This window comes from Camelimonas sp. ID_303_24, from assembly GCF_053543495.1.
The window spans coordinates 114445-171298 of sequence record NZ_JBLLJM010000003.1 but is presented as its reverse complement, the minus strand read 5'-3'; the positions used below and the strand labels follow the sequence as shown (position 1 = coordinate 171298).

Below are 56854 nucleotides of genomic sequence, written 5' to 3'. Positions count from 1 at the left end.
AAGCGCCGGTTCCTTCCGAACCTGTGCAATGTGACCCTCCAGTCGGAGGCTCTCGAGCGCGCCGTTCGCTTTCGCGTCAGCGCCGCTGCCCTCCGCACGGTCGAGCACCGTGGCGGCCTGGACGGCTTCCTCGCCAAGGCTTCGGCTTCCGAGCTGTCGCAGGGCGCGCTTGCGCTGAAGCGCGAGATCGAGAAGAAGGCCGCCGCCAACTGAGGCGCGCCGTTCGCGCTGGCTGACGCAAGGCGTCAGGTCGCGCACATATAAGGGCCTGGCTCCGGTTGACGGAGCCGGTGAGCCCGATGGAAAGGCGGCTTTGGCCGCCTTTTTTGTTGTCTGGCGGCGTGTGCCCCGGCTGTAGCCGGACACGGGCCAGCCGCGCGCCCCCCTGCCTGTCAGCGTCCCTGCCTGTCAGAGGCCCCGCGCCCAAAACAAATGGCGCGGTCACCCGCGCCATCCATTCCATCGGTCATTTGTCACCGGGAAACCTTACCGTCCGCGCCCCGTCCGGCCAGTGCGCGGCGCCGGGGTTTCGTCGAACAGTTCAGCCAGCTTGTCGGTCATGGCGCCGCCCAGTTCCTCGGCGTCGACGATGGTGACGGCGCGCCGGTAGTAGCGGGTGACGTCATGGCCGATGCCGATGGCGATCAGCTCCACCGGCGAGCGCTGCTCAATCTCGGCGATGATCTGGCGCAGGTGGCGCTCCAGATAGTTGCCAGGGTTCACAGACAGGGTGGAATCATCCACCGGCGCGCCGTCGGAAATCACCATCAGGATCTTGCGCTGCTCGGGCCGGCCCAGCAGCCGCTTGTGGGCCCAGTCCAGCGCCTCGCCGTCGATGTTCTCCTTCAGCAGGCCCTCGCGCATCATCAGGCCCAGATTTTTGCGCGCCCGCCGCCATGGCGCGTCGGCGGCCTTGTAGATGATGTGGCGCAGATCGTTGAGACGGCCCGGATTGGCCGGCTTGCCGGATTGCAGCCACAGCTCGCGCGACTGGCCGCCCTTCCAGGCGCGGGTGGTAAAGCCCAGGATTTCGGCCTTGACGCCGCACCGCTCCAGGGTGCGCGCCAGAACGTCGGCGCAGGTCGCCGCCACGGTGATCGGCCGTCCGCGCATCGAGCCGGAATTGTCGATCAGCAACGTCACAACCGTATCGCGGAAATTGGTGTCCTTCTCCTGCCTGAATGACAGGGCCTGGAAGGGATCAATGATGATGCGGGGCAGGCGCGCCGGATCGAGCATGCCTTCTTCAAGGTCAAACTCCCAGGCTCGGTTCTGCTGCGCCTGCAGCTTGCGTTGCAGGCGGTTGGCGAGGCGGGCCACCACGCCCTGCAGATTGGCCAGTTGCTTGTCCAGATAGCCGCGCAGGCGCGCCAGCTCTTCCGCATCGCACAGCTCTTCGGCGGTCACCACCTCGTCGAAGCGCGGGGCATAGGCCTTGTAGTCGGTGGCGCGGTTGTCGCCGGGCTTGGTCTGCGGCGGTCGCGGCGTCTCGCCGGAGCTTTCGGAATCACCGAGATCCGATTCATCGGGCAGTTCGCCAGGCGGGGCGTCGTCCGCCTCCATGGCGCCTTCCTGCATGTCCTCGGAGACGTCGTCGGACAGCTCCGCGTCGCCGCGCTCGCCGGCGTCCTGCTGGTCGCCGTCGCCCTGCTCCTGGTCGGCGCCCGATTCGGGGGCGTCGTCCTGGCTGTCGTCGTCGTCCTCGCTTTCGTCGGCGTCGAGTTCGTCGGCGATGTCGAGGCTGGAGAGCAGTTCGCGCACGGTGCGGGCGAACTTTTTCTGGTCGGTGAGCGAATCGAGCAGGGCGTCGAGGCTGGCGGCGGCCTTGTGCTCAACGCCTTCACGCCACAGGTCCACAACCCGGCGGATCGCCGGCGGCGGCGGCAAGCCGGTCATGCGTTCGCGCGCCAGCATCGCCAGCGCGTCGGCCAGCGGCGCGTCTTCCCGGTCGGCCACGTGCTGCAGGTTGGCGCGGGAATAGCGGTCTTCCAGCATGGCGGCGATGTTGCTGGCCGAGCCGGTCAGGCGGCGGCTGCCAATGGCGTCGACGCGGGCCTGCTCCACGGCGTCATAGACGGCGCGCGCCTGGGGGCTTTCCGGCGCGAACTTGCGATGCACCGCATCGTCGTGACAGGCGAGGCGCAGGGCCAGCGAATCGGCGTGGCCGCGCATCACCGCCACATCCGCCGCCGACATCTTGCGCGGCGGCTCGGGAATGCGGGCGCGGTCGACGACCAGGCTCGGTTTGTCCGTGCCGAAGGTCACCTCAAGCGCGCTGCTCCCGGCCATGGCGCGCATGCAGTCGCCAACAGCCCGCTTCAGCGGTTCGGTGGGGGCGGGTTTCGCGCCCGCTGGTCGGGTGTTCGGGATCGTCACGATCGCCTGTTCCTGCCAGGGCGTTTCCCGGCGAAGTGAACGCCACCTCGCGTCAGGAAAACGCGTCAGATCAAAAAGATGGGGCAGACTTCCAGCCTGGGCCGGCGGCGTTCTGCTCCGGGGCCTTCCAAGCGGGGTCTTCCGGGCGGGATTTTCCACGCGGGGCCGACGGCCCCCTTGAAAAGCGTCAATGTCGTCAAAACGCTCCCGGCCAGAAAACGCTCCCGACAGGGAATGCTTCCGGCGGGGAGGGCTCCGCCCCGAAAGGACCATGACGCGCCGGTTCGCCAGGGCGGGGGCGGCGCGTCATGCGGCGACGGGGCGAAGCCAGCAGGCGCCGGTCATTCCCGGCGTCAGGCCAGCGCCAGATTGGCGGCGCTTTCCGGCAGCTCCTTGCCGAAGCAGCGCTGGTAGAACTCCGCCACCAGGGTGCGCTCCAGCTCGTCGCACTTGTTGAGGAAGGTCAGGCGGAAGGCCATGCCCACGTCGCCAAAGATGCGGGCGTTCTCGGCCCAGGTGATGACCGTGCGCGGGCTCATCACCGTGGAGAGGTCGCCGTTCATGAAGGCGTTGCGGGTCAGGGCGGCCAGCCGGACCATGCGGTCGACCGTGTCGCGGCCCGTGGCGCTGTCGCGATAGTGCGGCGCCTTGGAGAGTACGATGTCCACCTCTCGCTCATGCGGCAGATAGTTCAGCGTCACCACGATCGACCAGCGGTCCATCTGGCCCTGGTTGATCTGCTGGGTGCCGTGATACAGGCCGGAGGTGTCGCCAAGGCCGACGGTGTTGGCCGTGGCGAACAGGCGGAACGACGGGTGCGGGTGGATGACGCGGTTCTGGTCGAGCAGCGTCAGCTTGCCGGAAACCTCCAGCACGCGCTGGATCACGAACATCACGTCGGCGCGGCCGGCGTCATATTCGTCGAACACCAGGGCGACGTTGTTCTGCAGCGCCCATGGCAGGATGCCGTCGCGGAACTCGGTGATCTGCTTGCCGTCCTGCAGGACGATCGCGTCCTTGCCAACCAGATCGACTCGCGAAACGTGGCTGTCGAGGTTGACGCGCACGCACGGCCAGTTGAGGCGCGCCGCGACCTGTTCGATGTGGGTGGATTTGCCGGTGCCGTGATAGCCGGTGATCATCACGCGGCGATTGAAGGCGAAGCCAGCGAGAATGGCGAGCGTGGTCTCGCGGTCGAACAGATAATCGGCGTCGATTTCCGGCACATGCTCGTCACGCGCGGAGAAGGCGGGGACCTCCATGTCGGAATCGATGCCGAACAGCTTGCGAACGGAGACTTTCACATCCGGAACGCCGGATGACGCGCTTGGGGCTTGCATGTAATTCCTCGATCAGCAGCCGGCCTGGTGGTCCTTGGATTCAGGCGTTTGTCCAGGCCCGGGAAGGCCGGATGCAGACGCCGGAATCAAAAGACCACCCACATGATGTTCCGGCGGCCTGCGAACTGGCTTTGAAGCTGCATCCCGGGCAGGCCGGGTTCCAAAGTCAAACGCACGCCGCCAGGCCAGGGAGCATGGTCCGGCCACGCGGCGACACGGGCGTCTCCGCATGGTGCGGCGAGCCGTTCCGGGCATGGCCGGAGGCAGGCCCGCCGTCCGGTCGTGCACGCCGGAGCGCGCCCGCGCACGGGCCCGATCTGGCGCTGCTCCCCAACGGGCGCGCCGCCTGAAAGACAGGCGACACGACAGTTCTAGAACCCGTTTGCCCAGGGGGCAATGTTCCGGGCTCATGACAGGGGCGCCGCAGCCGTGTTTTTTGCGGGGATCTGCCTTGAGGCGGCGGCGGAGTGGCGGCGTGGGAGCCGTTCGCCGGCCCGCGCCGCGCCCTTTCAGCACATGCCCTGGGTGCGCAGCACGCCGTGCGCCTTGACGATTTCCTGAAACCGCGCCTCGAAGCTGCGGTCGCCGCCATTGGCGTCCGGATGGAAGCGTTTCACCAGCTGCTTGTAGCGCGCCTTGATGGCCGCCGCGTCGGCGCTCTCGTCGAGGCCGAGTGTTTCCAGCGCCTTGCGGGCGGCGAGGCCGACGCGCGGCGCCGCCGCCGGATTGCGCTGCGCCGCCGCGCTGCGGAACAGGTTGAAGGGATCGGCGACCCGGCCGCTTGTGTCGATCTTCGAGCGCATGCCGGCGGAGCCCTTGACGCCCATTTTCCAGGTCGGGCGATGCCCCACCTGGTCCGCCTTCTGGTGGCTGGCGACGGAGGCGTCATCCATGCCATTGAAATAATTGTAGGACTGGTTGTAGGCGCGCACATGCGCGAGGCAGAAACACCAGTATTGCCCTTCCCGCTGGCGTCCCTTCGGCGCGCGGTGCTGGCCTGGTTCATCGCAGCCGGGATGGTCACACGCCGGGGTCCTCGGCTGCGGCTCTTCTTCCTTCTTGCGACCGGCGCGAATGCGGTCAAACAGGGGTGAATTGAGATCCATCTGTCCGTGCGTCTTGCAATTCGAGGGCCTGGCCAGGGCGGAAGGCTGCCCGTCCCCGGCGCGTGCGTCCAAACAAAAAGGCAGGGCGACGTCCGGCCTGGCCGGATGGCGTTTCGCCCTGGATCATGGCTCCACCCGACGCTCCGGAACCCGGAGCGCCAGCGTCAGAAGGGCCTTGCCGGCGCATGTCGCGGCGCTGCGCCTCACGCCAGGCGACCGGCGCTCTCCACGCCGCCGACAGCGCATGGAAACACCGCGGCGCATGGCAAGACCGCGGCGCAAGGCAAGATCGTGGCGACGGGGCGGACAGGCCGTCTCCGTCACGGCTTGGGCCGGCGTCAGGGACGCCGGCGCGGCGTCGGGCCGCCAATACTGCCTGGCAAATCCCGCCCGCCGTCCCGGTGAAACGGGAGGTCTGGCGGACAGGCACCATACCAGACGCTGGCAGCCAGCGCACGCCAGGAAAATTCCCATGCAAATGGCCGCCCGGATCCCCATCTGAAAACAGCAGGCAAAACCGCCAGCCGCTCAATGTTCTCAAAACGCTGGGCACGGTCTGGCTGCGGTGGAAAAACGGTGGCCAAAATGACGCTCTCGCCATACCAGAGCGCTTCCACCACCGCCGTGGAGCGCTTTCATGCCAGAGGCCGTCTCCTGGTCGGCCGACATGCGCTCAGGCAAGAAAAAACATGGGCAATATCAGATCAATATCGATCGGGTATTGTTCCAGCAGGCTCGCCAAAAAGGAGCAGATCATGAAGCGCGCAGACCTGATCCGCGACCGTCTTCAGGCGGCGTTCGCGCCGGTGACGCTGGACGTCATCGACGATTCCCACCGTCATGCTGGCCACGCCGGGGCGCGGCCGGAGGGGGAAACCCATTACTCCGTATACATTGTGTCAGCGGCCTTCGCTGGCAAGTCCCGGCTGGAGCGGCACCGCATGGTCAACGCGGAACTGGCTGACCAGCTGACGCCAGATCGTATCCACGCCCTGGCGATCACCGCCCGAACGCCGGATGAACCAGGCCGGGCGGGGGGCGTCCAGGCGCCTGCCAGCGCATAGAAAGGCGCCTGCCAGCGCATAGAAAAACGCCTGCCAGCGCATGGAAAGGCGCCTGCCAGCGCCTGGAAAAGCGCTCGCCAGAACATGGGCAGACGCCGGCCGACGCGTGGGCAATTGCTGGCCCGTCAGGGGCCAGCCGTCACCAGCGTCCAGTAAACGCGATATTTCGAGCCAGGCCGGGCGCTGGCGGCGGCGATGCCCATGCGGGTGGCGCGCGGGTTCAACATGGCGGCGTTGTGGGCCGGCGAGTCGCGCCAGCCGGAAAACGCTTCCGCCATGGTGCGATAGCCGGCGGACATGTTGACCATCGGCGCGCTGACGCCGCGGCTTGCCAGTGAACGGCGCAGGGCGTCGGCGGAGGCCGGCGCGTCGCGGCCGGCCATGGCGCTGGCTTCGCTGCTGGCCAGCGCCGTCAGGTCCGCATCGACGCTGAGCGGCGCAAGGCCGTGGCGCTGGCGGTAGAGATTGATGGTCTGGGCCGCGTCCGCCACATCCAGGCGCGCGCCGGTTTCTCCGAGGTTGGCGTAGAACGCCGGCTGGCGCGCGGCCGGGGCTTGTGGCTGGCTGGCGCAACCTGCCAGCAAGGCGGCGGCCAGCGCCGGAACCGCGATGATTCCGACGCGCGAAATGGCGGGGGACAGAAAGGCAGGAGGCAAGGGCGGGCTCCAGGCTCGGGGCATCTTCGGGAAAAGCGGCCACTTTTCAGCGGGAAAATGCATCACATCAATGATCGCGCGCCGGGCGGATGCATCCGTGACCAGCGCGCGGCGCACCCTGCCTGTGCAATCGTCAAGAGTCCGTTGCCGGAGGCTCCGGCGTTGCCGGGCGGGTAGCCTGCCCCGCCGGCGCGGCGCGCGCGCCGATGGCCTGCTGCAAATCTTCCGGCAACAGCAGCCGCACTTCGCTGAGCGCCGGCCCAGGCGTCGCATAGATGCCCGCCTCGGTCAGCGCGGCGAAAATCCGGTAGTTCAGGTCGCTGCGGATGCGTGACATCGCTTCGACGTCGCTGAAGCAGCGCAGGTCGAATTCCTGGCTTGTGGTGGTGAAATTGCTGAACAGCACGGTGGGTTTTGGCTCGCGCAGCACGTCCGGATGGGCATTGGCGCACCTCAGAAGCAGGTCCGCCACAGCCTGGGGATCCTTCTGGAAGCCCGTGCCGACGGTGATGGCGATGCGCCCGGTGCGATTGTTGCGCAGCCAGTTCTTCACCGTGCCCGAGACCAGGGTGGAGTTGGGCACGATGATCGAGGCGCGCTCGAATGTCTGGATTTCCGTGGCCCGCACGCTGATGCGCTTCACATAGCCCTGTTCGGCCCCCACGACGATCCAGTCGCCAACGCTGATCGAGCGGTCCCACAGCAGGATCAGGCCCGAGACGAAATTGTTGACGATCGACTGCAGGCCAAAGCCGATGCCGACCGAGAGGGCGCCGGCGACGATGGCGATGCGGTCAAGGCTCAGGCCGAAATTGGCCAGGGTCGCCGCCACCGCGATGAACACGCCCAGATAGCCGGCGGCGGTGGTGATCGAATTGCGCAGGCCCGAATCGAGACTGGTCGCCGGCAGGAACTTCTGTTGCAGCCAGCCCTGGAAGGCGCGGGTGATGAGAATGCCGACCACCAGCAGCGCCAGGCCCGACAGGATGCTGACCGGCGAGATGTTGAAGCCAGCCACGTGCAGCCCGAAGAACACGTTGCGGACCGAACCGATGAAGTCGGTTGACTGGATGCCGAACGGCGCCAGGGCCAGCAGCACGACCAGGGCGATCAGGGAGATGCGCAACACGCCGGCGAGCACCACGCCCAGTTGCTGCAGCGAGCGCTTGCGCACGCCGACAGTCGTCTGCATCGCCAGCGACATGCGGCTGTTGTCGCCCAGCGCCTGGCCAAGCCCCTCATCAATGATCACCAGCAGCAGCTTGAGCACCGCGAGCAGGGCCAGCGTCCACAGGGTCTGGTTGACGAGAAAACTGGCCAGCGGAATGAAGCCCGTCGCTGTCGCGGCGAGGGTCAGGGAACCGATGGTCCAGGCGCCGAGGCGCCACAGGCCGGAGGCGGCGCCGTCGGTCGGTACGTAGGGGCCAAGGCTTTGCGCGTCACAGTCGGCGTCGTCGCGCATCCGGCGCAGCATGCGCATGAACAGCAGGGCGACGCTGGCGTTGACCACCGCGTCGAGCGCAATGGCGGTGGCGCGGTCGCCGCCGATGGCTTCCAGGATCTCCCCCAGCGCCCAGCCGGTTACCGCGAGGCCCGTGATGGTGGTGAGCGTCCTGGCGATCGGGCCGGCCGTCTGGTCGGGAATGTCGAGAATGCGCCACTGCGGCGCGTCCGGCGCCAGCAGGGCGACGATCAGCGCGCGCATGAACGTGACGACGACAATGGCCTGCAGCACCGGCCGGATCAGCGGCTCAACGCTGGCCGGGGCCAGATTGCTGCCGTCCAGGCCGAGATAGACGAACCAGCAGCCAAGCGCCACGGCGGCGGTGTCGCTGAGGGTAACGATCAGGCCTGAAACGGCGCGGCGCAACTGGCCGGGCGCATTGTAGCTGACAATGCGCGCATGCAGCAGGCGCAGCAGGAAGCGCCGGGCCAGCCAGACCAGCCCCAGCGCCACCAGCGACAGGCCGAAGGGCAGCATGCGCCTGTCGGCGATGCGGTCGTTCAGGGCGGCCAGCCAGTCCGAGCCGACGGCGGCGAGGGCCTTCAGATTGGACGGGAAAGCCCCCGCCACATAGGTCCAGAGCTGCGGGCTGAGGACGCTCCACGAGCGGTCAAACAGCGCGTGGGTGAACCGGCTGCGCCGCTCGCTCGCCACCGTCTCGGACAGCTGGCTGGCCTGCAGCAGCAAGGCATTGCCGATGCGCGTCATGTCGGCGATTTCGGTGTGATTGCGCTGGCGGCGCTCCCGCTCGGCGGCGGCCTCCGCCGTTTCCGGTCCGTCCTTCTTCTCGTCCGGCTTGGGGCCGAGCTGATCGACCAGGGCCTTGGCGGCGGCGGCCCGCTGGGCCAGCGGCCCCAGCGCATCCTGCAGGGCGGCGGTGCTTTCGGCCAGCTGGTCGCGCAGTTCATCAAGCTGGGCGCTGGTGTGGTTGCGCCGCGACAGGGAGCTTTCGATCTCCGCCAGCCGGACCTTTTGCCGGTCGAACGCCCCGCGCGCCGCCGCCAGCAGTTTGGCGCGCGCTTCCGCCGCGATGCGGGTGGCTTCATCGACGGTGGCGGGCGAGGGCGGCGCGGGCGCCGGCGCCCCGGCGGCGGGTTTCGCCGGCGCGGGTTGCTGTGGGCCTGGCTGCTGCTGTGTGGATTGCGGCTGGGCCGGGCCTGCCTGCCCCAGGGCCAGTTGCCCGGAAAGAGCGGCGGCAAGCAGCGCCAGCAATGTCACCGCGATCAGCCGGAGCCTGCGCCGCCCCGTTCGCCCCACGCCCTGATACTGGTCCGCCGCCGCGCCTGCCATGCCTGCTCCCGTCTGGCGAATGGGCGCTGCGTCCAGGTCAGCTGCGCCTGAATCGCCGTGGCGACAATCGCCGCGTCAATTCTGGCGCAACCGGCAAAAGCGGGCCGTCATGCCAGATCGCGAAGATGCTGTCGCATCCGCGATCTGGCAGGCTCAGGCACCGCCCGGGCTTCACCACAACCCAATGAGTGAGGCTCACCGGGTTGTGGCGTCAGGCCCAAACACAAAGCCATCCAAATCACCTCTCTGGCGCGCAACAATGGCGGAATTTGCGCGATCGCGCTATTCCGCCGGCGTGTGCGCCACCGGCGGCTTCTTGCGCCGCAACCGGGCGAAGCTGGCGTTCGTCGCCTGGGAGAGGCGCTCCATGTAAATGTAGAGCACCGGCGTGATGTACAGGGTCAGCAACTGCGACAGCAGCAGGCCGCCGACCACGGCGACGCCCAGCGGCTGGCGCAGCTCGGCGCTTGGCCCGTGGCCGATGGCGATCGGCAGCGTGCCGATCAGCGCCGCCAGCGTCGTCATCATGATCGGCCGGAAGCGCATCAGGCAGGCCCGGTAGATGGCCTTTTCGGGCGTTTCGCCGCCGCGCTGCAATTGCAACGCCACGTCGATCATCATGATGGCGTTCTTCTTGACGATGCCGATCAGCATCAGGATGCCGATGATGGCGATGACGCTGAGATCCATGCCGAAGATCTGGAGCGAGATCAGCGCTCCCACCGCCGCCGAGGGCAGGCCGGTGAGAATCGTGAACGGGTGGATGAAGCTCTCGTAGAGCATGCCCAGCACGATGTAGATGGTCAGCACCGCGGCCAGCAGCAGCAGGCCCTGATTGCCCAGCGCCGCCTGGAAGATGCTCGCGTCGCCCGACCAGGTGGTGGAGATGGTCGTCGGCAGGTTCATGGCCTGCTTGATGGCGTCGATGCGTTTGGTGGCGTCGCCCAGCGAGACGCCCGCCGGCAGGTTGAACGACAGGGTAACGGCGGGAAGCTGGCCAAGCTGGTTCACCGACAGGGTTCCGACGGTGCGGTCGATCCGCGCGAAGGCGCCGACGGGCACCAGTTTGCCGCTGGCCGAACGCACCCGCACGGTGTCGAGCAGCTCGTCGCTCCACTGCATGCCGGGATCGAACTGCAGGATCACCTGATAGCTGTCGCCGGTGCTGTAGATGGTCGAGATCTGCCGGGCGCCGAAGCCGCCGTACAGGGTGGAGCGCAGCCGGTCGGCGTCGACGCCGAGCGCCAGCGCCTTGTCGCGGTCCACGGTCAGGGATGATTGCAGGGCGTTGATCTGCAGGTCGGAGGCGACGTCGAGGAACAGTGGATCGCGCCGCAGCGCGTCGCCCATTTTCGTCGCCCAGCCGTACAGCTCGTCCTGGTTCAGGCCCTGCATGACGAACTGGTACTGGCTGCGGGTGCGCGTCGCGCCGAAACGCAGGTTCTGGGTTGGCGTGATGAAGGTGGTGATGCCCGGGATTTTCACCAGTTCGCGGCGCAGGTCCGACAGCACCCTGTCGAGATGGCCGCGCTCGGTCTTGGGTTTCAGCTCAATGAAGCCGCGCCCCTGGTTGAGGGTGCCGCCGGAGGCACCGATCACCGAGGCCACGTGGGCGACGTGCGGCGAATTGCGGAACACGTTCTCCACCTGGCGCTGCAAGGTCGCCATCTCCTGCAAAGAGATGTCCTGGCGCGCCTCGGTGTTGAAGTTGAGCTGGCTGATGTCCTCGGTCGGGAAGAAGCCCTTGGGAATGGTGATGAACATCCAGACGGTGGCCACAAGCGTGAGCACAAACACCATGAAGGTGAGCGGCTTGGCCCGCAGCGCGGCCTGAAGCGTGCGGTCATAGGCCGACAGCACGGCGTCGAAGCCGCGCTCCAGCAGGCCGGCGACGCCGGCGCGCGCCTCGTCATGGCTCAGGGGCGGCGGCAGGATGCGGGCGCACAGCATCGGCGTCAGCGTCAGCGACACGAAAGCGGACACCAGCAGGGCGCACGACACCACGATGGCGAATTCGTTGAACACCCGCCCGACCACACCGCCCATCAGTAGCACCGGAATGAACACGGCGATGAGCGACAGGGTCATCGAGACGATGGTGAAGCCGATCTCCCGCGAGCCGTCGAGCGCCGCCTCCCAGGCGGATTTGCCGTATTCCTCCATGTGCCGGTAGATGTTCTCCACCATCACGATGGCGTCGTCGACGACGAGGCCCACCGCAAGGGTCAGCGCCAGCAACGAGATGTTGTTGATGGAGAAGCCGAACAGATACATCGCCCCATAGGTGCCAATCAGTGAGATCGGCACGGCGAGGCTGGGAATGAAGGTGGCGTAAATCCGGCGCAGGAACAGCAGGATCACCAGCACCACCAGCACGATGATCAGGTAGAGCGTGAACTGCACGTCGGCCACCGCCTCGCGGATCGAGGTGGAGCGGTCGATCAGCGTGTACAGCTGCGCCGCCGGCGGCAATTGCGCCTGGAAGGCCGGCAGCATGGCCTTCACCCGGTCCACCACCTCCACCGTATTGGCGTCGGGCTGGCGGTAGACGGCGAGCACGATGGAGCGCACGCCGTCATAGGTGCTGGCGGTCTTGTTGTTTTCCACCGAGTCGATGACGTTGGCCACGTCGCGCAGCCGCACCGGCCGGCCATTGGCGTAGGACACGATGATGTCGCGGAACTGGGCTGCCCGCATCATCTGCGTGTTGGTCTGGATGGTGATGCTCTGCCGGTCGTTGTCGATGGTGCCGACCGGCGTCGAGGAGTTGGCGGCGGCGATGGCCTGCTGCAACTGGTCAAGGCCAATGCCGCGCGCGGCGAGGGCATTGGCGTCCACCTGCACCCGCACGGCGAATTTCTGCGAGCCGAACACCAGCAATTGCGCGACGCCGTTCACCGTCGACACGGCTGGCGAAATCACCTGCTGGGCGAAGCCGTCCAGCTCCGGCAGCGGCAGCGTCGAACTGGTGAGCGCCAGCAGCAGCACCGGCGCGTCGGCCGGATTGACCTTGCGGAAGCTGGGCAGGGTGGTCATTTCCACCGGCAGTCGCCGCTGGGCGGCGGTGAGCGCCGCCTGGACGTCGGCCGCCGCCGCGTCAATGTTCCGGTTCAGGTCGAACTGGATATTGATCGTGGTGGAGCCGAGCGAATTGGTGGTGGTGATCTGGTCGATGCCGGCGATGGTGGCGAACTGCTTGATCAGCGGCGTCGCCACGGAATTCGCCATGGTGTCCGGCGCCGCGCCCGGCAATGTGGCGGAGACGGAAATCACCGGAAAATCGGTGCGCGGCAGCGCCGCCACCGGCAGCTGCCGGTAGGCGAACAGGCCGCCGACAAGCAGGGCCGCGCACATCAGGATGGTGGCGACAGGCCGGCGAATGCAGAATTCTGAAATATTCACGTCGCCTTGCTCCTGGCGCTACCCGCCGCCCCGCGTGCATGGGGGGCGCGTTGCCGTCGGACGGGGCGGGTCGCGCCGCCCGGAAACCATCATCAAACCCGCGTCGTCAAACCCGCGTCGGGGCAAGGGGCAAAGGGCCATCGCCGCGCCGTCTCCGCCCCGCGTCCGGTCAGGTGGGGTTGGCCTTCTCTGGCCGGGCGCGCGGCGCGCCGGTCCGGGCCATGTCTTCCTTTTCCGCGCTCTTGTCGGGCGTCCGCAGCGTTTCGGTCACCCGCACGCCAGGGCCGACCCGCTGCTGGCCTTCGACGATCACGTGTTCGCCGGGGTTGACGCCGCTGGTGATGGCGGTGCGCCCCTCCAGCGCGGCGAACACCTTCACGGGGCGCGAGTCGACCTTGCCGTCCTTGCCCACGACGTAGACGAAGGGCGAGTCCTGGCCCTGTTGCACGGCGACGGTTGGCACGACGGTCGTATCCGGCCGCTGGTCCAGGTCCATGGCCACGTCGACGAACATGCCCGGCCACAGCCGCAGGTCGCCGTTGGGGAAGGTGGCGCGGGCGATGATGGTGCCGGAGCCGGTGTCGACGGCATTGTCGACAAAATCGATGACGCTGCTGGCCAGCTCTTCTCCCGAGTTGGGCAACATCACCCGCACCGTCGGCGGCTGCTTCAGCATGGCGGCGCGCAAGGCGCCGAGATCACGCTCCGGCAGGGTGAACGTGACGCGCACCGGCTGGATCTGGGTAATGGTCACCAGCCCCTGGCCCGAGAGGTCGCCGGCGCCCACCAGATTGCCAGGCGGCACGCGCACGGCGCCAATGCGGCCGGCCATGGGGGCGAAGATTTTGGTGTAGCTCAGCTGCAGCCTGCTGGCGGCGAGGGCAGCCTGCGAGCCGGCGAGGGCGGCGGCGGCGCTGCGGGCGTTGGCGACGGCGAGATCGACCTGGGACTGGGCGGCGGTGTTGCGCGCCGCCAGTTGCTTGACGCGCTCCTGGTCGGCGTTGGCCCTGGCCAGCAGGGCCGTGTCGCGGGCAATGGCCGCCTCGTCGCGGGCGACAGCGGCGCGGGCCTCCTTGTCGTCCAGGGTGAACAGCGGATCGCCCGCCTTCACCATCTGGCCGTCCTGGATATGCTGCTCGAGGATCTGGCTGGCGATGCGCGAGCGCACCACAACCGATGCGGGCGTTTCGATGACGCCAATGGCGCGGCGACGCACGGGAAAGGTTTCGGCGGTGGCGGCGGCGGTGATGACGGCGACGCCAGGCCGGCCGCTCTGCGCATGGCTCGCGGAGGTTTTTACGCCGCCGCCCTGGTGCCGGACATAATACCAGCCTCCGCCGGCGACGGCGGCGATAGCCAGGGCGATGACGACAGGGCGCAAGCGCATCAGATTCCGGTCCCTTCCGGGGCTGCGGGGCCCAGGGCCCCGTCCTTGTGACTTCGACAGCTCGCGTCTGGCGCGGTCCGGTCGCACGACGCCATGCCGGCGATCACGGACAGCGTCTGGCGACGCCCCGGCTGTCCGGTTCAGGTTATTTTGCCACCCATGATGACCCTGATATCGGGCTCCTTCATGTCAAAGCCCGGTTTTCCGTGTCAAATGAGCATTTTGTAATGTTGGCGTCGACATCTGTCAGCCGCGGGCCAGCGGATGCAGGTCGCGCACCACCGATTTCAGCCGTTCGTCCAGCACATGGGTGTAGATCTGGGTTGTGGCGATGTCGGCGTGGCCGAGCAGTTCCTGCACGATGCGCAGGTCCGCCCCATTGTGCAGCAGGTGGCTGGCGAAGGCGTGGCGCAGGACGTGCGGGCTGATCCGCGCCGGCGCGATGCCGGCGGCGGCGGCGATGTCTTTCAGGTCGCGGGCGAAGGCCTGGCGGGTCAGATGGCCGCTGGCGCTGTCGGAAGGAAACAGCCAGGGGCTGGCGGGAGCAGGCGGCGGCGGCTTTTTCGGGCGCCCCCGTCTGGGCGCCGGTTTCGCTGTTGCATCGTCCCGCGCGTCAGGCGTTGCCTGGGGGGCGGACACTGCCTCCTGCGCGATCTCCCGCCAGCGTTGCATCGCGGCGCGGGCCGCATCGGTGAGGGGGGTCAGGCGCTCCTTGCGGCCCTTGCCCATCACCACCAGAAACCGCTCGCGCGTATTCGCGGCCGAAGCGGGCAGCGACACCAGTTCGGACACGCGCATGCCGGTGGCGTAGAGCAGTTCAAGCAGGCAGCTCATGCGCGCGGCGCGCAGCCGCGCCAGCCGCGGGCGCCCGGCGTCGTCGACGCCCTCCCGCGCTGTCGCCAGCAACTGGTCGACCTCGGCGATGGAAATAACTTTCGGCAGCGCCCGCCCCAGCTTCGGCCCGTCGATGGCGATGGTGGGATCGTCGGAGCGCTCGCCCTCGCTGTAGAGGAATTTATGCAGCTGACGTGCGGCGGAGAGCCGGCGCGCCGCCGAGGAGGCCTTCAGGCCCCGTTCATGCAGGTAGGCGATCCAGCGGCGCACGGCGCCGGCGTCGGCGTTGAGCGGCGACAGCCCCTCGCCGGCGAGAAATTCCGTGTAGTCATCAAGATCGCGGCGATAGGCGTCGAGCGTGTTGGCGGCGGCGCCGCGCTCCGAGGCGAGCATGTCCAGAAACAGATCAACAGCGGCGTCAGCGCGCATGGCCGGCTCCCGTCGGGGCTTTGCCGTCCGCCGGCAGCCGGATGGTCGTGGTGATTTCCCGCGGTGTTGGCGTGACCAGCGTGGCGAGCGCCGTCATGGCGGCTGCGGCCACCGCGCCGGCGACGGCGAGAATGGCCAGTAGGCGAATTAGCGTCGGCATCCGGCCCCCGGCGACGGTCCCGGACCTGCCTGCGGTTCACAACGAACCGCAGACCGCTCCAGGCATTCCTGTCTTGAGCGAGTTCTGATCGGCCAGGCGTTTCCCTGTGGCCGGAAAGCGCCCGAAGCTGAATGGGCGCGTGAGAACGCCCGGATCATATTGCAGCATGTCTGGCAGGGAACCGTTAACGCCGCCGATTTTTGCCGGATTTTTCCCGGTTCAGCGGGCGCGCCCGGGCCAGTCGCCGCAAGACAGTTTCGTGAAGGCATGGTATCGACAGGCCATGACGTTGCAACAGACTTCCGTGGAAAGACCGGACGCCTCCGCCGATTACGAGCGGCTGCGCCGTGGCCTGCGCGGACGCTCCCTGGTTCTGGTCGGCCTGATGGGCTGCGGCAAGAGCACGGTCGGCCGCCGGCTGGCCGCCCGGCTCGATCTGCCGTTCGTGGATGCGGACGCCGAGATCGAGCGCGCCGCCGGCAAGACCATTCCGGAGATTTTCGCGGCCCACGGCGAGCCATATTTTCGCGATGGCGAGCGCCGGGTCATTGCCCGGCTGCTGGCGGAGGGCGGCCACGTGCTGGCCACCGGCGGCGGCGCCTTCATGGACACCACCACCCGCGCCCTGGTGCGCTCCCGGGGCATCTCCGTCTGGCTGAAGGCGGATCTGGACGTGTTGATGAAGCGGGTGCGCAAGCGCGGCAACCGGCCGCTGCTGCAGACGCCGGACCCGGAAGGCGCCATGCGCCGGCTGATGGACGAGCGCTATCCGGTTTACGCCGAGGCTGACCTCACCGTGCATTCCCATGAAAGCCCCCACGAGGTCGTCGTCGACGACGTGATCGCGGCGGTGCTGGACTATCTGCCGGGCATCCGGCCCATCGAGAAGGACAACCGGGCATGACGACGGCGGCCTCCGCAGCGGCGGCGCAGGCAGAAACGGCGGGCCACGGCGCAGGCGAACGCGTGATCCGCGTGGCGCTGGCCGAGCGCTCCTACGACATCCGCATCGGGCGCGGCGTCATCGACAGCATTGGCGCGGCGGCGGCGGAACTGGCGCCGGGCGGCAACGTCGCCATCGTTACCGACAGCAATGTCGACGCCGTTGTTGGCGGGCGCGTGCGGCGCAGCCTGACGGACGCCGGCCTGCGGGTGGAGAGCATTGTGCTGACGCCCGGCGAGGCGACCAAGAGCTGGGGCGACCTGCAACAGGTTGTCGAGGGGCTGCTGGCGGCGAAGATCGAGCGCGGCGATCTGGTGGTGGCGCTCGGCGGCGGCGTCATTGGCGATCTCACCGGCTTCGCGGCGGCGATCCTGCGGCGCGGCGTGCGGTTTATCCAGGTTCCGACCTCGCTTCTGGCCCAGGTCGATTCATCGGTGGGCGGCAAGACCGGCATCAACTCGCCTCACGGCAAGAACCTTATTGGCGCTTTCTGCCAGCCGGCGCTGGTGCTGGCTGACACGGCGGTGCTCGACACCCTGCCAGTGCGCGAACTCCGCGCCGGTTACGCCGAGGTTGCCAAATATGGCCTGATCGACCAGCCGGAGTTTTTCGCCTGGTGCGAACAGAACTGGCGGGGCGTCTATGACGGAACCGACGCTCGCGACCACGCCGTCGCCACCAGTTGCGCCGCCAAGGCCGCCGTGGTCGCCCGTGACGAAACCGAAACCGGCGACCGGGCCCTGCTTAACCTCGGCCACACCTTCGGCCACGCCCTGGAGCGGTTGACGCATTACGATTCCGCCCGGCTGGTCCACGGCGAGGGCGTCGCCATTGGCATGGCCCAGGCCTTCCGCTTCTCCGCCCGGCTCGGCCTGTGCGCCCCGGCGGACGCCGATCGCGTCGCCCGTCACCTGACGGCGGCCGGCCTGCCGGTGCATCCCGCGCAAATCCCTGGCGGCGTCGGAACGGTGGATGAAGTCCTTGAGGCCATGGCCCAGGACAAGAAGGTGTCGCGCGGCGCCCTGACCTTCATCCTGGCGCGCGGCATCGGCCAGAGCTTCATCGCCAAAAACGTGCCGCGCGACGATGTGCGCGCCTTCCTTGAAGCGGATATGGCGGGCGGACCGGCAGCCTGAGCGGGACCTGTTCGCGCCGGCCGCGCCGGTTCGTCCGGCGATGCTTCTTGCAGGATCCAAAATAAAAACGCCCCCGGAAGGGGGCGTTTTTGCGTTTGGCGCTGGTTGCCGTCTTACAGCCAGGGGCGGTTGCCGGCGATGCGCTGCTCGTAGGCGTCGATGGCCGGGCCGCGCGCGTGCACGGTCTCGCCGATGTCGTCGAGGCCGTTCAGCAGCTTGTGCTTGCGCTGCGGGTCGATCTCGAACTTGACCACGCCGCCGTCGGGACCACGGATTTCCTGGGCTTCCAGATCGACGGTCAGGGTGGCGTTGGCGCCGCGATTGGCGTCATCGAACAGCTTGTCCAGGTCCTCGCGCGAGACGATCGCCGGCAGCAGGCCGTTGTTGAAGCAGTTATTGTAGAAAATGTCGGCGAACGACGTCGAGATGACGCAGCGGATGCCGTAGTCGACCAGCGCCCACGGGGCGTGCTCGCGCGAGGAGCCGCAGCCGAAATTGTCGCCGGCGACGAGGATGGTGGCCGCCTTGTAGCCCGGCTTGTTGAGCACGAAGTCCGGGTTGTCCGAGCCGTCCTCGTTGTAACGCATTTCCGAGAACAGGCCCGTGCCGAGGCCGGTGCGCTTGATGGTCTTCAGATACTGCTTGGGAATGATCATGTCGGTGTCGACATTGATGATTTCCAGCGGGGCGGCGACGCCCTCAAGCGTGGTGAATTTCTGCATGTCTGTTCTCCAGCCGCCCGCCAGCGCTCACGGCGCGTCGGCGGCGGCCTCGATGGCTTCCATGTCATCGTCCGAGAGGCCGAAATGGTGGCCGATCTCATGGACGAGGACGTGTGTGACGATGTCCCCGAGGGTTTCCTCATGCTCGGCCCAATAGTCGAGGATGGGCCGGCGGTAGAGGAACACCTGGTTGGGAAACTGCCCGGTGTTCTGGAACGCCCCGCCCTGGGCCAGCCCCAGACCGTGAAACAGTCCGAGCAGGTCGAACGGCGTTTCACAATCCATGGCGCGCATGGTGTCCTCGTCAGGAAAATCCATGACGCGGACCAGCACGCCGGCGCACATGTCGCGGAACTCCTGCGGCAGGGCGGCGAACGCATCGTCAGCCATCCGTTCGAAGTCGGCGATGGTGGGCGCGGTGAGGCTGGCGATCCGGGCGGGATCGCCGGCGCTTCCGTCGGCGGTGTCAGCGGCGGAAGCGCTCAAGGCTTTCAACCCCAGTCGCGGATGTCGACGAAGTGGCCCTCGATCGCGGCGGCGGCGGCCATGGCCGGCGACACCAGGTGAGTGCGGCCCTTGAAGCCCTGACGGCCCTCGAAATTACGGTTCGAGGTCGAGGCGCAGCGCTCATGCGGCGCCAGGCGGTCGGGGTTCATGGCCAGGCACATGGAGCAGCCCGGCTCGCGCCAGTCGAAGCCGGCGGCGATCAGGATCCTGTCGATGCCTTCCTGCTCGGCCTGCTGCTTCACCAGGCCGGAGCCCGGCACCACCATGGCGTTGACATTGGCGTGCACCTTCTTGCCCTCGACCATGCGGGCCACGGCGCGCAGGTCTTCGATGCGACCGTTGGTGCAGGAGCCGATGAACACGCGGTCGATGCCGATGTCGGTGATCTTCGTGCCAGCCTTCAGGCCCATGTATTCCAGGGCGCGATGCTTGGAGATGCGCTTGGCCTCGTCGGTGATCTGGTCCGGATCCGGCACCACGCCGGCCACCGAGATCACGTCCTCGGGGCTGGTGCCCCAGGAAACGATCGGCGGCAGGTTGGCGGCGTCGAGGCGGATCACCGAGTCAAAGTGCGCGCCCTCGTCGGTGCGCAGCGTTTCCCAGAAGCGCACGGCCTCGTCGAAGGCCGCGCCCTGCGGCGCCTTCGGCCGGCCGCGCAGATATTCCCAGGTCTTCTCGTCCGGCGCGATCAGGCCGGCGCGCGCGCCGCCCTCGATGCTCATGTTGCAGACCGTCATGCGGCCTTCCATGGACAGCTCGCGGATGGCCTGGCCAGCGTATTCCATGACATGGCCGGTGCCGCCGGCGGTGCCGATCTCGCCGATGATCGCCAGGATGATGTCCTTGGCGGTGACGCCAGCCGGCAGGCTGCCGTCCACCTGGACCAGCATGTTTTTGGCTTTTTTCTGGATCAGCGTCTGGGTGGCCAGCACGTGCTCGACCTCGGAGGTGCCGATGCCGTGCGCCAGGGCGCCGAAAGCGCCATGGGTGGAGGTGTGGCTGTCGCCGCAGACGATGGTCGTGCCGGGCAGGGTGAAGCCCTGCTCGGGGCCGATAATGTGCACCACGCCCTGGCGGACGTCGTGCTCGGAGTAATACTCAACGCCGAAGTCGCGGGCGTTCTGGGCCAGCGTCTCGATCTGGGTGGCGCTCTCTGGATCGGGGTTGGGCTTGGAGCGGTCGGACGTCGGCACGTTGTGGTCGACGACGGCCAGGGTCTTCTGCGGCGCGCGCACCTTGCGGCCCGAAACGCGCAGGCCCTCGAAGGCCTGGGGCGAGGTCACTTCGTGGACCAGGTGGCGGTCGATATACAGCAGGCTGGCGCCGTCTTCGCGGGTGTCGACCACGTGGTCGTCCCAGATCTTGTCGTACAGGGTGCGGGGAGCCATGGCAGGCCTCGTTGGTTCGGAAAAGCTGGCGCAATGGCGTGCGCCGGAATGCGGCCCCATCGTCATGGTGGGGGCCGCGCGTCATTCGCGGGGCTTGCGCAGTGGGTCCGGATGCGTGGCCGGGAGGTGGGCGCCAGTGACTGGCGGCACATGCGCCATGGCGTTGCATGGCGTCCGGCCCGCGCGGGTTGGCCCGCTGCGCGAGGCTGGCGGCGGGTGCGCCGCAAGCCTCAGCCGGTAAGCTCCGCCTGCACCGATGCGGTCATGCGGCCGAAAAAGCGGCCAGGCAGGCGCGTGTGATCATGCAGCAGGATGCTGCCCGGCTCATCGAGCCGCGCAACCGCCATTGCCCGCACATGGATGCGGCGCGGCGCAGTCGCTGTCATGATCGTCAGGGCGTCCATGGCCTGTTTGTAGCAAATCCAGTCTGCGGAAACAACGGCTGCCAGCGCAGGCGCTTCGCGCGCGCCATGCACGGGCGCAGCGGCGCAAAGCGCGCAGCGGCGCGGCGGGAGGAGTGGCGCATATACGGAGAAGCGGCGTGCGGGCGTCGCCTGGCAAGGGCTGCCCGCCCCGTGAAGCCGTCTGCCCCGTGAAGCCGTTGGGGGTGATGAGCTGGCAGTCGGGTGGCGGCGATTGACGGGCGCCCGCCGGCGCAGCAACACTGCGCCAGGCGTCGATGCGCCTGGTGTTCTGGCGCCTGGCGCTCTGGCCCTGGCCGCATGGCGCGGGCGTTGCGCCATGCTGGCGCGCGAAAAGTTGTCTGGGAGCGTTCCGAATGTTTGTGCTGCGCGCATTTCCGTTGCTGGCCCTGGTCGTGTTGGCCTGGAACAGCCTCGTCGTGTTCGGTTCGGCCACCGCCACCACCGTGGTCGGCCAGACAACGCTGCCGTCCGGGCGGCTGTGGCCGATCACCACCGGCGATGCCTTTGTGGTCGTCGCTTTCGCCCTGCTGTTCGTGGAAATCATCAGCGCCCGGGCGCGCACCTCGTCGCTGGTCAACCATGCGTTGTCGCTGATCGTTTTTCTCGTCTGCGCGGTCGAATTCCTGTTCGTGCCCAAATGCGGCGAAGCGGTGTTTCTGATCATCACGCTGATCGCCGCCATCGACGTGCTGTCCGGCTATTGCATCTCCATTCGCGCCGCCCGCTTCCGCCCGCTGGCCGACGAAGCCAGCGCGTAAGGCGAAGTCTGCCGGCGAGCGAAGTCTGCCGGCGGGCGCGGGATGCGGGCCGGACGGTGAGCCCGTCGCCGCGCGCCGTCGCGGCAGGCGTCTGGCCTGGCCTTGCCTTGCCTTGCCTAGCTTGGCCTTGTCTGGCCTGGCCTGGCGGGTAAAGCGCACCTCAGGTCATGCGGCCCTGGGCCAGGCGAACCCTGGGCCAGGCGAACCTTGGGCCAGGCGAACCTTGGGCCAACCGGGCCCCGGGCCAGCGGGACGCACCGGGCAATCCGGCAAAAATAAACCCGCCGTGCGGGCGCGCGGCGGGTGAAAGCGGGGCGCCGGAGGCCGGCGCCTGCCTTTAAGGCTTGCTTGTAAAGGCTTACTTGGCAGCCTTCGGGGCGCGCTCAACGCGCTCGGCGATACGGGCCGACTTGCCGCGACGGTCGCGCAGGTAATACAGCTTGGCGCGACGCACCTTGCCGCGACGGATCACCTTGATCGAGTCGATGATTGGCGAATACAGCGGGAACACGCGCTCGACGCCTTCGCCGTAGGAGATCTTGCGAACGGTGAAGCTCTGGTTGATGCCGCCGCCAGCGCGGGCGATGCAAACGCCTTCATAGGCCTGCACGCGGGAGCGCTCGCCTTCGCGAACCTTCACATTGATCTGCACGGTGTCGCCGGGCTCGAACTCCGGGAACTGGCGGTCGGCGGTGAGGCGGGCGATCTGTTCCTGATCGATCTGCTCGATAATGTTCATCATGTGCTCCTGCCGTGGCGACCATCGGGACGTCTGTTTTTGGGGCGCGGGTCCGGAAACCCGGCCGCATCAGGCGGCGTCCAACGAAGACCGCAAGCGTTTCGGCCACGCTGTTTTCAGTTGAAGCCGCGCCTTTACACCACGCGCGGCTGCCTGTCGAGTGCTTCTGGCGGGGCGGGGCGCATCCATTGACAGCGTCAATGCCGCTTCCTATACGCGCGGTTCTTTCCCCAGTTGGTCGCGCCGTCCGGCGGCGCGCGCCTCCCATCGAATGTGATTGAGAGCCATGGCCCGCCTGGTAATGAAGTTCGGCGGTACCTCCGTCGCGAATATCGAGCGCATCCGTAACGTCGCTCTCCATGTCAAACGGGAAGTGGAGGCTGGCAACGACGTCGCGGTTGTTGTCTCCGCCATGTCCGGCAAGACCAATGAGCTGGTCGCCTGGTGCCGCGAGGCCGCCCCGCTGTACGATCCGCGTGAATATGACGCGGTCGTCGCCTCGGGCGAGCTGATCACCGCCGGCCTGCTGGCCATCACCCTGCAGGGCATGGGCCAGCCGGCCCGCTCCTGGCAGGGCTGGCAGATTCCGATCCTGACCGACGGCGCCCATTCCTCGGCCCGCATATCCGGCATTGACGGATCGCGGCTGATCGAAGGCTTTGGCCGCGGCGAGGTTGCGGTGATCGCCGGCTTCCAGGGGCTGCATGAGGAGACCGGCCGCGTCACCACCCTGGGCCGCGGCGGCTCCGACACCAGCGCCGTCGCCGTCGCCGCCGCCATCGGCGCCGACCGGTGCGATATCTATACCGACGTGGATGGCGTCTACACGACCGATCCGCGCATTGTCAGCAAGGCGCGCCGGCTTGACCGCGTCTCCTTTGAGGAGATGCTGGAGATGGCGTCGCTTGGCGCGAAAGTTTTGCAGGTGCGTTCGGTCGAAGTGGCCATGGTGCACGGCGTGCGCACCTATGTGCGTTCGTCCTTCGACGATCCGGCCAATCCAGGCAGCGGCACGCTCATCTGCGACGAGGAGGAGATCTTGGAACAGCAGGTCGTCACCGGCATCGCCTATTCCCGGGACGAGGCGCAGATCACCCTGCGTCGCGTCGCCGACAAGCCGGGCGTCGCCGCCGATATTTTCGTGCCTCTGGCCGAAGCCAATATCAATGTCGACATGATCATTCAGGTCGTGTCGGGCGATAACGCCTACACCGACATCACCTTCACGGTGCCCGGCGCGGACTACGAACGCGCCCGCAAGATTCTTGATGGGCGCCGCGAGACCCTCGGCCTCACCGAGATCGAGGGCGCCACCGATGTGGTGAAGGTGTCGGCCATTGGCGTTGGCATGCGTAGCCATGCCGGCGTCGCGGCGCGCGCCTTCCGGGCGCTCGCCGACAAGGGCATCAACATCCGCGCCATCACCACGTCGGAGATCAAGTTCTCGGTGCTGATCGACACGGCCTACACCGAACTGGCGGTGCGCACGCTGCACACCCTGTATGGCCTCGACAAGGCTGAGGGCTGAAGGCTTCCAGAGCCGGACCTGGCCCGCTTCGGCAAGCCGGGCGGCGCTTTGCGCACTCTTGTGAAAAGACCCTGATTACGCCCCGGCGACCTGCCGGGGCGTTTTCTTTTGCGGTCTGGCCGGCGGGTCCACGCCGAGCAGCAGGCGCGCCATGTCGGCGCGTTTCGACAGCAGATCGGCGAGGGTGTAGCCGTCGAGCACCGCCAGGAACGCAGCCAGCGCCTCGCGCAGGGCGCTGGTGAGGCCGCAGGCCGGGGCGATGACGCAACTGCCGCAATCCACCAGGTCGAAGCTGTCCTCGGTGTGGCGGACCACTTCGCCGACATTGATGCCGGACGGATCGCGGGCCAGCCGCACGCCGCCGGCGCGCCCGCGCACGCTGGCCACATAGCCGGCGCGTCCCAGGTCGTTGACCACCTTCATCAGATGGTTCTGGGAGATGCGGTAGGCTCCGGCGATTTCGGCGATCGAGCACAGCCGCTCAGGCCGCGCGCCCAGATAGAGCAGCACGCGCATGGCGTAATCCGTGTAGCGCGTCAGTCGCATCGCCTTCGCCGTTCTTTATCCCTGCGCCAGACATGAACCGGGGCCAGATCTGGCGCCGCGCCGGCCGTCATGGCCTGTCCGTCATGGCCTGTCCCTGCGACAATTTGAAAGATGCATTTTCGTTGCATGATTTTCAATGGCGTGAATAGATGCATTTGCGATACATGATTATGCGTCGCGCGGCAGGCCGCCGGTTCGCGCGGCCTGGCGCGGCCAAACTGTTTCTGGAGCCCCAACATGCCACGGTCACTGAGTGAACGGACCATCGCCACGGTGAAGGCCACCGCGCCGGCGCTGGCTGTCCATGGTCTCGCCATTACCCGTGAAATGTACGCCAACATGTTCCGCAACCCGGCGATCCGCGACCTGTTCAACCAGTCGCACCACGGCGACAACGGTTCGCAGCCGCAGGCGCTCGCCGGGGCGATCCTCGCCTACGCCCAGAACATCGATAATCTGGAAGCGCTGACCGGCGCCGTGGAGCGCATCGCCCAGAAGCACGTCGGCCTGCAAATCCTGCCGGAGCATTATCCTTACGTCGCCGACGCCCTGCTGGCCGCCATCCGGACCGTGCTTGGCGAAGCCGCCACCGATGACATCATGACCGCGTGGGGCGAGGCCTACTGGTTCCTGGCGGACGTGCTGATCGAACGCGAGCAGACGATCTACAAGGAAATCGCCGGCGCGACCGGCGGCTGGAACGGCTGGCGCGATTTTGTCGTCGCCGACATCATCCGCGAAAGCAGCATCATCAATTCCTTCGTGCTGCGCCCGGCCGACGGCGGTCCGGTCGTGCGGCAGAAGCCTGGCCAGTATCTCACCCTCTGGCTCAGCATTCCCGGCCAGCCGCCCCTGAAGCGCAACTACACGGTGTCGGCCGCCTCCGATGGCGCCAGCTACCGCATCACCGTCAAGCGTGAGCCGCGCGGTCTCGCCTCGCGCTGGCTGCATGACCGGATCAGGGTTGGCGACAGCCTCAAGGTTGGCGCGCCAGCCGGCGATTTCTATCTGCAGCCCGGCGACAAGCCCGTGGTGCTGCTGTCCGGCGGCGTCGGCCTGACGCCGATGGTGGCGATGCTGGAAAGCCTGGCGGCGCAGGGCGCAAGGCGCAAGGTGCTGTTCGCCCACGGCGCCTTTGATGCGTCCGCCCAGGCCATGGCCGCCCATGTGCGCGAGCTGGTGGCGAAATTGCCAGGCGGCGAGGCGGTGTTCTTCCATGAGGCGCCGAGCCCCGCGTCAACGCCGGGCGGCGATTTCGATGAGGAGGGCGTGATCTCCGCCGACTGGCTGAAGCGCCAGACGCCGGTCGCCGACGCCGACTATTACATCTGTGGACCGCGTCCGATGCTGCGCGACATCATCGCCGCCCTGGTGGCGGCGGGCGTGCCGGCAGGCCGCATCCATTATGAGTTCTTTGGCCCTGCCGACGAGGCGCTGGCGGCGTAGCCGCAGCAGGCTCCGGATCGGCCAGGGAATGTCCTGGGGGGCTGTTCCTGGCCGGGTCGAAGAAAGAAGGCGCGCTCGGGGGAGCGCGCCTTCAACCGTTTATGGGGGGGCTCTGGCCTGGCCTGCGGGCCGCGGTGCTCCGGCGGATGGCGACGGCCCAGCCCGCTCAGGTTGAGCCGCTCAGGTTGCGCGCCGGAAAAAGAGGCCTGGACCGCCAGGAGAGCTTTGCCCCAGGCGGAAACCCGTGCGGAAACCGGCCCCCAACCTCCCGCGTTACGCCTGAATGCCGGCGTCCTTCTGCTTCGCCACTTCAGCGGCGCGCAGGATAAAGCGCTGCACCTTGCCGCTCGGCGTCTTCGGCAGCTCCGTGACGAAGTCGATCTCGCGGGGGTAGGAGTGGGCCGACAGGCGCTTGCGCACATGCTGGGCCAGTTCGTCGCGCAGGGCGTCCGTGCCCTCGATGCCCGGCTTCAGGATGATGAAGGCCTTGACCAGTTCGGTGCGCTCCGGGTCCGGCTTGCCGATCACCGCCACGTCGGCCACCGCCGGATGCTCGATCAGCGCGCTCTCCACATCGAACGGGCCGATGCGGTAACCCGACGAGGTGATGACGTCGTCGGCGCGGCCAAAGAAGCTGATGGTGCCGTCGGCGTTGACCTCGGCGGTGTCGCCGGTGCGGTAATAACGCTGGCCGGCTGGCAGCGGATCGCGCCCCCAATAGCCGTTGAACACCAGCAGCGGCGAGTTCTGGCGGTCGATGGCCAGCTCGCCCTGCTGCTCGCGCGCCAGTTCGTTGTTGTCCTGGTCGATCACCACGATGCGGTAGCCGGGCAGGGCGAAGCCTGCGGCGCCCTCATGCACCGGATGGGTCAGGGCGTGGTGGTTGCACAGCACCATGCCGGTTTCGGTCTGGCCATAATGGTCGCGGATCGGCGCGTCGAGCGCCCGGTCGAACCAGCGGATCACCTCGGCGTTGAGCGGCTCGCCGGCGGATGACACGGCGCGCAATTGCCCCTTCACCGGCGCGGCCACCTGGTCGCCGGCCGCCATCAGCAGGCGGTAGGCGGTGGGAGCGCCGGCCAGATTGGTGATGCCGTACTGCTTCAGCACGCGGTAGAAATTCTCCACCGTGAAGGCGTCTTCGCTGTACAGGGTGGTCTGGCCCATCAGCAGCGGCGTCGTCGCAGCGTAATACAGGCCATAGGCCCAGCCCGGGTCGGCGATGTTCCAGAATTTGTCGTCAGGACGTAGGTCCACCGAGTAGCGCATGTAGGCCAGGAAGCCGGTCAGCGCGAACATCGGCACGCGCACGCCCTTGGGCTTGCCGGTGGTGCCGGAGGTGAACAGCATCATGATCAGGTCGTCGCGGCCGAGCGGGACCGGGGCGAAATCATCCGTCCCCTTCGCCATCTCGGTCTCGAAGTCGAGGTCGCCGGCGTCGATGGCCTGCTGGCCGCCGCCGATGACGACGATCTTCGGCATGTTGTCGGCGCCGTCCAGCTTGGGCCGGTTGACCGCGTCGGTCACCACCAGCTTCGCTTCCGAGCCGTGCACGCGGCTTTCAACGGCCTTCGGCCCGAAGGCGGTGAACAGCGGCACGTAAACCGCGCCGGCGCGCCAGGCGCCCAGCAGCACGACCAGCATGTCTGGCGTGCGCGGCATCATGGCGGCGATGCGGTCGCCCTTGCCAATGCCCTGACGCTTCAGCAGGTGGGCGAAACGGGCGGCGCGTTTCTTCAGGTCGGCGTAGGTGGTCTGCGTCGTGACGCCGGCCCTGTCATGAATCAGGGCGACGCGGTCGCCATCGGCCCAGCGGTCGCAGCAGGCGACGCTGGCGTTGACCACGTCAGCCCCGGCGGTCACGTCCCGCCACAGGTCCTCCGCGTTGAAGCTTTTCATGAAGTCCAGGTACTCGACCGGGGTCGCAGGGCTGGTGGCTGCAGACATGAATATCTCCCGTTGGCCCATCGCCGCGCGCATGCGGCGGGGCGCCGTCACGGGTCAGCGCGCCGGGCGAAGGATCGCCGGAGCGGGTTTGCGCCATCGCCATGATGTCCGGGCGCGGCCGCCGCTTCAACTGAAGGGCGCGCTTGCCCGCGCTTCGCCATGCGGGCTCGCCCGCCGGCGCGGCATGATCTGGCTGCATGCCCCTTGCGCTTCCGTAACAGGCGTGGACTGCCACGTGTTCCGTCAGATGACAACCATTCCTTTTCTCATCAAATGGTTGGGGGCGGCGATTTGTCCGCTCCACGGACATGGTGGCTCCCGCCCAGGCCGCAGTTGCTCTATGGCTGTGGACGCAACAAGGTATGCAGCCCCCGCGATTGCTGAGGGCGGGGCAAGTGACGGGAGCGGAGACATGGCTGGAACTTCTGGCGCGGCGTTTAACTGGGAGGACCCGTTCCTTCTCGACGGCCTGCTGACGGACGATGAGCGCATGATTCGCGATAGCGCCCGCGCCTACGCCCAGGAGCAGCTGCTGCCGCGCGTCATCGACGCTTATGCCCATGAACGCACCGACCGCGAAATCTTCAACGAAATGGGCGCGCTCGGCCTGCTCGGCGTCACCTTGCCGGAGGACTATGGCTGCGCCGGCGCGTCATATGTCGCCTATGGCCTCGTCGCCCGCGAGGTGGAGCGCATCGATTCCGGCTACCGCTCGATGATGAGCGTGCAGTCGTCGCTGGTGATGTACCCGATCTACGCCTATGGCTCGGAGGCGCAGCGCAAGAAATATCTGCCGAAGCTGGCGAGCGGCGAATGGGTCGGCTGCTTCGGCCTCACCGAGCCGGACGCCGGCTCCGATCCGGGCGGCATGAAGACCCGGGCGGAGAAGATCGACGGCGGCTACCGCCTCAATGGCTCCAAGATGTGGATCTCCAACGCGCCGATCGCCGACGTGTTCGTGGTCTGGGCCAAATCCGCCGCCCATGGCGGCGAAATTCGCGGCTTCGTGCTGGAGAAGGGCATGAAGGGCCTTTCCGCGCCGAAGATCGAGGGCAAGCTCTCCTTGCGCGCCTCGATCACCGGCGAGGTGGTGATGGACAATGTGGAGGTGGGCGAGGAGGCCCTGTTGCCCAATGTTTCCGGTCTCAAGGGCCCGTTCGGCTGTCTGAACCGCGCCCGTTACGGCATTTCCTGGGGCGCCATGGGCGCCGCCGAGGACTGCTGGCATCGCGCCCGCGCCTATACGCTGGACCGCAAACAGTTCGGCCGGCCGCTGGCCGCGACCCAGTTGGTGCAGAAGAAGCTGGCCGACATGCAGACGGAAATCTCGCTTGGCCTGCTGGCCTCCTGGCGCGTCGGCAAGCTGTTCGATGCGGGCGAGATGGCGCCGGAGATGATCTCGATCGTCAAGCGCAACAATTGCGGCAAGGCGCTCGACATCGCCCGCGTCGCCCGCGACATGCACGGCGGCAATGGCATCCACCAGGAGTTCCACGTCATGCGCCACGCCCAGAACCTGGAGACGGTCAACACCTATGAGGGCACGCACGACGTGCACGCGCTGATCCTCGGCCGCGCCCAGACCGGCTTGCAGGCGTTCTTCTGATCCTCAACCTGCGCGCTGGTTGCGGGGCCGCGACCCTGCGGCCGACGCGCTCAGGGCGCGTTGCGCCCGGACGTGGCGTCCGGGCGATCCGGATGCGCCTGAACCAGACAAACCGGGGCATGACGCGCCGCAGACTGGCGCCGTCATGCGTCCATGATGGAGGGCCTGATGGCTCCGCAACCATTGAAGGGTGTGCGCGTGCTCGAACTGGCGCGCGTTCTGGCAGGTCCATGGGCCGGGCAGCAACTGGCTGATCTCGGCGCCGATGTGGTGAAGGTTGAGCGCGCCGGCGTCGGCGACGACACCCGGCAATGGGGCCCGCCCTTCATCGAAGCCGCAGACGGCGGCAACCTGTCGGCGGCCTATTACCATGCCGCCAACCGCGGCAAGCGCTCGATCGCCGTGGATTTCGAGGATCCGGAAGGTCAGGCGCTGGTGCGCCGGCTGGCGGCGCACGCCGATATCGTCATCGAGAACTTCAAGGTTGGCGGCCTTGTCAAATACGGGCTCGATCACGCCAGCCTGCGCGCCGACCACCCCGAGCTGATCTGGTGCTCCATCACCGGCTTTGGCCAGGATGGGCCCTATGCGCCGCGCCCGGGCTATGACTTTATGATCCAGGGGTTGGGCGGCGCCATGTCGCTCACCGGCGATCCCCAAGGCGAGCCGGTGAAGGCGGGTCTCGCCATCGCCGATCTTTTCACCGGCATGTACGCCACGGTCGCCATCCTGGCGGCGTTGCAGGGGCGGCGCGCCAGCGGGGTCGGCTGCCACATCGACATGGCGCTGCTGGATACGCAGGTGGCGGTGCTGTCCAACCAGGCCATGAACTACCTGGTCTCCGGTGAGAATCCGGCCCGCGTTGGCAACGCCCACGTCAATGTGGCGCCCTACCAGGTGTTTCCGGCGGCTGACGGCCATTTCATCATCGCCTCGGGCACCGATCACCAGTTCGCGCATATCTGCCAGGCGCTGGGCGCGCCGGAGTTGATTGATGATCCGCGCTTTCTGAAGAACGCCGACCGCATTCGCCATCGCGAAGAACTGGCGGCGCTGCTGGCGGACCGCACGAAGACCTTCGCCCGCGACGACATTCTGGCGAAACTGACGAAGGCCGGCGTGCCGGTCGGGCCGATCAACCGCCTCAACGACGTGTTCGCGGATCCGCAGGTGCTGCATCGCGGCCTGCGCATTGATCTGCCGCACGCCCATGCGGCGGGCGGCTCGGTGCCGGCGGTGCGCTCGCCAATCGTCATGGATGGTGAGCCGGTGGTGGCGTTGCGGGCCTCGCCAGAGCTCGGCGCCGACGGCGAGGCCATCCTCGCCGATCCGGCCTGGGTCGGCTGACGCCGCCCTGTCGGGTCCTTTGCGGCTCAGGCGCCCTTCGGCGCGAAGGCGTGGGCGAGGGCCTGGCTGTCAAGCGGGCCAAAGCCCTGGCCGGACGTGGCGTAGCGGTATAGCGCTGCGGAATAGATGCCCGACAGCGCCACCTGCACCGTGGCCAGCAGGCCCCAGCTAATAAACATCAGGGCGACGACGAACAGGCCGCCTCCCGCCTGGTCACTGGCGAACAGCCTGATGGCGAAGAACAGGCCGGCCACGAAGACACAGGCGTGCAGCAGGAAGAAGATGAAGCCGATGCTGGCCGCGCCCACGACGCTTTCGCCCCAGGTGCGGCGGAACAGCGTCGCGCTCTCCTTCACCGCCTCCACCGGGCCGAGGTCGCGCATCACCAGCACCGGAATGATCAGGAATGACGCGAGGCCCCAGGCGACGCCGGCAAGGCTGGCGCCGATGGAGCCGGGGGCGCCCGCCTTTTCGGCGATGAAGCGCAGCAGCACGCCCACCGTGGCGGCGATGACGGCGTAACCCAAAATCTGTCGCCATTTGCCGGCGGCGAAGCTCAGGCCAGAGCGCACGTCGGCGTCTTCGCCCGCCAGGCGGCGCATTACCGTGGCGACCAGCGCCACCGAGAAAAAGCTGCCGGTGAAATAGGTGGCGACGTAAAAGATGAACAGCGCCGCGTAGAACAGCGCCGTGCTGTCGCCGTCCTGACCGGACGGGCTGTTCCAGATCATGGCCATGAACAGCGGCGCGATGAAGATGAGCGCCACCAGCGCCACGCAGATGAAGCCCAGCAGCGGAAACAGCAGCAGGCCGGGCTCGGCTTTCAGAATCTGGAGGCACGCCGTCAGCATGGTCCAGCTGTTGCGCATGCGCTGTCCGAAACCCATTTCGTCCCCCCGCCTGTTTGCCGCACGCCTTTCAAGACGCGGCGTCAGCACTGTCCGCAATGATCCTGTGTCGCGCAAGGCGCTGACGTGGTTCATTCCGTTGCCTGGCCAGCCCGCGCCCGGGCGTCGCGCCAACAAAAAAGGCGCGGTCAAACCCGCGCCTTCTGGTCCCTGGCTGGCCCTGGCCGGCATGACGCCGGCCTTGCGCCGTGACGTTGCCGTCAGTGGTCTTCCTCGTGATGCGATGGCGGGTTGCTGATGCGGTCGACATAAGCGATGCCGATGGCCGAGAGGATGAACACCACGTGGATCACCGTCTGCAGGATGACGCCGGTTTCGGTATAATTCGACTTGCCGGGGACGCCCAGATTGCCCGCCTCGATGAAGGTGCGCAGCAGGTGGATCGACGAAATGCCGATGATCGCCATGGCCAGCTTGATCTTCAGCACGCTGGCGTTGACGTGGTCGAGCCATTCCGGCTGGTCCGGATGACCTTCCAGCTTCAGGCGCGACACGAAGGTCTCATAGCCGCCGATAATCACCATCATCAGCAGGTTGGAGATCATCACCACGTCGATCAGGCCGAGCACTACCAGCATGATCTGCTGCTCGGAGAAGTCGAAGGCGTGCACCACGAGGTGCCACAGTTCCTTCAGGAACAGGAAGGCATAGACAGCCTGGGCGACAATCAGGCCGAGATACAGCGGCAACTGCAACCAGCGCGAACTGAAGATCAGGGTTGGCAGCAGGCCCAGCCGTCGCCGGGCGAACACAGGGGGGGCGGAGGTCGGTTCATCAGAACTGGCCATGAATAACTCGCGACAGATGCAGGGAAGAAACCGCCGCCATGACGGCGCGGCGCGGATGCGCCCACAAATGGGGATGTGACGCGGGCCGGGCAAGAGGAAACCGCGCATTTCATCGCGCGGGGCTCCCGCAACAGCAGCTCCTGTGTCGAACAGGCGTCGGCCGTCCCCCGGGCGCCTCAGGGGGCGCCAGGTTGCAGCACGGCGCGGGCGGCGCGGGTTTCGCGCACCAGAAAATCCATGGTGGCGCGGATGCGGGCCACGTCGCGCAGGTCGGCGTGGACGATCAGCCAGAACGAGCGGGTGAGACTGACCGCCTCCGGCAGCACCCGCCGCAGGCGCGCGCCATCCGCCATGAAGCGCGGCAGCACGCAGACGCCGGCCCCCGCCTCCGTCGCCGCCAGCTGGGCGAGGATGCTGGAGCTCTGGATGCGCGGCCGCAGCCCCTTGGCGACCTCGTCCAGATAGTCCAGCTCCGGCGTATAGATCAGATCGTCGATGTAGCCGACGATGCGGTGCTCAAACAGGTCCTGCGGCGCGCGCACCGGCGGCGCGGCGTCGAGATAGGCCGGGGCGGCGTAGAGGGCGAGGTCGTAATCCGCCAGCTTGCGGGCGACGATCCGGCCTTCGCGCGGCGGATTGAGCGACACGGCGATGTCCGCCTCCCGCTTCGACAGCGAGGGAATGCGCGACATGGCCACCAGCTGGATGTCCAGCTCCGGGTAGCGCTCGGCCAGGGCGCCGATGCGCGGCGCCAGGAAGATGGAGCCGAAACCGTCCGGGGCGCCGACGCGCACCGCGCCGGACAGGGTGAGGTCGGCGCCGCCGATTTCGCTTTGCGCCGCCAGGGCCTGGGTTTCGATGGCCTCGGCATTGGCCAGCAACTGCTCGCCCTGCGCCGTGAGCTGGTAGCCGTGCGGGCGCCGCTCAAACAGCTTGGCTTTCAGCGCCGTTTCCAGCGAGGTGATGCGGCGCGACACCGTGGCGTGATCGGCGCCGAGCCGGCGCGCAGCCACCGTCAGCCGCCCGGCCCGGGCGACGGAGAGAAAATAGCGCAGGTCATCCCAGTCAAACCTGTTCATCACTGCAGCCCGCCTCCATCGCATGTATGTGCATTTCTGCACCAAAGCCATTCATAAACGCATATAGCCGTGCGCAATTGTTAATGATACCCAAAGGCGGTTTTCGCGTCCGGTGATGTTGTTGCGGCGGAGTTTCAATCAGATTTCGCGCTGGAACGACACGCGCCGGGCGGCGCCAAATTGCATCAGGGCGCAAGCCGGACAACAATCCCCGGCGCGTGCTCTGGAGCGAAATGCGGCCGCTCTGGCTGAAATTTTGCTCCATCATTTTGATATGATGCATTTTCCTCGCGCAAAATGATCGTTTTGGCGGGAAAATGCGCTGGAGACCGGGCGCCCGCGAGCCGGGCGGCAACTGGAGAGGGTCGCATGCACACCTATGGCCATTTTATCGGCGGCAAGCACGTCGCCGGCGCCTCGGGACGTTTCGCTGACGTTTATGAGCCGATGACCGGCGAAGTGAAGGCGAAGGTCGCCCTCGCCAGCAAGGCGGAGCTGCGCGCCGCCGTGGAGAACGCCCGGGAAGCCCAGATCGCCTGGGGCGCCACCAACCCGCAGCGCCGCGCCCGCGTGCTGATGAAGTTCCTTGAGCTGGCGCAGGCCGATTACGACAACCTCGCCGAGTTGCTCGCCCGCGAGCACGGCAAGACCATTCCCGACGCCAAGGGCGACATCCAGCGCGGCCTGGAAGTGGTGGAGTTCGCCATCGGCGTGCCGCACCTGATGAAGGGCGAGTACACCGAGGGCGCTGGCCCGAACATCGACATCTACTCGATGCGCCAGCCGCTCGGCGTCGTCGCCGGCATCACGCCGTTCAACTTCCCGGCGATGATCCCGATGTGGAAGTTCGCCCCGGCAATCGCCTGCGGCAACGCCTTCATCCTGAAGCCGTCCGAGCGTGATCCGGGCGTGCCGATGCGCCTCGCCGAGCTGATGCTGGAAGCTGGCCTGCCAGCTGGCGTGCTCAATGTCGTCAATGGCGACAAGGAGTCGGTTGACGCCATCCTCCAGGACCCGGACATCAAGGCCGTTGGCTTCGTTGGTTCGTCGTCGATCGCCGAATACATCTACCAGGGCTGCGCCGCCACCGGCAAGCGCGCCCAGTGCTTCGGCGGCGCCAAGAACCACGCCATCATCATGCCGGACGCCGACCTCGACCAGACCGTCGACGCCCTGATCGGCGCCGGTTACGGCTCGGCCGGCGAGCGCTGCATGGCCATTTCGGTTGCCGTTCCGGTTGGCCAGGCCACCGCTGACCGCCTGATGGAAAAGCTGATCCCGCGCGTCGAGGCGCTGCGCGTCGGCCCGTCCACCGACCTGACCGCCGACTACGGCCCGCTGGTGACCCGCGACGCGCTGGAGCGCGTGAAGGGCTACGTGCAGGCTGGCATTGACGAGGGCGCGAAGCTGGTCGTCGACGGCCGCGACTTCAAGCTCCAGGGCTATGAGAACGGCTTCTACATGGGCGGCTGCCTTTTCGACCACGTGACCCCGGACATGAAGATCTACAAGGAAGAGATCTTCGGCCCGGTGCTCTCGGTGGTGCGCGCGAAGGATTATGACGAGGCCCTGCGCCTGCCGTCCGAGCACGAGTACGGCAATGGCGTCGCCATCTTCACCCGCGACGGCGACGCCGCCCGCGACTTCGCGGCGAAGGTCAATGTCGGCATGGTCGGCATCAACGTGCCGATCCCGGTTCCGATCGCCTACTACACCTTCGGCGGCTGGAAGCGCTCGGGCTACGGCGACCTGAACCAGCACGGCCCGGATTCGATCCGCTTCTACACCAAGACCAAGACGGTGACCTCGCGCTGGCCGTCCGGCGTCAAGGAAGGCGCCGAGTTCGTCATCCCGACGATGGATTGATCGCGTTGCGCCCCGGCGGTTTCCGCCGGGGCGCAAATGCACGAAGCGCGGCCGGGCGGGGCGTACCCGCCTCGCCCGGCCAGATGGGCGCCGCGCGGGAACCAGCGCGGCGCGCGCGTGGAAAAGCGCCAGTTCAGGACGACAGGGGCTCCGCTTCAGGTTGGCGGAACTGGCCTCAATGACCCCGGCGCGTCAGCAACAGGTTTTGGGCAGGGAACGGGGAAGAGGGAACGGGGACGCATGAGCCAGAGCACGCCATTTTTCGCCCTCTCGGAAGATCACGTCGCCATCCGCGACATGGCCCGCGCCTTCGCCAGCGAGCAGATCGCGCCGCACGCCCTGGAGTGGGACGAGAAAAAACACTTCCCGGTCGCGCAGATGCGCGCCGCGGCCGCTTTGGGCATGGGCGGCGTCTATATCCGCGAGGACGTCGGCGGCTCCGGGCTGACCCGGCTTGATTCCGCGCTGATCTTCGAGGCGATGTCCACCGGCTGCCCGGCCGTCGCCGCCTTCATTTCCATCCACAACATGGCCTCGTGGATGATCGACACCTGGGGTTCGGAAAGCCAGCGCATGCAATGGCTGCCGAAGCTCACCACCATGGAATGGATGGCCAGCTACTGCCTCACCGAGGCGGGCGCCGGCTCCGACGCCGCCGCGCTGGCGACGAAGGCCGTGCGCGATGGCGACGACTACATCCTGAACGGCTCGAAGCAGTTCATCTCCGGCGCCGGCGACACCGACGTTTACGTGGTGATGGTCCGCACCGGCGGCGAGGGGGCCAAAGGCGTCTCCACCCTGGTGATTCCGAAGGATGCGCCCGGCCTGTCGTTCGGGGCCAATGAGCGCAAGATGGGCTGGAACGCCCAGCCGACCCGTCAGGTGATCTTCGACAACGCCCGCGTGCCCGTGGCCAACCGTCTTGGCCAGGAAGGCGACGGCTTCAAGATCGCCATGGCTGGCCTCGACGGCGGCCGCCTCAACATCGCTGCCTGTTCGCTTGGCGGCGCCCAGGCGGCGCTGGAGAAGTCGCTGGCCTACATGAACGAGCGCAAGGCCTTCGGCAAACGCCTCGACGAGTTCCAGGCCCTGCAGTTCCGCATCGCCGACATGGCCATCGAGCTTGAGGCCGCCCGCAGCTTCCTGTGGCGCGCCGCCGCCGCCCTCGACCGCAAGGAGCCGGAGGCAACGAAGTTGTGCGCCATGGCCAAGCGCTTCGTCACCGACGCCTGCTTCAACGTGGCCAATGAGGCGCTGCAACTGCACGGCGGCTACGGCTATCTGCACGAGTATGGCGTTGAAAAAATCGTCCGCGACCTGCGCGTGCACCAGATTCTCGAAGGCACCAACGAGATCATGCGGGTGATCGTCGCCCGCGCCCTGGTGGGCCGCTAGAGCATTTTCAAGAAAAGTGGCCCCCACTTTTCGTGAAGAGCAGTGCGCATCAAACCAGAACATTGGCCAGATCCGGTCCGGCATGAACGGACCGGAGCCTCTCCCCAGCTTCGGCCGCGCCGGCCCCATCTTCCTGGAGCATTCCCATGAGCACCATTGCTTTTATCGGTCTCGGCAACATGGGCGGGCCCATGGCCGCCAATCTGGTCAAGGCCGGCCACACCGTGCGCGGCGCCGATCTCTCGGAGGCCTCGCGTGAAGCCGCCGCCGCCCAGGGCGTCAGCGCCTCCGCCAACGCCGTCGAGATCGTTGCCGGCGCCGACGTGATCATCACCATGCTGCCCAACGGCAAGCTGGTGCTCAACGTCTGGGAGCAGGCGCTGCCGGTCGCGAAGAAGGGCGCGCTGTTCATCGATTCCTCCACCATCGACGTCGACAGCGCCCGCGCCGCCCACCGCATGGCTGAAGCAGCCGGCATGGCGGCCCTCGACGCGCCGGTGTCCGGCGGCGTTGGCGGCGCGGCGGCCGGCACGCTGACCTTCATGGTCGGCGGCGCCAAAGCGGCCTTCGACGCCGGCAAGCCGGTGCTCGACGTCATGGGCGGCAAGATCGTGCACTGCGGCGACGCCGGCGCCGGCCAGGCCGCCAAGATCTGCAACAACATGATCCTCGGCATCTCGATGATTGGCGTCTGCGAAGCCTTTGCCATGGGCGAGAAGCTGGGGCTGTCGCACCAGGCGCTGTTCGACGTGGCCTCCACATCCTCGGGCCAGTGCTGGTCGATCACCTCCTATTGCCCGGTGCCTGGCCCGGTGCCCACCTCGCCGTCGAACAATGGCTACAAGCCAGGCTTCGCCGTCGATCTGATGCTGAAGGACCTGAAACTGTCCCAGGACGCAGCCGCCACCAGCGGCGCCGCGACCCCGCTCGGCGCGGCGGCGGCGGCGATTTACGAGCGCTTCGCGGCGGCAGGTTTTGGTGGCTCAGATTTTTCGGGGATCATCAATTTCCTGCGCGACGGCAAGCACTGACGCCAGGCCGCGCTGCGGCATCATCAAGCCGGAAAGGCCCCGTCAGACGGGGCCTTTTTGTCGTTTGCGGGATTCCTGCTTGCGTTTTTATGCAACACGGCCGGAACATTTTTCCGGCTGGCTGAATCCTGATTTTTGCATATGTATATGATATTAAAGCAATTTTATTGCGGCTTGGGTGCTTTTCCTGCCCAGTCGCCGGGCGGCGTCCGCCATGATCCCGCCATGAAGGTGGCGCCGCCATCAAGACCACGCTATGCGAGACTGGTTTGCCAGTAGCGGAATCGGATGGTCATGCAGGGTTCAGGCTCTTCCAAACCGGCGGCGCGTCCCGTCCTTCAGGGAAGCGGCGGACCGGCGGGCGCGACAGCGGCGCGGCCGGCGCAGGCGCAAGCCCAGACGACAGGCCGGTTCGACCCCTCGGTCGACGCCGCCCAGTTGCTGCGTCGCGTGGGCTTTTTCACCCTGGTGTTCCTGCTGCCCATCGGCGCCGTCGTGTCGCGCCGCGCGGCGGTGATTCTGACGCCGATCGCCGTGGCGCTGCTGGTGCTGGCCAGCCTGATCGATCGCGCCCCCCGCAAGCCCCTGCGCGCTATCCGCGATGCCTTCATGACGCCGGGCGGCATCGCCGCGCTGGTGTTGCTGGGCTGGGCGATCGTTTCCATCAGCTGGACGCCGTTTCCTGAAACCGCCACTGACAAGGTCATCCAGATCGCCTGGATGACGCTGATTGGCGTCGCTGGCGTGGCCAGCCTGCCGGAGCGGGTGCGCACGGCCAACCTGCATCTCATTCCCGTCGGCGTCGCGATTGGCGCCCTGGGCGCCATGGCGCTGGGCGCGTTCCGGGCCCAGGACGTCAACGCCGAGTTGATGGACGCCGACCCGCTGGAGCGCGGCCTTGTCGTGCTGGCGGTGATGGTCTGGCCGGCGGTGGCGTGGCTGGTGTCGCGGCGCCGCATTCTCGGCGCCTGCGTGCTGCTTGGCGTTGTGGCGGTGGCCACCTGCGTCATGCCTGAGAACGCCGCTTTGCTGGCTGTCGCCGTTGGCGGCGTGTTGTACGCGATCACCCGCCTGACGGGCGATCGCGGCGTGCGGGTGATCGCGGTGCTGATGCCGGCGCTTCTGGCGCTGGCGCCGCTGTTTCCGCTGATCCTGCGGCCGTTCCTGAAGTTCTTTCACGGCCCGTTTTATCCCGGCGCGGTGGCGCTGCGCGCCTGGGCCGAGGAGACCGGCCGCGAGCCGTTGCGCATGATTACGGGCCACGGTCTCGACACCAGCATTCGCGCTCGCGTCGCTGGGTACCTGTCGCCGGATGCGCCGCGCACCCTGCCGTTCGAGATCTGGTACGAACTGGGCGTCGTCGGCGCCCTGGCGGCGGCCGTGGCCCTTGGCTACGCCATCTTTGCCTCGCGCCGTCACAACAACCCGGCCCTGACCTCCGGCATTGTTTCCTGCTTTGGCGCCGCCTTCACCATCGCCTGTTTTGGCACGGCCAACGCCCAGTCCTGGTGGCTGGCGACCCTGGTGGCGACCATCATCACCTTTGTGGCCATCCAGCGCGGTGAGTTCCGCAACGCCCGCCCGGCCGCGGGGCTGCGCAAGCCGGCCCCGGCCCCGGCCGACTGACGCCAGCTCGCCAGGCGGTCGTCGCCTCGCGAGGGGCAAGGGCTGCATTGCCTGCGGCTTGAAAAGCGAAGGCCCCGGACGTGCGTCCGGGGCCGTTTTGTTGCGCGGCCCGGTTTGGTTGCCTGGCGTCCGGCGTTACCCGCGTCGGGCGGCCCAGGGCGTGGGCTCCAGGGACGCTGCATGAGCGCTCCAGAGGCGTTCCGGGGCGGCGGCAGCCGGTGCACAGGGGAATGTGCGGTCGCAGGCGCTCAGGCCTCCCGCGGGCTCTCCAGCGCCTCCAGAAACAGCTGCAACGTGGCTTCGGCGAACAGGACCATGTTGCGCTCCCGCCCGGGTTCGCCGGTCTTGATGATGCGCGACAGGTTGACCGGGCCGACAACCGCCATACAGCTGTGTCCGGTTGAATCGCCATAGCTGTTGCCGGCCGGGCCGGCCGCGCCAGTTTCCGATACGCCCCAGGTCGCGCCAAGCCGCTCGCTGACAATGCCGGCCATGATCCGCGCATAGGGCTCGGTTGAGCTGCGGATGCCCGGCGGCAGGCGCTCTATGCCCATGAAGGCGCGGGCGGCGGGGCGGGCGTAGGTGACGCTGGCCCCGTAGAAGTAAGCCGATGCGCCGGGCACGGAGAGCAGCGCCGCCGCGACAAGGCCACCGGATGAGGATTCAGAAACGCCGACCGTTTCCTTGCGGGCGAACAGCCGTTCGGCGCAGGCGTGGGCGAGGCGGGTGAGGGAAGGGGGAATCAGCTCGGTCATGGCGCCAGCGTGCTGGGTTTTTCGCCGGCTGAACAGCGGCAAAACCCGGCCGGTGAAAATTGACGACAGGCCGGCCGCTAAAAAAAACCGGCCCTTCCGGACCGGCGTCCCCCTTTCGGGGCATTCCCTTGCGGGAGATGTTTGGCGGGAGATGTTTGGTGGAGCCAGGCGGAATCGAACCGCCGACCTCTTGAATGCCATTCAAGCGCTCTCCCAACTGAGCTATGACCCCACTCTTTCCGGCGGCCGTTTGGGGCGGACGCCGTGGATGAACGCGGTATAGTCAGACGCGGGCTGATACACAAGCGTCATATGGCAGGTGCGACGTTTTTTTCCCCGCCTGTTGATGACGTCGCGGACGCGGCCTGTTGCGCCAGCTTTTTCGGGCCTCGCCGGCGCAGGCCAGCCACGCGATCACGGGCGTATTTTCGCTTCGAAGGCATTCCGGCCGGCCAGACGGCCCCATCGGGCTGGAGCGCGCTCCAGGGGGGCGGCGGCGCGCCGGAGCAGGCGCTTCCAGGTCAAGCATTCCTTCGCCAGACGCTCTCTGGCCAAAACGCTCCCTCGCCAAAGGCTTCCTGGCCAAGCGCTCCCTCGCCAAACGCTCCCTTGCCCGTCATCCTCTGTCCCACCATCCTGGGGGGCTGGCTGCAGGAGCTGTCCAGACATAAAAAAACCGGCCCTTGCGGACCGGCGTCTCCCCTCACGGGGCATTCCCTTGCGGGAGATGTTCGGCGGGAGATGTTTGGTGGAGCCAGGCGGAATCGAACCGCCGACCTCTTGAATGCCATTCAAGCGCTCTCCCAACTGAGCTATGACCCCACTTTTTCCGGCGGCCGTTTGGGGCGGTCGCCGTGGATGGAGGCGGTATAGTCATATCGCCTCCGGAGCACAAGCGCTCAAACCGCTTTTGCTCAGATTTCCTCGTCGTCGTCGATGTCGCTGTCGATAAGTCCGGCGACGTCGTCGCTGTCTTCCTCTTCCTCAAGGAAGGTGTCTTCGTCATCGCTGTCGCCATCGACATCCACGTCAACGTCCACATCGATCTTGCCGCCCTCGTCGCTGTCAGCCTCTTCGAGGGACACGGTCGCGGGATCGGCGCTCTCGTCGTCGGCGTCATCCTCCACCGGGCGCGCGTTCTTTGCCTGCGGCTCGAACATCGAGCGCGGGAACGCCTCGCCGGTGTACGGCGACACGATGGGATCCTTGTTCAGATCATAGAACTTGCGGCCCGTGGTCGGACAGACCCGCTTCGTTCCGAGTTCCGGCTTTGCCACAGCAGACTCTCTTTCGGAAATTGCGAGCGTCCCCGTTAGTAAAGGCGCCCGGTGCTGTCAATCCACGGATTGCCCCGCTGGCTGGATGCGGCGCCGGGGCCACGCTTCGCCGGGGGGTGATGTGGGAGCTTCAACGCACCCGCGCAAGGCGGCGGGCGCTGATTCCCGGTGTGCGACGGTCAGGTTTTATCCTGACAAGATCCGCCGCGTTGTGCATCTGGAAAAATGCATCAGGGACATCCCCGGTCCGCGTCCCGCGCGGGACTTCCGCCCGCCAAGGACTTCCGCCCGCCAAGGACTGCCGCCCGGAAGGGGCGGCGGCGCGGCAAAGAGGCGGCGGCGCGCTCAGGAGCAGGCCGCGTCAGCGGCCGCTGCGCAGCCGGGTCCACAGCCGGGTGATGGCGCGCTGGCTGCGGTCGTCCGGCGTCGTGGTGGTGAACAGGCGGGCCATGGTGGCCGCGTCGGGATAGACGTTGGGGTCGTTCAGCAACGCCGGCTTCACCAGCGGCCGGGCGTCGCCATTGCCGCTGGCGTAGGAAATGAAATTGCTGTTCGCCGCCGCGACGTCAGGCCGCATCATGAAATTGATGAAGGCGTGCGCCTCGGCGGCGTGCGGCGCGTCAACGGGAATGGCGAAATTGTCGAACCACATCTGCGCGCCCTCTTTGGGAAGCACATAGACCACCTCGACGCCGTTCTTCGCCTCCTGGGCGCGGCGGCGCGCCTGCAGGATGTCGCCGGAATAGCCAAAGGCCATGCAGATGTCGCCGTTGGCCAGGGCGGCGATGTATTCGGATGAGTGCAGCTTGCGGATATCGCCGCGCACCTTGCCGAGGGCGTCCGCCGCCGCCTGCAGATCGGCCGGCGCCTTCGAATCCGGGTCTCGCCCCACATAGCGCAGGGCCGCGGGCAGCACGTCCTCGGCGGCGTCGAGAATCATGATCCCGCAGGCTTTCAGCTTGCCGGCCAGTTCCGGCTTCATCAGCAGGTCGAGGCTGTCCAGCTTCACGTCCGGCCCCAGCGCCTCGCGCGCCTTCGCGACGTTCACGCCGAGGCCTGTCGTGCCCCACATGTAGTTCACGGCGTGGCGGTTGCCCGGGTCATAGCTGGCGAGGCGCGCGGCGATTTCCGGCCAGGCGTGTTTCAGGTTGGGCAGGGCGGCCCGGTCCAGCTCCTTCAGCACCCCGGCGCGGATCAGCCGCTGCACGGTCGGCCCGGTGGGGACAACCACGTCATAGCCGGATTTTCCGGCCAGCAGCTTGCTCTCGATGATCTCGTTGTTGTCGTAGGTGTCATAGACAACGCGGATGCCGGTCTCGTCGGTGAATTTCTTCAGCATCGCCGGATCGATGTAGTCCGACCAGTTGTAGATGTTGACGACGCGTTCACCGGCGGCGCGCGCCGGCCCCGCGGTCCCGGCTACGGCGAGGGACAACGCGCCGATGGCGGCGGCGAACAGGTTGCGGCGACTGAAGGACGCAAGACGGGGCGGGCGCAGCCGGAGCATGGCGAATTCCTGGGACGTGGCAGTTCTTGAACGTGGGCGGAAGCCGGACATTCTCACCGATGCGCGGCGGCGTACAGCCCCCGGGAAGCGCTGGCGGCGCCTGATCTGCCGGCAGGCGCCGTTACAGGCGGCCGCCAAGCCGCGCCAGCAGCAGCGCCGTGACGCCCGCGCCGCAGGCCAGCAGCCCAAGCTGGGCCGGCAGCCCGTCCGCGAACAGCGCCAGCGCGGCGAGGCCGGCCAGCGCCACATTGGCGGCGGCGACGTGTGCGGCGACGCGCAGCGCCGTCCAGCCCCGGTCGGCGGCCTGCTGGTAGTAATGCTGGCGATGCGCCTCCCACACCCGCTCGCCGCGCGCCAGACGACGGCACAGGGTGATGGTGGCGTCGGCGCAATAATACATCGGCAACAGCAGGGCGGAGACCAGCGCGCCGCCCGAAGCCAGCAGAAACAGCAGCCACGCGACAATCAGGCCAATCGCCAGTGAACCGACGTCGCCGAGAAACAGGCGCGCCGGCGGCAGGTTGAACGGCGCAAACCCCACCATGCCGCCGGCCAGCGCCGCCGCGACCATGGCGAGCAGCGCCGCATGGGCGCCGCCGGCCCCGGCCAGGGCGCCAAACAGCGCCATGGCGAGCAGCATGGGCGTGACGCCGGCGACGGTCAGCCAGTCCAGCCCGTCCATGAAATTGGTGAGATTGACGAACCACAGGCCGGCGAAGACCTCGAAGGCCCGCTCCACGGCCAGCGGCAGGTCCGGCGTCAGGCGGGCGCCATCGCCCACGGCCCACAGGGCGAGCAAAATGGTGAGGGCCTGGCCCGCAAGCCGGGGCGCCACGGGCAATGGCCGGATGTCGTCGATGGCGCCAATCAGGCCGATCAGCGCCGCCGCCAGCGCCAGCAAGCCAGCGCTATCCCGGGAGGCCGGAGGCAGCCAGGCCATGGCCGCGGCCAGCGCCAGGGCGATGAAACAGCCGCCAAGCACGGCGACGCCGCCGCCTTGGGGCGTGGGTATGCGGTGGCTGGAGCGGGCGTTGGGGCGGGCCAGCGCGTAGCGTTGCAGCAGGGGCTGCAGAACGATCACCAGGACGCCGGCGGCGACGGCGGCGGCGAGCAGGGCGGCCAGAAGGGGAAGCAAGCCGGTTCTCCAGGAAGAAGGCGCGATGCGCTACAGCCTATAGCCGCAACCGGAAGGGGGAGAAAGCGGCGACGCGCCCAAGCGGCTGGCGCGCGGACAACGCGCCGTCAAACCGCCCGCAAATGGCCTGCAGCCGGCGCCGCGATCGCCCGCATGACGCCCTGGATGCTGCGGACGCTCTGGCTGTCATGCGCAACCTTGCGGGCATGGGCGCCGCCAGGGGGCGGGAGGTTTCCGGCGTAGCGTTTCAGGCGGGGCCTGATGCAGGCGGGCGCCTCAGTCGAATGTAACGGCAAGACCCTCGCGGGCCACGAACGAGCCGGGCAGCGCCAGTTGCAGTTCCTGCTCGATGCTGCGGTGGACGTCGTCGTCGCGGTCGGGATGCAGGTGGAACAGCGCCATCGCCTTGGCGCCGCCTTCGCGGCACAGGCGCACGCCCTCACGCCAGGTGGAGTGGCCCCAGCCAATGCAGCGGCAATACTCCTCCTCAAGGAACATGGAGTCGTAGATCACCAGATCAGCGCCGGCGACGAAGGCTTTCAGCTCGGGCGGCGGCCCGCTGGCGTCGTGCTCGATGTCGCTGATGTAGCAGACGGCGTGGCCGTTGTGATCGAAACGGTATCCCGTGGCGCCCGCGGGGTGGTTGAGCAGGCAGGTGCGGATCTGGCGGCCGGCGATATGCAGCGTCTCGCCGGCGCGGAAGCCGTGGTGCGCGAAGGTCGCCGGCAACATGTCCAGGGTAATGGGGAACAGCGGCGGCCGGTACATCTCGCCAAGCGCGGCGGCGGCGCTCGCCCCGTCGAGGTTGCCGCACCAGGTGTGAATGACGCTGTCGGTCCGCAGCGCCGGCTTGAAAAACGGCAGGCCGGAAACATGGTCGTGATGCAGATGGCTGAGCAGCAGATGAATATCGGTGGGAAAGCTGCCGGCGCATCCGACATCGCGGCACAGCGTCTGGCCCAGCTCAATGAGGCCGGCGCCGGCGTCAACGATGAAACGCTGCCCGTCGACGGTGATCTCAACGCAAGGCGTATTGCCGCCAAAATGGGCGAAGCGCTGACCGCAAACGGGGTGCGACCCGCGCACGCCCCAGAAGCGCACGGACAAACCATCGCCCGCATTTGTCGTTGTTACAGCAGCCATGATGTCAATTTATTGACGCGGCGCGCGGGTAAATGTGTGCTGGCGCACACGACGCTTCAGATCGCTCATGCCCAGATTGTTCATGCCAGGTTTTCTCCACTGTCCACTCCGGTCACGGCGCCGGCGCGCGCGAGGCCGCCCCGGGCAAACGGCACCGTGCGCATGCCTTCCGCCAGTTCTGCATCGCGCATGGTGATGAACAGGCTGCGTCCGTCAAGCCACGCGCGCAGACGGTTCAACAGCGCAACGGCCTGCGAGGGGGAGAGATTTTCGGTGACGCCGGCGGCGACCAGCATGTCGGGCTGGCGGGCGAGGCAGCGCGCCAGGTCCAGCTGGTTCTCGCGCCCGGCCATGGCGCGCATGTCATCGGGGCTGATGCGGGAGGTGAGGCCGGAGCTGATCACCAGATCATCCAGCCCCGTCTGCTTCAGGGTGGCGGCGATGACGCCCTGAATTTTCTCCTCGGCCCCGGCGATATTGTGGGCGACGCGGCCGAACAGCAGGTTGTCGGCGAGGCTGGCGGCCCGGCAGACCTGATCCGGATCGTAGAAGGCGACGGCGGACTCAAGGCCGCGCGGCAACAGCTCGCGGAACACGGCGCGCGCCTGCACGATGCGCTGCTTCAGGCTGTCGTCCAGCAGGCCGAGACGGTGCCGGGATTCCACGTAACGGAAAGCGAGGTTGACCAGCAGGTCGCGGTCGCGCGCCGCAACCGCGCCGCGTGGTCGCCGGTCGCCGGCGTGACGGTCGCGCAGTTCCTCGTAGGCGCCGCGCTCGCCATAGTGAAAGAACGAAAACTGGCGGAACAGGGGGTGCCCCTCCGGGACGCCCTCGAACATCTCCAGCATGCTGCTGGCGATGGCGAGGCCCATGCGCTCCAGCGGCCGGCCCAGATCCTCGGCGGCGAGCACCGCCCGGACGAACGGGTGGCTGGCGAGATTCGTCTCGCCGAACGTGTCGCCCACCGGCAGGCCGAACATCAGGTTTTCCGCCACCGTGGCGTGCATGTTGTAGGCGGCCGGATCGAAGCGGTCGACAAGGGTCGCCGCGTCGGCCCGTTCAAGCTCATCCCGCACGGCCCGTCGCGCCGCCACCACGCGGGCGCCGGTCTGCGGGTCGGCGCCATTCTCCACCGTTGCGGCGAGACCCAGCGCATACACCGCGTCATCGAGGCCGGCGACGCGGATGACCTCCTCCAGCGTCGCCCGGTCCGGCCCGTCCACCAGGCCGTGGCCATCGCCCCACTCCGCGCAGCCATATTGCAGGTTTTCAAGCACGGTTGCGGTCAGGACGATCGGCGCGCCGCCGGCATAGGCGATGTATTTGGGACGGGTCGGACCGGCGATGCTCTGCAACGGACGCTCGCCAATGCGGATGGAGCCGGCGGTGGCGTCGAAGGCGCCGCCGAGCAGGCCGGCGAAGACCTCCGCGCCGGAGCCCGGCTCACCCACCAGCGCGACATGCGCGGGCAGCGGCACGGTGAGCGAAACGCCCGAGACGCGCAGGCCGCTGGCCGGGTCGAACGCCGCCACGGCTTCCGCGGTCAGCGGCGCGGCCAGCGCCGCGCTGGTGATGGGTTGCGCCTCACGGGGGCGGCGCGCGGCCAGCGAGCCGTTGGCGCGGGCGATTTCGTCCAGCACGGCGCGGGCCCTGTCCCGCTCCCGCCGCCAGGCGACCAGAGCGTTGACGGGCCGCTGCAGCAACACCGAGGCGAACACCAGGGAGACCATGCCGCCAAGGGTCAGGCGCCCCTGCATGGTCCACCAGCAGCCCCAGGTGATCATCAGCAGCGGGCCGCACTCGCGCAGGAAGGCGCGGGCGGCGGAGGCGAGGGAGACCTTGCGGGCCAGCGGCCGCCAGAGGGCGTCGAGACGCGTCAGCAGGCTGCGGAAATAGCCTTCCTCGACATTGAAGGCGCCATGCAGCTGAATGGCGACGGCGCGGCTGGCGGCGCCGCGCGCCGCCCGGGTCATGGTCCGCTCGCGGCGGCGCGACTCTTCGGCGAGCAGCGCTTCGGAGCGGGCGACCCACAGAATGACAATGACGTTGGCGATGGTCAGCCCGAGCAGCATGGCGCCGGAATGCACGCCGATATGGACGCCGAACGCCAGCACGATGGCGAGCTGGCTCAGCGCCATGGTGGGCACGATGATGGCGTCGCCAAAAAACCAGGCGATCGCCGACAGGCCGCCGCCGGAAAGCTGGGCGACGTCATCGGCGTCGTCATGGGTCATGCCGCGCGAACCGGCGATGCGGCGGAACAGGCGCAGCCGCAGCAGACTGGCGAGGCGCCGCGCGATGACGCTGCGCAGCGCGGCCACCATGGAGATCAGCAGGCTGCGGATGGCCAGCAGGCCGAGAACCGCGATGCATCCGGCGAGGAAATAGGCGTTGCGCTCCAGCGCCAGCCCCTGGAACAGGCGCAACTCGCTCTGGAGGATTCGCTCGGGCATCGGAATGACGAGCGGAAGGAAGCTGGCGATGTTGCGGTCGCGGAAGGCCATGCCCAGCACCGCGTCGTCAACGAGAATCCGCGGCAGCTCAAGCAGCAGCCAGTTCACGGGCGCCATGGCCAGCAGCGCCACAAGGGCAACCACGTGCAGCAGGCGGCTGTTCTGCCAGACAAACCGGATCGGATTTCGTTCCATCGACCATCAAACTCCAGGGACATGGGTCCCACACGCGAAAGCCTCGGGAGCGAATGTCCGGGACGTAGCCCGGCCCTGGTTCGCCTTGCATGGTCTGCCCGGCATGTTGCCCGGCGGGTCTTCTCTTGCCAGCGGCGACATGCTCCGGCGGGCCGCGCGCGACCACACCGGAAAACGCATCCGACCAAAAAACCTGGCGCAACGCGCCGTTTCAGCTTGATCGAACTTTGCCCTGACGCCAACCCTGCGCTTATATCGGCGATCTCTGCAATGGCCCAGCGCCCGCCCGTTGTGGGCGGCCAACGGGGAACCGGGGCCAGGGACGGGGCGAGGCGGGGCATGGGAGGAACTGGAGCATGGACGCGCGGACGCGGGCGGATGACGCTGGCCTGGGTGAGTTCGATTACATCATCGTCGGCGCCGGGTCGGCCGGCTGCGTGCTGGCCAACCGGCTGTCGGCCGATCCGCGCAATCGCGTGCTGGTGCTGGAAGCGGGCGGGCGCGACAACTGGATCTGGTTCCACATTCCCGTCGGCTACCTGTTCGCCATTGGCAATCCGCGCTCCGACTGGATGTTCCGCACCGAGCCGCAGTCCGGGCTGAATGGCCGGGCGCTCAACTATCCGCGCGGCAAGGTGATTGGCGGCTCTTCGGCCATCAACGCCATGATCTACATGCGCGGCCAGGCGGCGGACTACGACGGCTGGCGCCAGCGCGGCCTCGCCGGATGGGGCTGGGAGGACGTGCTGCCCCACTTCCTGCGCATGCAGGATCACATGGCCCCCTCCAATGACCTGCAGCGGGCCGGCGGCGAGTGGCGAGTGGAATATCCGCGCGTGCGCTGGGAGGTGCTTGACGCGTTTCGCGATGCGGCGGAACAGGTCGGCATTCCGAAGGTCGATGACTTCAATCGCGGCGATAACGAAGGCTCATCCTATTTTCAGGTCAACCAGAAGCGCGGCCGGCGCTGGAGCGCGGCGCGCGGCTTCCTGAAGCCCGTTCTGGGGCGTCCCAACCTGCGCCTCGAAACCGGCGTGATGGTCGAGCGCGTCGTCATCGAGAATGGCCGCGCCGCCGGCGTGCAATGGCGCCGCGACGGCCGCAGCTTCGTCTCGTCGACCCGCGGCGAGGTGATCCTGTCCGCCGGCGCCGTTGGCTCGCCGCAACTGCTGGAGCTGTCGGGCATTGGCCAGGCCGGGCGGCTGGCGGATCTGGGCATCCCGGTCATCCGCGATCTGCCGGGCGTTGGCGAGAATTTGCAGGATCACCTGCAATTGCGCCCCACCTACAAGGTGTCGGGCGTGCGCACCCTCAACGCCGACTATCGCAGCTGGCTGCGCAAGGCCGAAATGGCCCTGAACTACGCCGTGCTGCGCTCCGGCCCGCTGACCATGGCTCCGTCGCAGCTGGGCATTTTCACCCGCTCGTCGCCGGAGCACGCCACGGCCAACATCCAGTTCCACGTGCAGCCGCTGTCGCTGGATTCATTCGGCCAGCCGCTGCACGCCTTCCCGGCGATCACCGCCAGCGTCGCCAATCTGCGGCCGGCCAGCGCCGGCTCGGTGCATGTGCGCTCGGCCAGCGCCGCCGACGCCCCGGCGATCGACCCGCGCTATCTCAGCGATCCGGCGGATGTGCGCGTCGCCATCGATTCCATCCGCCTGACCCGCCGCATCGTCCAGGCCCCGGCCATGGCCCGTTTCCAGCCGGAGGAATACATGCCCGGCGCCGATCTGATGAGCGACGAGGAGCTGGCCCGCGCCGCCGGCGATGTGGGCACGACGATTTTCCATCCGGTCGGCACGGCGAAAATGGGCGTCGATCATGACCCGATGGCGGTGCTGGACGGCGAGCTGCGGGTGCGCGGCATCGACGGTCTGCGCGTCATCGACGCCTCGGCCATGCCGGCGATCACCTCCGGCAACACCAATTCGCCAACCATGATGATCGCCGAGAAGGGCGCGGCGATGATTTTGGGCAAGTGAACCGGGCGGGACGGGGCGTGCGGCAGGGGCGTGAACGCGACAGGTCGTTGCCGCACGCGCGCCTCCGCTCCAGATCTCGCCCCAATGTCATGGCATTGGCGGCTTCAGGGGCTGATGCGCTCAGGGGAGGCGCATCATCGCCCTATCTTCTTCAGGCCGCATGTTTTTTCGCGAACAGGCGGCATCCAGCTGTTCGCATCATGCTTTGGCAATGCGCATGAGGTCCCGGAAGCGGAGTGATGAGCAGCATTTCCGACTCTGACCTGATCCTGCCGCCCGATGGGCGCCAGTCGCCGGCGGCGCTGGCGATCCAGCGCGGCGTGCGGCGGCATTTCGCCAGCCTCGGCGCCGTCACCTTGTGTGAACTCACCCTGGCCTCATGGCGGCGCGCCGACGTGATGGCGCTGTTGCCGGACGGCAGGCTGGCCATCGTTGAGGTCAAATCTTCGCTGGCGGATTTTCGCGCCGACGGCAAATGGCATGAGTACCGCGACTGGTGCGACAGCTTTTCTTTTGCCGTCGCGCCGGATTTTCCGCTGGAGGTGCTGCCGGAGGATGCTGGGCTCATCGTCGCCGATGCCTTTGGCGCCGAGATGCTGCGCGCCGCGCCGGCCCATCCGCTGGCCGCCGCCCGGCGCAAGGCGGTGACCCTGCGCTTCGCCCGCGCCGCCGCCGGCCGGCTGCACCGGCTGGCCGATCCCGACGGCGCCGCCGGACTGCTGGACTGACGCCGGCGGGCGAGACGGACGCCGGTTCGCCGCGTTATCGCCCTGGCCTGTTCCTGCGCTCCGGGATGCTCTGCCTGAGCGAATTCTGACCAGCCAGGCGCTGTCGTCTGGCCGGAGCGCGCTCCAGGCTCACTTCCTCCGGATGAGGTTGGGCACGTCCGTTCCCTTCGGGCCGTAGAGCCCGTAGGCGGCGGCGCAACCGGCGTCCCTGCCGCCCTGCTCAATCTCGCTCTGGTAGGCCTGCATCCTGGCTGCGATGTAATTCTTGTTGGCGGGGACGGAGATTTTCAGGCCGATTTTGTCGCTGAGCACGACGATGAGGGGCAAATTGGCCCTGAAGCCGGGGCAGACCTTTTCGGCCGCCAGCACGGCTGAGATGTGATCCATCGCATTTTGACGGTCATTGGCGGCGGCGCTGGCCGGGTCGGCAAGACTGGCCATCAAGAGACTGGCCATCAAGAGATTGACCATCAGGAGACTGGCCATGAAAAAGCTGTTCATGGCGCCGGTCGCCATGAGCGCCCCGCGCGATATTCTGGCTGTCATCGCCCCGTTCGCTCCCAAAACGCGCAGGAAGCCAGGCGCGGTTACCCGGTCGCCTGGATGGCGGCGGCCCGGAACGCCCCGGGGCCGGCGTGGCCCGCCGCGCTCAGCGCGGCGCGCGTTTGGCGAGGATGCGTTGCAGGGTGCGGCGGTGCATGTTGAGCCGCCGCGCCGTTTCCGAGACGTTCCGGCCACACAGTTCGTAGACGCGCTGGATGTGCTCCCAGCGCACCCGGTCGGCGGACATGGGGTTTTCCGGCGGGATGGCGCGCCCGTCCGGCAGCGCCATCAGCGCCGCATGCACCTCGTCCGCGTCCGCCGGTTTGGCGAGATAATCGAAGGCGCCGAGCTTCACGGCGGTGACCGCCGTGGCGATATTGCCGTAGCCGGTGAGAATGACGCCGCGCGCATCGGCGCGCCGCTCCTTCAGCTTGGTGATCACCTCAAGCCCGTTGCCGTCGCCAAGGCGCATGTCGATCACCGCATAGGCGGGTGCTTCCGCCTCGATGGCGGCAATGCCGTCAGCCACCGATTCCGCCGTGCGCACGGCGTAGCCCCGGCTTTCCATGGCGCGGGCGAGCCGCGTCAGGAACGGGCGGTCGTCATCGACGATCAGCAGGCTGCGCTCGCCTTCTGGCGCGGCTGGAAACGGGGCGGAAGACTCCATGATCATGCTCTCACCTGCGCGCCGGGCGCGCCGGCGGTTCCGCGTGGGACAGGCCAGGCGCGCTGTCCCCTCAATCATACATGCGCGACGGGCCCATTGCAGACCCTCGCCCGCAGACCTTTGTCCGCGCATGACCCGGCGGCCGCCGCGCTGATGTGCGTCCACTGACCTCTTTAGATCATTTTGTCAGCAAAGTGTACCAAATGGTCGCACGCCGCCGTTTGCGCCATTGACGTCACGTCAGGCGGCGGCGACGTCGCGCTCGAAAGCCTGGCGCGGCCAGCGGATGGCGACGACAGCGCCGGTCGCCGGCGCCGCCGCGTTGGAAGTGGTGATGACGGCCCCCGTCCGCTCGATCAGGCTCCTGGCGATGAACAGCCCGAGCCCCAGCCCGCTGGCCGGTTCGTCGGCATGGCGCTGCCCGGGGCCGCGCGTGGTGACGTAAGGTTCGCCAATGCGCAGCAGCACGTCGGGCGCGAAGCCGGGGCCATCGTCCCGCACCACGATCTCGACGAACTGGTCGTTCCAGCGCTCTTCGATGGCGACGGCTTCGCGGGCAAAATCGACGGCGTTGTCGACAATATTGCCCAGCCCATAAATCACCCCGGGGTTGCGCCGGCAAACCGGCTGCGGGTCGGCGCCGTCGCGCGTGACGGTGATGGGCACGCCGAAGGGGCGCTGCGGGCCGGCGACCTCCTCGACGAGGTGGCTGAGGCTCAGTTGTTCCATCGGGCCGGCGTCGCCCTCGGCGCCCAGCGAGGTCAGCTTGCCGAGAATGCCCCGGCAGCGCTCCACCTGCTCGCGCAGCAGGGCGATGTCCTCGGCCAGCGGGCTGCCCTGGGTCGCCTCCCGCGCCATTTCCTTGGTGACCAGGGTAATGGTGGCGAGCGGCGTGCCCAGTTCGTGGGCCGCGGCTGCGGCAAGGCCGTCGAGCTGGGTCAGATGCTGCTCGCGGGCCAGCACGAATTCGGTGGCGGACAGCGCCTGGGCCAGCGACCGCGCCTCGTCGGCGACGCGCCAGGCGTAGATGGCGGTGAAGGCGATGCCGAGGGTGATCGCGGTCCAGATGCCGATGATATAGACGAACGGCAGCTCCAGCGTTTCGCCCGGCGTCCAGGGCAGCGGCCGGCGCCAGAAAATCAGCGCCGTGGCGTAGAGCGCCGAGAGCGCGCCGAGGGCCATGGTGACGCGCGGCGGCAGCGAGGTGGCCGAAATCAGCACCGGCGCGAGAAACAGGATGGCGAAGGGGTTCTGCAGGCCGCCAGTGAGATACAGCAGCCCGGCGAGCTGGGTCAGGTCATACGCCAGCAGGCCGGTGGCGGGCCACAGGCTGAGCCGGTGGCTCATGGGATAGCGGATGCGCAGGGCGATGTTCAGCCACGCCGATACGGCGATGAGCAGGAAACACAGGCCGAACGGCAGCGAAAAGCCGAGGCCGAAATGCACGCCGGCCACCGCGACGCTCTGGCCGATGACGGCAAGCCAGCGCAGGCGCACAAGGGTGTCGAGGCGAAGGCGGCCCGGAGAGGCGGTGGTCGACAGGGCGTCTTCGGACAGCATGTGGCCTTCCGGGTTGGCTGCGGCGTCGCGGAGCAGGGCATCCCCGGTTGCGGATGGCGCCCACGTCTGCGTCAATATGGCCGATCCGCGCTTGCCGGGAAATGGTCATGGTTGACGTCGGGCGCCGGGCCGCCAGAATCGTGGCGCCAGAATCATGGCGTCCCGAATTGGTCGCGACTGCAATTATTGCGCTTTTCATCAGATCACAGATATGTGATAGTTGGACTTGCCTAATTGTTGAAACGATATAAATGGCAGTTGATGCTGATGCGACTGTTTCGAAGAAGCATTTCTGAAGCTGATACCGTTTCGGTTCGTTCGGGCGAAGAAGTTTTCGCGGTGATTCTTCGTCGCCGTCACGATGCCCGGCGTTTTACCTTGCGTGTCTCCCAGGTTACTGGCGAAGCGACCTTGACAATGCCCCAGCGTGGCGATGTGCGGGCGGCTGTCCGCTTTGCCGAGGCGCATGGGGACTGGATCGCCGCGCGGCTTCGCCGGGTGCCCAGGCGCATTGAGTTCAGGCCCGGCGCCATCGCGCTGGTGCGGGGCGCGCGCCTTCCGATCGTCTGGCAGGCCAGCGCCCGGGCCGTTCCGGTGATCGCGCCGCATCCCGATGGCGGGATGATGATTCTGACCGGCGGTGATCCGCGACATGTGCCGCGCCGGGTGCAGGAGTTCCTGCGCCGGGAGGCGGCGCGGGATTTGGAGCGGGCGGTGGAGCGGCATTCCAGGACGCTCGGCGTCCGGGCGCGCAGCATTACCCTGCGTGACCAGCGCACCCGCTGGGGGTCCTGCACCGCCGCCGGCCGGCTCAATTTCTCATGGCGGCTGATCATGGCGCCGCCCGAGGTGCTTGATTATCTCGCCGCCCATGAAGTGTGCCATCTGCGCGAGATGAACCATTCCGAGCGCTTCTGGGCGCTGGTTTACAGCCTGTGTCCGGGCACGGATGACGCGGAGGCCTGGCTCAAGGCCAACGGCGCAGGCCTGCACCGCTATGGCGTGGGCGGCGATGGGGCTGATGGGGACGGCGATGGCAATGCCGGACAGCCCGCAGGCAAGGCGGTCTGAGTGGCTGCCTCGGGCTGTCCTGATGCGGAGCGGCGTCTGTTGCTGACGACGCCCTGGAGCACCGACGCCCTGGAGCGCCGCCCCCAGGAGCGCGCTCCGGTAAGGATGGACCGGAAAGCGCGCCAGTTTTCCCTGTTTTGAGCGAATGCTGATCGCCCGGACGAAACCGTCTGGTCGGAAAGCGTCCTAGCCTCCGAACAACCGCTCAAAGAAGTTCGGCTCCCGGCGCTGCGGCTGCGGTTGCGGCGTCTGGCCGCCTTCGCCCTGCTGCTGGGCGCTTGCCCAGCCAGCGGCCGGGGCCGGGGCCGGCGTCCAGGGAATCCCTGGCAGCGGGCCAGGCTTGAGGTTGCGCGAGGCCACCAGCATCACCCGGTTCCAGACATCGAGCGGCAGCGAACCGCCGGTTACCTTTTTCATGGAGCTGTTGTCGTCGTTGCCGATCCAGACGCCAGTGACGAGCTGGTTGGTGAAGCCCACGAACCAGGCGTCGCGGAAGTCCTGCGTGGTGCCGGTCTTGGCGCCGATCTCCCAGCCCGGCAGCTTCGCCTTGCTGGCCGTGCCGCTGGTCGCCACCTGGCGCAGCATGGCGTTGATCATGCCCTCGTTCTTCGGCGTGATCACCGGACCAAGGCTGTTCGGCATGCGACTGTACAGCGATTTGCCGTCGGTGCTCTTCACGGACTCGATCACATAGGGGATGACGCCGATGCCGCCGTTGGCGAAGGCGGCGAAGGCGGCGGTCAGCTCGATCGGCGTCACTTCCGAGGTGCCAAGCGCGATCGAGGCGTTGGATTGCAGCGGCGAGGTGATGCCCAGACGCTGGGCCGTGCGCACCACGGCCTTGGGCCCCAGTTCCAGCGTCAGCTTCACCGGAATGGTGTTGATGGAGTGGGCCATGGCCGTCAGCAGGGTCATCGGGCCCGAGTAGCGCCGGGAATAGTTGGATGGCGACCAGCCGCCAGACGAGACGGGGCCATCCTCACGCACCGCATCCGGGGTGATCCCGTGCTCGATGGCGGTGAGATAGACAAAGGGCTTGAAGGCCGAGCCGGGCTGACGGCGAGCGTTGGTGGCTCGGTTGAACTGGCTCTCGGCATAGCTGCGCCCGCCCACCAGCGCCTTGAGGGCGCCGTCGGCGGCGAGGGTGACGACGGCTCCCTGTTGGGCTCCGAGTTTCGCGCCCTTCTTGCCCAGCTCGTCGTTGAGGGCCGCCTCGGCCGACATCTGCAGCGGCATGTCGATGGTGGTGCGGACCTGCACGTCCTGCTCGATCTTGCCGACGAAATCGTCCAGCACGTCCATCACGAAGTCGGCGGCGTAGTTGGCGGAGCGGGTTCCGCCGGGCTTCACCGTCGTCGCCGGCGTCATGATCGCGCCCTTGGCCTGCTGCTCGGTGATGAACTTCTCGTTGGCCATGGCGGTGAGCACGAGCTGCGCCCGCGCCTGGGCGCCTTCGGGGTTGCGCGTCGGCGCCAGCCGGGCCGGCGCCTGAACAAGGCCGGCGAGCATCGCCGCCTCGGCGACGGTGACGTCTTTGGCGTCCTTGCCGAAATAGCGGTGCGCGGCGGCCTCGACGCCATAGGCGCCCGCGCCGAAATACACCCGGTTAAGATACAGTTCGAGAATCTGTTCCTTGCTGAACTTGCGCTCCAGCCACACGGACAGGATCAGCTCCTGGATCTTGCGCGATATGGTCCGTTCCTGGGTGAGGAACAGGTTCTTGGCCAGCTGCTGGGTCAGGGTCGAACCGCCCTGGGAGACGCCGCCGGCGGACACGTTGCGCAGCATGGCGCGCGCCACGCCGGCCGGATCGACGCCAAAGTGGTCATAGAAACGCCGGTCCTCGATCGCTACGAAGGCCTTTGGCAGATACGCTGGCAGCTCTTTCAGCTTCACTTCACGGCCGCCCATGTCGCCCTTGTTGGCGATCAGCGAGCCGTCCGCCGCCAGGATGGCGACGTTGGGCGCGCGCTTGGGCACGGTGAGCTGGTCCATCGGCGGCAGCAGCGAGAAATGATAGCCGATGACCCCGGCGACGCCGAGCATGGCCACGATCGCCAGGCTGAAGCCCAGCCGGAACAGATGGCCGATGAACGACCGCCTGCGCCGGATCCGCGGCGCGGCCTTGCCGCGTGGCGCTCTGGCCTTCTGTCCTTTTTTTGGTCCGCTTATGGCCACGCTCTTCCCTGCTTCCAAGCCTGCTTCCAAGTCGCCAGTCATCCGCGCCGCCGCCTCCGGGGCGGGCTCTGGCGCGGGCGGCCGCGGGGTTGGGCTGGCGGCCCCATCGTCAAACGAAGGCTCGCGCCGGCTGTGGGGCCGGGAAGCCTGGGCGCCGCCGCCATCGCCGTCGCCACCCCGGCGCCAGCTGTCGGATGCGTCAATATGGATCTCGCTGCCCACAGCGTCCTGGCGCGTCGTCGCCGCACGGTCGGCCGGCGCCCCGGCATGTTGATCAGGCTGTTGGCCGAAACGGGGTTCCCGCCTGTTGTTCGGGCCGTCAGAAAACGTCATGGCGCCATTGGATCCAGAAGCGACAGGAATATCGTGAGGCGCAAC

The 56854-nt window shown here is 67.6% G+C and carries 46 protein-coding genes and 2 tRNA genes (1 of these 48 cut by a window edge); 16 read left to right on the top strand and 32 right to left on the bottom strand.

The genetic code is table 11. The features are described 5' to 3' along the window. On the top strand, positions 1 to 213 hold the 3' portion of the coding sequence (gene rpmB / locus ACERNI_RS03800) for a 50S ribosomal protein L28 (RefSeq protein WP_448831940.1). It extends 75 nt beyond the left edge of the window; the window shows 213 of its 288 coding nt (coding positions 76-288); the start codon falls outside the window, past its left edge; its stop codon occupies positions 211 to 213. Positions 214 to 486: 273 nt separating this feature from the next. Here the strand turns inward: rpmB and cobT are convergent, their stop codons facing one another. The 3 genes from cobT to ACERNI_RS03785 all read right to left on the bottom strand — a co-directional run bounded on the left by cobT (position 487) and on the right by ACERNI_RS03785 (position 4822). Beyond that, positions 487 to 2376 carry a cobaltochelatase subunit CobT gene (cobT, locus tag ACERNI_RS03795; RefSeq protein WP_448831939.1) on the bottom strand — a complete coding sequence of 630 codons (1890 nt, stop codon included), beginning with the start codon at positions 2374 to 2376 and terminating at the stop codon, positions 487 to 489. Between the two features lie 353 nt (positions 2377 to 2729). Further along, positions 2730 to 3716, bottom strand: a complete 987-nt coding sequence (cobS, locus tag ACERNI_RS03790; protein WP_448831938.1) for a cobaltochelatase subunit CobS — start codon at positions 3714 to 3716, stop codon at positions 2730 to 2732. Between the two features lie 509 nt (positions 3717 to 4225). Continuing rightward, positions 4226 to 4822, bottom strand: a complete 597-nt coding sequence (locus tag ACERNI_RS03785; protein WP_448831937.1) for a J domain-containing protein — start codon at positions 4820 to 4822, stop codon at positions 4226 to 4228. A gap of 755 nt (positions 4823 to 5577) precedes the next feature. On the opposite strand from ACERNI_RS03785, the gene ACERNI_RS03780 reads away from it, so the two are divergent. Next, the gene (locus ACERNI_RS03780) at positions 5578 to 5886 is read left to right on the top strand and encodes a BolA family protein (protein ID WP_448831936.1); all 309 of its coding nucleotides are present in this window, start codon (positions 5578 to 5580) and stop codon (positions 5884 to 5886) included. A gap of 125 nt (positions 5887 to 6011) precedes the next feature. On the opposite strand, the gene ACERNI_RS03775 is transcribed toward ACERNI_RS03780, so the two are convergent. The 6 genes from ACERNI_RS03775 to ACERNI_RS03750 form a co-directional block, all read right to left on the bottom strand. Continuing rightward, positions 6012 to 6542: a CAP domain-containing protein gene (locus ACERNI_RS03775; RefSeq protein WP_448831935.1), complete on the bottom strand. Its 531-nt coding sequence runs from the start codon at positions 6540 to 6542 to the stop codon at positions 6012 to 6014. Between the two features lie 133 nt (positions 6543 to 6675). Beyond that, complete coding sequence (locus ACERNI_RS03770) at positions 6676 to 9336, bottom strand: DUF3772 domain-containing protein (protein ID WP_448831934.1); 2661 nt, start codon at positions 9334 to 9336, stop codon at positions 6676 to 6678. A 282-nt stretch (positions 9337 to 9618) separates the two neighbouring features. Continuing rightward, positions 9619 to 12738, bottom strand: a complete 3120-nt coding sequence (locus ACERNI_RS03765; protein WP_448831933.1) for an efflux RND transporter permease subunit — start codon at positions 12736 to 12738, stop codon at positions 9619 to 9621. A gap of 169 nt (positions 12739 to 12907) precedes the next feature. Continuing rightward, positions 12908 to 14125, bottom strand: coding sequence for an efflux RND transporter periplasmic adaptor subunit (locus ACERNI_RS03760; RefSeq protein ID WP_448831932.1), 1218 nt, complete (start codon positions 14123 to 14125; stop codon positions 12908 to 12910). Positions 14126 to 14371: 246 nt separating this feature from the next. After that, positions 14372 to 15388 carry a site-specific tyrosine recombinase XerD gene (locus ACERNI_RS03755; protein WP_448831931.1) on the bottom strand — a complete coding sequence of 339 codons (1017 nt, stop codon included), beginning with the start codon at positions 15386 to 15388 and terminating at the stop codon, positions 14372 to 14374. Continuing rightward, entirely contained in the window at positions 15378 to 15548 is a 171-nt protein-coding gene (locus ACERNI_RS03750) for a histidine kinase (protein WP_448831930.1), read from the bottom strand. The genes ACERNI_RS03755 and ACERNI_RS03750 overlap by 11 nt, the downstream gene beginning before the upstream one ends. Positions 15549 to 15831: 283 nt before the next feature. Between ACERNI_RS03750 and ACERNI_RS03745 the strand changes: the two genes are divergently transcribed. Both ACERNI_RS03745 and aroB read left to right on the top strand, forming a co-directional pair. After that, positions 15832 to 16452, top strand: a complete 621-nt coding sequence (locus tag ACERNI_RS03745; RefSeq protein ID WP_448831929.1) for a shikimate kinase — start codon at positions 15832 to 15834, stop codon at positions 16450 to 16452. Then, positions 16449 to 17627: a 3-dehydroquinate synthase gene (aroB, locus tag ACERNI_RS03740; RefSeq protein WP_448831928.1), complete on the top strand. Its 1179-nt coding sequence runs from the start codon at positions 16449 to 16451 to the stop codon at positions 17625 to 17627. The genes ACERNI_RS03745 and aroB overlap by 4 nt, the downstream gene beginning before the upstream one ends. A 113-nt stretch (positions 17628 to 17740) precedes the next feature. Here the strand turns inward: aroB and leuD are convergent, their stop codons facing one another. From leuD to ACERNI_RS03720, 4 genes are all read right to left on the bottom strand, one after another. Further along, entirely contained in the window at positions 17741 to 18349 is a 609-nt protein-coding gene (leuD, locus tag ACERNI_RS03735) for a 3-isopropylmalate dehydratase small subunit (protein ID WP_448831927.1), read from the bottom strand. Positions 18350 to 18376: 27 nt separating this feature from the next. Beyond that, a complete protein-coding gene (locus tag ACERNI_RS03730) occupies positions 18377 to 18739 on the bottom strand; it encodes a metallopeptidase family protein (protein ID WP_448832151.1) in 363 nt (120 codons plus the stop codon). Between the two features lie 101 nt (positions 18740 to 18840). After that, positions 18841 to 20244, bottom strand: a complete 1404-nt coding sequence (gene leuC / locus ACERNI_RS03725; protein WP_448831926.1) for a 3-isopropylmalate dehydratase large subunit — start codon at positions 20242 to 20244, stop codon at positions 18841 to 18843. A 230-nt stretch (positions 20245 to 20474) separates the two neighbouring features. Further along, positions 20475 to 20630 carry a hypothetical protein gene (locus ACERNI_RS03720; protein ID WP_448831925.1) on the bottom strand — a complete coding sequence of 52 codons (156 nt, stop codon included), beginning with the start codon at positions 20628 to 20630 and terminating at the stop codon, positions 20475 to 20477. 392 nt (positions 20631 to 21022) lie between these two features. Between ACERNI_RS03720 and ACERNI_RS03715 the strand changes: the two genes are divergently transcribed. Then, positions 21023 to 21427 (top strand): hypothetical protein, encoded by a 405-nt coding sequence (locus ACERNI_RS03715; protein ID WP_448831924.1) that lies wholly within the window; start codon positions 21023 to 21025, stop codon positions 21425 to 21427. Positions 21428 to 21785: 358 nt separating this feature from the next. On the opposite strand, the gene rplS is transcribed toward ACERNI_RS03715, so the two are convergent. Beyond that, positions 21786 to 22166 (bottom strand): 50S ribosomal protein L19, encoded by a 381-nt coding sequence (gene rplS / locus ACERNI_RS03710; RefSeq protein ID WP_448832150.1) that lies wholly within the window; start codon positions 22164 to 22166, stop codon positions 21786 to 21788. Between the two features lie 286 nt (positions 22167 to 22452). Between rplS and ACERNI_RS03705 the strand changes: the two genes are divergently transcribed. Beyond that, positions 22453 to 23694 carry an aspartate kinase gene (locus ACERNI_RS03705; RefSeq protein WP_448831923.1) on the top strand — a complete coding sequence of 414 codons (1242 nt, stop codon included), beginning with the start codon at positions 22453 to 22455 and terminating at the stop codon, positions 23692 to 23694. A gap of 75 nt (positions 23695 to 23769) precedes the next feature. Here the strand turns inward: ACERNI_RS03705 and ACERNI_RS03700 are convergent, their stop codons facing one another. After that, positions 23770 to 24240, bottom strand: a complete 471-nt coding sequence (locus tag ACERNI_RS03700; protein WP_448831922.1) for an Rrf2 family transcriptional regulator — start codon at positions 24238 to 24240, stop codon at positions 23770 to 23772. 237 nt (positions 24241 to 24477) lie between these two features. Here ACERNI_RS03700 and hmpA point away from each other — a divergent pair, with 237 nt between their 5' ends. Next, positions 24478 to 25686, top strand: a complete 1209-nt coding sequence (hmpA, locus tag ACERNI_RS03695; protein WP_448831921.1) for an NO-inducible flavohemoprotein — start codon at positions 24478 to 24480, stop codon at positions 25684 to 25686. Between the two features lie 273 nt (positions 25687 to 25959). Here the strand turns inward: hmpA and ACERNI_RS03690 are convergent, their stop codons facing one another. Beyond that, the gene (locus ACERNI_RS03690; RefSeq protein ID WP_448831920.1) at positions 25960 to 27633 is read right to left on the bottom strand and encodes an AMP-binding protein; all 1674 of its coding nucleotides are present in this window, start codon (positions 27631 to 27633) and stop codon (positions 25960 to 25962) included. A 412-nt stretch (positions 27634 to 28045) separates the two neighbouring features. Between ACERNI_RS03690 and ACERNI_RS03685 the strand changes: the two genes are divergently transcribed. Both ACERNI_RS03685 and ACERNI_RS03680 read left to right on the top strand, forming a co-directional pair. After that, the gene (locus tag ACERNI_RS03685; RefSeq protein WP_448831919.1) at positions 28046 to 29239 is read left to right on the top strand and encodes an acyl-CoA dehydrogenase; all 1194 of its coding nucleotides are present in this window, start codon (positions 28046 to 28048) and stop codon (positions 29237 to 29239) included. 168 nt (positions 29240 to 29407) lie between these two features. Continuing rightward, positions 29408 to 30586 (top strand): CaiB/BaiF CoA transferase family protein, encoded by a 1179-nt coding sequence (locus ACERNI_RS03680; RefSeq protein WP_448831918.1) that lies wholly within the window; start codon positions 29408 to 29410, stop codon positions 30584 to 30586. Between the two features lie 26 nt (positions 30587 to 30612). Here the strand turns inward: ACERNI_RS03680 and ACERNI_RS03675 are convergent, their stop codons facing one another. From ACERNI_RS03675 to ACERNI_RS03660, 4 genes are all read right to left on the bottom strand, one after another. Further along, entirely contained in the window at positions 30613 to 31455 is an 843-nt protein-coding gene (locus ACERNI_RS03675) for a DUF6159 family protein (RefSeq protein ID WP_448831917.1), read from the bottom strand. Between the two features lie 239 nt (positions 31456 to 31694). Continuing rightward, positions 31695 to 32282, bottom strand: a complete 588-nt coding sequence (locus ACERNI_RS03670) for a TIGR00645 family protein (protein ID WP_448831916.1) — start codon at positions 32280 to 32282, stop codon at positions 31695 to 31697. Between the two features lie 176 nt (positions 32283 to 32458). Next, positions 32459 to 33361, bottom strand: a complete 903-nt coding sequence (locus ACERNI_RS03665) for a LysR family transcriptional regulator (RefSeq protein ID WP_448832149.1) — start codon at positions 33359 to 33361, stop codon at positions 32459 to 32461. Then, complete coding sequence (locus ACERNI_RS03660; protein ID WP_448831915.1) at positions 33348 to 33644, bottom strand: hypothetical protein; 297 nt, start codon at positions 33642 to 33644, stop codon at positions 33348 to 33350. The genes ACERNI_RS03665 and ACERNI_RS03660 overlap by 14 nt, the downstream gene beginning before the upstream one ends. Positions 33645 to 33730: 86 nt before the next feature. On the opposite strand from ACERNI_RS03660, the gene ACERNI_RS03655 reads away from it, so the two are divergent. The 4 genes from ACERNI_RS03655 (at position 33731) to ACERNI_RS03640 (ending at position 39279) form a co-directional block, all read left to right on the top strand. Then, positions 33731 to 35227 carry a CoA-acylating methylmalonate-semialdehyde dehydrogenase gene (locus tag ACERNI_RS03655; RefSeq protein ID WP_448831914.1) on the top strand — a complete coding sequence of 499 codons (1497 nt, stop codon included), beginning with the start codon at positions 33731 to 33733 and terminating at the stop codon, positions 35225 to 35227. Between the two features lie 240 nt (positions 35228 to 35467). Further along, entirely contained in the window at positions 35468 to 36622 is a 1155-nt protein-coding gene (locus tag ACERNI_RS03650) for an isobutyryl-CoA dehydrogenase (RefSeq protein ID WP_448831913.1), read from the top strand. 146 nt (positions 36623 to 36768) lie between these two features. Beyond that, positions 36769 to 37653: a 3-hydroxyisobutyrate dehydrogenase gene (gene mmsB, locus ACERNI_RS03645; RefSeq protein WP_448831912.1), complete on the top strand. Its 885-nt coding sequence runs from the start codon at positions 36769 to 36771 to the stop codon at positions 37651 to 37653. Between the two features lie 294 nt (positions 37654 to 37947). Beyond that, positions 37948 to 39279, top strand: a complete 1332-nt coding sequence (locus ACERNI_RS03640) for a peptide ABC transporter permease (RefSeq protein WP_448831911.1) — start codon at positions 37948 to 37950, stop codon at positions 39277 to 39279. 248 nt (positions 39280 to 39527) lie between these two features. On the opposite strand, the gene ACERNI_RS03635 is transcribed toward ACERNI_RS03640, so the two are convergent. The 8 genes from ACERNI_RS03635 to ACERNI_RS03600 form a co-directional block, all read right to left on the bottom strand. After that, entirely contained in the window at positions 39528 to 40034 is a 507-nt protein-coding gene (locus tag ACERNI_RS03635) for a CinA family protein (RefSeq protein WP_448831910.1), read from the bottom strand. A 156-nt stretch (positions 40035 to 40190) separates the two neighbouring features. Next, positions 40191 to 40266 (bottom strand) — tRNA-Ala (locus ACERNI_RS03630). Between the two features lie 514 nt (positions 40267 to 40780). Next, a tRNA-Ala gene (locus ACERNI_RS03625) sits at positions 40781 to 40856 on the bottom strand. A gap of 92 nt (positions 40857 to 40948) precedes the next feature. Further along, positions 40949 to 41311, bottom strand: a complete 363-nt coding sequence (locus ACERNI_RS03620; RefSeq protein WP_448831909.1) for a TIGR02300 family protein — start codon at positions 41309 to 41311, stop codon at positions 40949 to 40951. 361 nt (positions 41312 to 41672) lie between these two features. Next, positions 41673 to 42818, bottom strand: coding sequence for a polyamine ABC transporter substrate-binding protein (locus ACERNI_RS03615; RefSeq protein ID WP_448831908.1), 1146 nt, complete (start codon positions 42816 to 42818; stop codon positions 41673 to 41675). 121 nt (positions 42819 to 42939) lie between these two features. Next, positions 42940 to 43953, bottom strand: a complete 1014-nt coding sequence (locus ACERNI_RS03610; protein ID WP_448831907.1) for a glycosyl transferase — start codon at positions 43951 to 43953, stop codon at positions 42940 to 42942. 276 nt (positions 43954 to 44229) lie between these two features. Continuing rightward, entirely contained in the window at positions 44230 to 45096 is an 867-nt protein-coding gene (locus tag ACERNI_RS03605) for an MBL fold metallo-hydrolase (RefSeq protein WP_448831906.1), read from the bottom strand. An 80-nt stretch (positions 45097 to 45176) separates the two neighbouring features. Next, positions 45177 to 47744, bottom strand: coding sequence for a hypothetical protein (locus ACERNI_RS03600; RefSeq protein WP_448831905.1), 2568 nt, complete (start codon positions 47742 to 47744; stop codon positions 45177 to 45179). A gap of 356 nt (positions 47745 to 48100) precedes the next feature. Between ACERNI_RS03600 and ACERNI_RS03595 the strand changes: the two genes are divergently transcribed. Together ACERNI_RS03595 and ACERNI_RS03590 are read left to right on the top strand one after the other, a co-directional pair. Beyond that, positions 48101 to 49729, top strand: a complete 1629-nt coding sequence (locus ACERNI_RS03595; RefSeq protein WP_448831904.1) for a GMC family oxidoreductase — start codon at positions 48101 to 48103, stop codon at positions 49727 to 49729. A 239-nt stretch (positions 49730 to 49968) separates the two neighbouring features. Beyond that, a complete protein-coding gene (locus tag ACERNI_RS03590) occupies positions 49969 to 50457 on the top strand; it encodes an MmcB family DNA repair protein (protein WP_448831903.1) in 489 nt (162 codons plus the stop codon). A 129-nt stretch (positions 50458 to 50586) separates the two neighbouring features. Here the strand turns inward: ACERNI_RS03590 and ACERNI_RS03585 are convergent, their stop codons facing one another. The 3 genes from ACERNI_RS03585 to ACERNI_RS03575 form a co-directional block, all read right to left on the bottom strand. Then, a complete protein-coding gene (locus tag ACERNI_RS03585) occupies positions 50587 to 50973 on the bottom strand; it encodes a hypothetical protein (RefSeq protein ID WP_448831902.1) in 387 nt (128 codons plus the stop codon). Between the two features lie 133 nt (positions 50974 to 51106). Beyond that, the gene (locus ACERNI_RS03580) at positions 51107 to 51667 is read right to left on the bottom strand and encodes an ActR/PrrA/RegA family redox response regulator transcription factor (RefSeq protein WP_448831901.1); all 561 of its coding nucleotides are present in this window, start codon (positions 51665 to 51667) and stop codon (positions 51107 to 51109) included. A gap of 240 nt (positions 51668 to 51907) precedes the next feature. After that, positions 51908 to 53227, bottom strand: coding sequence for an ActS/PrrB/RegB family redox-sensitive histidine kinase (locus ACERNI_RS03575; protein WP_448831900.1), 1320 nt, complete (start codon positions 53225 to 53227; stop codon positions 51908 to 51910). A 261-nt stretch (positions 53228 to 53488) separates the two neighbouring features. Between ACERNI_RS03575 and ACERNI_RS03570 the strand changes: the two genes are divergently transcribed. Next, positions 53489 to 54298: a M48 family metallopeptidase gene (locus ACERNI_RS03570; RefSeq protein WP_448831899.1), complete on the top strand. Its 810-nt coding sequence runs from the start codon at positions 53489 to 53491 to the stop codon at positions 54296 to 54298. A gap of 186 nt (positions 54299 to 54484) precedes the next feature. On the opposite strand, the gene ACERNI_RS03565 is transcribed toward ACERNI_RS03570, so the two are convergent. After that, positions 54485 to 56344 carry a transglycosylase domain-containing protein gene (locus tag ACERNI_RS03565; protein ID WP_448831898.1) on the bottom strand — a complete coding sequence of 620 codons (1860 nt, stop codon included), beginning with the start codon at positions 56342 to 56344 and terminating at the stop codon, positions 54485 to 54487. Positions 56345 to 56854 lie beyond the last annotated feature (510 nt).

Coding starts and splice junctions, on each gene's coding strand:
- cobS (WP_448831938.1), bottom strand. CDS start 3,716: ATGCAAGCCCCAAGCGCGTCATCCGGCGTTCCGGATGTGAAAGTCTCC.
- ACERNI_RS03655 (WP_448831914.1), top strand. CDS start 33,731: ATGCACACCTATGGCCATTTTATCGGCGGCAAGCACGTCGCCGGCGCC.
- rplS (WP_448832150.1), bottom strand. CDS start 22,166: ATGAACATTATCGAGCAGATCGATCAGGAACAGATCGCCCGCCTCACC.
- ACERNI_RS03685 (WP_448831919.1), top strand. CDS start 28,046: ATGGCTGGAACTTCTGGCGCGGCGTTTAACTGGGAGGACCCGTTCCTT.
- ACERNI_RS03760 (WP_448831932.1), bottom strand. CDS start 14,125: ATGCGCTTGCGCCCTGTCGTCATCGCCCTGGCTATCGCCGCCGTCGCC.
- ACERNI_RS03605 (WP_448831906.1), bottom strand. CDS start 45,096: ATGGCTGCTGTAACAACGACAAATGCGGGCGATGGTTTGTCCGTGCGC.
- ACERNI_RS03665 (WP_448832149.1), bottom strand. CDS start 33,361: ATGAACAGGTTTGACTGGGATGACCTGCGCTATTTTCTCTCCGTCGCC.
- ACERNI_RS03650 (WP_448831913.1), top strand. CDS start 35,468: ATGAGCCAGAGCACGCCATTTTTCGCCCTCTCGGAAGATCACGTCGCC.
- leuD (WP_448831927.1), bottom strand. CDS start 18,349: ATGCAGAAATTCACCACGCTTGAGGGCGTCGCCGCCCCGCTGGAAATC.
- ACERNI_RS03670 (WP_448831916.1), bottom strand. CDS start 32,282: ATGGCCAGTTCTGATGAACCGACCTCCGCCCCCCCTGTGTTCGCCCGG.
- ACERNI_RS03700 (WP_448831922.1), bottom strand. CDS start 24,240: ATGCGACTGACGCGCTACACGGATTACGCCATGCGCGTGCTGCTCTAT.
- ACERNI_RS03570 (WP_448831899.1), top strand. CDS start 53,489: ATGCTGATGCGACTGTTTCGAAGAAGCATTTCTGAAGCTGATACCGTT.
- ACERNI_RS03675 (WP_448831917.1), bottom strand. CDS start 31,455: ATGCGCAACAGCTGGACCATGCTGACGGCGTGCCTCCAGATTCTGAAA.
- mmsB (WP_448831912.1), top strand. CDS start 36,769: ATGAGCACCATTGCTTTTATCGGTCTCGGCAACATGGGCGGGCCCATG.
- ACERNI_RS03680 (WP_448831918.1), top strand. CDS start 29,408: ATGGCTCCGCAACCATTGAAGGGTGTGCGCGTGCTCGAACTGGCGCGC.
- ACERNI_RS03690 (WP_448831920.1), bottom strand. CDS start 27,633: ATGTCTGCAGCCACCAGCCCTGCGACCCCGGTCGAGTACCTGGACTTC.
- ACERNI_RS03715 (WP_448831924.1), top strand. CDS start 21,023: ATGTTTGTGCTGCGCGCATTTCCGTTGCTGGCCCTGGTCGTGTTGGCC.
- ACERNI_RS03585 (WP_448831902.1), bottom strand. CDS start 50,973: ATGGCGACCGGCGCCATGAACAGCTTTTTCATGGCCAGTCTCCTGATG.
- ACERNI_RS03640 (WP_448831911.1), top strand. CDS start 37,948: ATGCAGGGTTCAGGCTCTTCCAAACCGGCGGCGCGTCCCGTCCTTCAG.
- ACERNI_RS03580 (WP_448831901.1), bottom strand. CDS start 51,667: ATGGAGTCTTCCGCCCCGTTTCCAGCCGCGCCAGAAGGCGAGCGCAGC.
- ACERNI_RS03660 (WP_448831915.1), bottom strand. CDS start 33,644: ATGCATCATATCAAAATGATGGAGCAAAATTTCAGCCAGAGCGGCCGC.
- ACERNI_RS03565 (WP_448831898.1), bottom strand. CDS start 56,344: ATGCTCGGCGTCGCCGGGGTCATCGGCTATCATTTCTCGCTGCTGCCG.
- ACERNI_RS03755 (WP_448831931.1), bottom strand. CDS start 15,388: ATGCGCGCTGACGCCGCTGTTGATCTGTTTCTGGACATGCTCGCCTCG.
- ACERNI_RS03730 (WP_448832151.1), bottom strand. CDS start 18,739: ATGGCTGACGATGCGTTCGCCGCCCTGCCGCAGGAGTTCCGCGACATG.
- ACERNI_RS03635 (WP_448831910.1), bottom strand. CDS start 40,034: ATGACCGAGCTGATTCCCCCTTCCCTCACCCGCCTCGCCCACGCCTGC.
- ACERNI_RS03575 (WP_448831900.1), bottom strand. CDS start 53,227: ATGCTGTCCGAAGACGCCCTGTCGACCACCGCCTCTCCGGGCCGCCTT.
- aroB (WP_448831928.1), top strand. CDS start 16,449: ATGACGACGGCGGCCTCCGCAGCGGCGGCGCAGGCAGAAACGGCGGGC.
- ACERNI_RS03720 (WP_448831925.1), bottom strand. CDS start 20,630: ATGACAGCGACTGCGCCGCGCCGCATCCATGTGCGGGCAATGGCGGTT.
- ACERNI_RS03705 (WP_448831923.1), top strand. CDS start 22,453: ATGGCCCGCCTGGTAATGAAGTTCGGCGGTACCTCCGTCGCGAATATC.
- ACERNI_RS03745 (WP_448831929.1), top strand. CDS start 15,832: ATGACGTTGCAACAGACTTCCGTGGAAAGACCGGACGCCTCCGCCGAT.
- ACERNI_RS03785 (WP_448831937.1), bottom strand. CDS start 4,822: ATGGATCTCAATTCACCCCTGTTTGACCGCATTCGCGCCGGTCGCAAG.
- leuC (WP_448831926.1), bottom strand. CDS start 20,244: ATGGCTCCCCGCACCCTGTACGACAAGATCTGGGACGACCACGTGGTC.
- ACERNI_RS03590 (WP_448831903.1), top strand. CDS start 49,969: ATGAGCAGCATTTCCGACTCTGACCTGATCCTGCCGCCCGATGGGCGC.
- ACERNI_RS03595 (WP_448831904.1), top strand. CDS start 48,101: ATGGACGCGCGGACGCGGGCGGATGACGCTGGCCTGGGTGAGTTCGAT.
- ACERNI_RS03600 (WP_448831905.1), bottom strand. CDS start 47,744: ATGGAACGAAATCCGATCCGGTTTGTCTGGCAGAACAGCCGCCTGCTG.
- ACERNI_RS03780 (WP_448831936.1), top strand. CDS start 5,578: ATGAAGCGCGCAGACCTGATCCGCGACCGTCTTCAGGCGGCGTTCGCG.
- ACERNI_RS03750 (WP_448831930.1), bottom strand. CDS start 15,548: ATGCCGACGCTAATTCGCCTACTGGCCATTCTCGCCGTCGCCGGCGCG.
- ACERNI_RS03615 (WP_448831908.1), bottom strand. CDS start 42,818: ATGCTCCGGCTGCGCCCGCCCCGTCTTGCGTCCTTCAGTCGCCGCAAC.
- hmpA (WP_448831921.1), top strand. CDS start 24,478: ATGCCACGGTCACTGAGTGAACGGACCATCGCCACGGTGAAGGCCACC.
- ACERNI_RS03770 (WP_448831934.1), bottom strand. CDS start 9,336: ATGGCAGGCGCGGCGGCGGACCAGTATCAGGGCGTGGGGCGAACGGGG.